We start from the raw sequence: 57,671 nt of genomic DNA, 5'->3' as shown, positions 1-57,671 counted from the left end.
TGATAATTTGATAGGGTCTTCACCATTGAATTTCAAGAAACGCAACTTAGAATTTAGATCAAATTTTCCAATCTTAAATTCAAACTGCTTACTATCTGCAATCGTATCTGTTGCCTTACGTTGCATAATCGCTTTGATCTTCATAAGTAATACTTCACTATCAAAAGGCTTATTAAGATAGTCATCTGCTCCTACTTTATACCCTTTTAAAACATCTTCTTTCATCGCCTTAGCCGTCAAGAATATAATAGGTACATCTGCATTTTTCTCTCTTATTTCCTTAGCTAGAGTAAATCCATCTTTATAAGGCATCATCACATCTAAGATACATAGATCGTAATCGTCCTTTTTGAATTTTTCAAATCCCTCCATTCCGTTTTTAGCGTGAACGACGTCATAATCATTCATGTTTAAATAGTCCTTTAAGACTGTCCCGAAATTCGGATCATCCTCTACTAAAAGTATTTTCTTATTTTGCTCTTCCATAATTTATGATATTAGTGGCAGTTTTATAATAAATGTGCTGCCTTTTCCCTTTTCACTTTCTACTGATATGTGACCTTGATGGTCATCTACGATTCGTTTAACATAAGCCAAACCTAAACCGTGGCCTTTTACATTGTGTACATTCCCTGTGTGTTCTCTATAAAATTTTTCGAACACGCGTTTTTGCACTTGCTTGGACATTCCATTTCCTTGATCTGAAATTTTAAGCAAGATATTATTTCCTACATTCTCTGTATAAATATCAATTTTTGGGGCGTCATCACTATACTTGATGGCATTGTCCAAAATATTAACAATCACATTCGTAAAATGTGTTTCATTAGCTAAAACCGAGGATTTTTCTGCTTTTAAATGGGTTTTAACGTAGCCTTTTCGATCTTCTACAATTAGTTCCACATGCGTCATCGCATCTTCAACTAAGTCGTGAAGCTTAACACGTTCCTTACTGATGTTAAGTTCGTTTTTTTCTAACTTAGAAATTCGCAACACATTCTCTACTTGCGCATGCATACGTTTATTTTCGTCCTTAATCATATTTAAATAACGCATCACCTTTGTTTGATCTCCAATAATCTTCGGATTCTTAATAGAATCTAATGCCAAATTTATCGTAGCAATTGGTGTTTTGAATTCGTGCGTCATATTATTAATAAAGTCGGTTTTAATCTGTGAGATTTGTCGTTGTCTTATCAACTGATAAATCGCACTAGAATAAGCCAATATTATTATAGACGTGAAAATAATTGAAAGCACTATCATGCCTAAAATTGAAGACAATAGGTATTTTCTACGCTCCGGAAAATCCACATAAAGCGTATAATTACTTTTGTTTTCATTATCTGCAAACACCGGAATTCCAATGGTTGATTCTGTATTTAAATCGAAATTATCTGATTGTATTTTAGTCGATAAATCTTTATCATAAATGGCGTATTCAAAAGAGGTATTGATACCACTACTTGAAAATTGTGATTGCAATAATTCAGAAACTTCCTCATTTTTAATACGCTTATAAACCGGATAATTCTTGTATACTTTACGATACCCTTCCTTATAGTGTCGTCGTCCAATTTCATCTAAGGTGTTATAATCTCGATAGGTCTTAATAGGACTTAGATTGATTTTTCCATCGATAGAATTGGGCTCAAAAACCTTGGTTTCACTAATATTCGTGAACCTGCTAATATTTATACTGTCTGTACCAATGTCAAAGAACAAGGATGGAACTTTAAAACTCTCTTCAGAAATGGCATTTTTAAAACGAATAGCCTGATTAGTCTCCTCATCAAAGGAATCAAAAATCAAGAGATGCTTGATTTCTGTAGTATCAGGATTCCGTCCACTGTTAATCGCTTCCTTATACAGTCTGTCGTAACTTAAAAGCTCTTTATCTTCAATAGCTTTTGACACCGAAATAAGAGAACGCTTAACATTTAAAGTAAATTGTTTCTCTTCGTTTTTTAAGGTGTTGTTAATAAAAAATGCCTGAACGAAGATGATGCCAATGAGAGACAAACTCATCAAAACCACCAATAAAATGAATAGCTTTTTGCCCATCATTCAAATTTAGTATTTTAACATTTAGAATTATTAGGGTTTAACCTTACATTAACAGTTATGTTAATTTTTTATTTTTTCGAGTGCTTTTAAGATCGCCTTATGTGTTTGAAGTACTTGCTTTTTAGCATCCTTTAGGTCATTATTAACAATCACAAAATGCGAGCGTTTAACCTTTTCTTCGTCACTCATTTGATGCTTCATAATTGCCAGTACTTTATCTCTATTGGTATCATCTCGTTGGACAACTCTTTTGATTCGCGCATCCATATCTGCTGTAACCGTAACGATAAAATCATAGTTATCTTGTGCATTGTGCTCAAAAATTATAGCAGCTTCTTTTATAACGTAAGGAGCGTCTTGTTTTTTTGCCCATCGCTTAAAATGAGCAGCCACTTTTGGGTGGACGATGGCGTTCATTTTATCTAAATACACTTTATTATTAAAGATTTTAGATGCGATAAAAGGCCTATTCAATGTATGGTCCTTGTAGGCTTCATCACCAAAAAGCGCTATGAGTTTGCGTCGAATCACCTTAGATCTATTCATTAAGCGTTTCGCCTCTTCATCAGCAATATAGATAGGAATCTCTAAGTCATTAAAAAACTTTGCTATGGTGGTCTTTCCGCTACCGATGCCGCCTGTTAATCCTACTACTATCATTGCTCAAAAATATAATCGACCTTACTTTGCTTCATTCTTGCCGATTTTACAAGGTCTGTATTAATAATCAGCTTCGGTTCAAAATAGGTTTTTTGGGAAGTTAAAATATCATTGTAATCACATTCAATTTTGAAATCACTTAATTTAATGGATTTATAATCCTTCAGACTCGTATTATAAGCCACCTTAATATGCTTTGGAAAATAATTAATTTGCACATCCCTTGGTTGGTTCAGTATAACAACTGGGACTTCAAAAATGCCTTCAGTAAACTTTTCGACGTCTGCAGAAATGGTAATACTATTCTCTGAAAGTTTTAAATGCCCTGAGGCGTTTTCTAGTTCCAACCCTACTTTCTGTTGAATACTAGTTTTGACATCTTTTAGGTCGAAGGCGCTTGTTTCAATCGCATTTATATTTGAAATTTCTTCCAACGCTCCAATGATTTTTACGGAATCAGGAATAATCTTTACACCTTCTAAGGCATCATATCCAGGTGCAAACTGAACCTTGGATTGCAATTTAACGGGTACTTTTTTGGTACTCAATACACCAAAAGGCAATAAGAGTGTATCAGGTTTTACAGATACCACCTCAATCGATTTTTTTAATTGCTGTTTTAAATCGTAAGTTCCTTTTTCAGCTAACCATTGATAAACATTATCATTTGTGGTAATATTTGACTCAAAATCTAATACGTAAGTTGGTTCATAAAAATAATATGAGAACAAATTGAATCCATGGGTAGACATGGTGACATTTACCTGTGGCGTGCTGTCTAATGTGATGACATGGTTTTCAGGAAGATTCTTGTAGACGACCTTAAAAGGGACAGTCTCTACATAAGTCTCGGAAAGTTTGGTGACCACCAAGATAAGAAAAGCCATTAAAAAAAAGAGACCGAATACATTCAGTGTCTTATTCCTAAAAGACCGTAAAATCTTTGATTTTAAGCTATTTAACATGGCTAAAGAATAATTTTGGGAACTGTTTTTGAGGATCCTTATCTAAAACTGAAATTGCCAAAGTAGATTTTAAAAATCCGTAACCATACCCAAAGAATTGAATAAAAATAGCTAAAATAGATTGAAACGCCACAGTAACATTTCTTGTTGAGAATAGTGCTAAAAGAAATGCACTGACGATATAAACACCGTATAGACTTAATGGCCATACTATTCCCACAGCAAAAAATAGAATGGAAAGAACAAAACCCAAACAAAAAACTGTTGGAAACCAATAGGTTAAACGTCTCGTTTTCGGATGCCATTTATTAAGAATCGGTCGTACTAGTCCAAACTTATGAACTTGCTGATAGAACTTTTTCCACGAAATACGTCTTTTGTGATAGACAAAAGCCTCAGGTATCAATGCCGTTTTAAAACCTAAATTGTTCAGTCTTATCGAGAGATCAGGGTCTTCGCCAGGATGAATCAGTCCAAAACCACCAGATTTCATAAAAGCGCGTCGTGAAATCCCCATATTAAAGCTCCTTGGCTGGAATTTTTTTCCATTGGCTTTACCACCTCTAATGCCTCCTGTGGTAATAAATGAGGTCATGGCGAAATTAATCGCCTTTTGAATATTGGTAAAAGAAGCATGTGCCGCATCAGGACCACCAAAACAATCAACGAAATTATTGGTGAGCGATTGATGAACCGTTGCCAAATAATGCGAAGGCAACAAACAATCTGAATCCAAAATGATAAAGTAATTCCCTTGAGCCTGCTTCATCCCATAATTTCTTGAATCTCCTGGTCCGGAATTAGGTTTAAAATAATACGAAATTTGCAACTGATTTGCATACCGATCAACCACAGACTTGCAAGTCACCGTAGAACCATCTTCTACAATCACCACTTCAAACGGCACTTGTCCTTCTAAATCACTAAAACTTTGAAGCAATTCATCGATCTCATCAGGCCTATTATAAACCGGTACAATAAAAGAAAACAGTGTTTGTTCCATAGAATAACAAAGGTAGCCATTGTAATTAAATTATTATCTTTAAAGCTGACTACAAATTACAAAAAATGGCATCCAAAAATATATTTATTCATATTCCAAAAACAGGTGGCACTACGATTAATTGCGTGATTAATAAATCGGATTGGCAGACCACTCCTGATTTTAATTACCGACATATACTTTATGAAACTAAACGGTCTAATTCAGGAGATATTTTCAATCCTTTGAAAAATGACCAATATACCGATTATCAAATTTTCACCATGCTCAGAAACCCTGTAGATCGGCTTATTTCGGAATATTATTTTATTAAAGATCGGCCAGAATTCATGTCACTATTAAAACCCGTTCCTCAAAACTTGATGGCTTATGTAAAGCACAAACAAACGAGAAATTATATGGTTGGCTTTCTTTTAGGTAAACGCATGTATGATGAAGATTTAGTGAATGAAAATGACTTAGAACTCGTTAAGAATACGATACAGAACCTAGATATTAAGGTTGGCATTTTTGAAGACTATGAAAAGTCTATGAAATACTTTAGTTCTATTACAGGTATTAAATGGCCAAAATCAATTGGTATTAAAAGGAAAACACTCAATAGGCCAGAGATTGATGACGTATCGGATACGATCAAAGAAACAATCAAAAAGCACAACAACCTGGACATGGAATTATACCATCATTATCTTGCCAAATTTGAAGCCCTTGATCTATCGAATTCAAATACCACTTCTATTAACTTCGTGGGTAATGAGTATGATTATATTATGAAGTATACACAACGGTTCAATCTATTGCAGGTGGAATTAAAAACGACCAGCTTTATAAGCCAAAATCAGCGTTATTTTGAAGCACTGAATGAGGTGTTACATAAGAAACTAGAATTAACGGAAGGGAAATCATATGTCATCATATGGATGGATCACTTTATTAAAAGCTGTATGGATGCATTTCCAAACACCGCTCTTATTCAAAAATTAAAATCCCTTGACACACAAGAAGATCCATTAAAAACGTTGAAATCCCTGTGTCGTATCCTAGACTCTGAGTTGAAAAAACAGGCGTCTAATTATCGAAACCCTTTAATTTACAAACCAGATCACTTGAACATGAATCTAAAAATCAAAACGAGTTTTCTGTCCAACTTAAAATCTAAATTCTTCTCATAAAAAAAGCCCAATCAAATTGATTGGGCTTTTAAAAAATTTATGAGATTCTAGCTTATCGCTTAACAACTCTTACTGTTTCAGTAACACCATCGATGGTAACTTGAACAAAATAAGCGCCTTGGCTTAATCCATTCATATCTACGGTGCTTTCTACAGCGTTAGGAGCAGTTCTAATAACTTCTTGACCTAACATATTATAAACAGCCACATCTTGAATATCCTTTTGAGCTCTTAATTGTAACTCATTGTTTACTGGATTAGGATAGTATGTGAAAGCATTGGCATTCTCGAAAGAGTTTACAGATAAAGTAGCATCTACAGTAATTGTAAATCCACCTTCAGTTCTTTCAACGCCACTACTTGGTGGTGCAGGTGCGTTTCCATCACTCCATACTCTAATAAAGTAAGTGCCTGCTGGTAGTGCGTTAATAGTCAAAGTTTCTCCACCATTCCCTTCAGAACAACCTAGAGAACTAGCCTCATCTGCTACACATGAAGGATATACCGCCACGTTTGCTTGATCCGACGTATCAGTAATAGCTGTAATGATATTTAAATCGTTACTAGACAATGTTAAATCAACGGAATACCAAACATCAGCAATCACACCAAATGGATCACAAGTTGGTTGTTCCTGAGTTCCTGTTTGTGTCGCCCCAACAGTTGTACCTGTCGTTGTAACAGTTAAAGCCAATGGTTCTGCATTTCCACACAAATCGTTAGCTGGAGGAGGTGTTGGAGCCACACACGTAACTGTTAAGTCGTAATCACCCACATTACCAGCATTATATCCTTCAATTGAAATAAAGTACGTATCAGTACCATTCGCCTGGAACGTTAAGTTTGATTGGCAACAGCCACCACATGCAGCGTTGTTATCATCATTTCCTGCAACAAATGTTAAGTTTCCTGATGTTCCAGTATAAACTAATAATGATGTATCATAAGTTGAAGGACATAAATCTAAAGTGATATCTCCAGCACCTTCGACAGCACTATCAAAAGAGTACCATACGTTAGGAGCGTCCACATCGGCACCTCCTCCACCTGGAGCAGTAGCTTCATCTAAAGTCGCTAAAACCGTACTACCAGTAACATTATCGTCACAAGCAATTGGAAGTGCGTTTGCAAAATCATCATTTACTGGAGGACAATCAGTCCCAAAAGTTAATGATGCACTAGAAGTGGCACAAGTACCGTCACTATCGTTAGTCACTGTAATTACAACCTGCGTCGCATTTAAATAAGACCCATAAGTATACGTTCCAGCTGAAAGACCTGCACTGGCTGCGGTACCTTGATCATCAGTAATTGTTACACCAGAAGCCGTACCAATATCATTAATCACCACTTCGATCGAAAAACCGTTGTCAACCGGACAATTCGAAACGACATTATAACTCACATCTGGCACAGAACACGCAGGACATGAAGCGGTTATAGTACCAGTAGTGACATCTGCTGGCGGACCACCAAAGTCATCGTAATTCGTAATAAACACCTCATTGCCCAAGGCATCCAGTATTCGGAAACCGCATTCTTGAGCCCAATCGGGTGAACCACTTGTGGCGGCAGCATTAAAAATTGTGGTGACGTCATCACCGTCGTTAACGGTAAACGTGAATGATCCAATAGAACCACCCGCTAACCCAATGTCGTCTAAAACAACAGCGCCATTAACCAATACATCCATGTTTGAAACACCGTTCCAACCATCTCCCCAAGCATCAGTAAGTTCGATAGTGTAATCACACTGAGCTTTAGCTTGGAAGCTAAAAGCAAAGGTCATTACTGCAATACATAACAAAGTAATTTTTTTCATATTTAATTGAATTTAATTAATAAGTGTTAAAAATATGATAATTCTACTATTAATTAAAAGGAATGATGTTTAATCGATAAAAAACACGTATCATCGGTAAAGTGTTTATTTTATACGATGGAAAGAACGCTTCATCGCTTTAAAAATTGATGATTTTCAACCCGATTTCCAGTTGATACGGATAACACATAAGTACCTGAAGACAAACCAGCTATATCAAAAATATTTGACGCTTTTTTAGGAACTTGAAGTTCATTTCCTAGAACGTCGAAAAAAGTCACATTTAAAATTTCAGAATTGGCCTTAATATATAATAACGATTCTGCGGGATTAGGAAATACCATAACATCATGAGTTTCTGTGTCAGTAAGGCTTAATGTATCACCTTCATGCAGCGTTAATACTTGATTTGGCAGGACACCAAAATAAGTGTCTATCATACCACTCGGCCAATAGACTTTAATATAATCTATTAAAGTAGAAGCATCGAGTCCGAAATGTTCGGTACTTGAATTTTGTGCTAGATACCCTTCACCACATTTTAAAACGCGATAGTCCTTTTGACCATTTACCGAAATTTCAATCTTCGCTCCTACACCTTTAATATTACTTTGAACACCAACAAGATTCACTTTTATCCAATTTAAAGCAGGCGTTGTTTCATTTTGCCATAAGTGAAGTTCCTCATTGTTATTACTTACAATAACATCAATTCGTCCATCATTGTTAAAATCGCCTATAGCATTCGAGTAACTTTCAGCGGTATCACCTACAAAACAGCCATTATTAAGACCGAAAAAATTCCCGTCAACACTTTCATAAAATGCTGCAGATAAAAGTCCTGGAATACTGCCATCCAACTGACCACTAACGTATAAATCTACATCGCGATCATTATCAGCATCAAAAAAATTAGCGCCCCAACCTATGCTGTTAAAAATAGTACCTGTAGCAGAGGTCACATTTTGAAACGTTTCATCACCATTATTTCGGTAAAGAACATTTCCAGAGGGATTATTTGTAATATAAATATCAAAATAACCATCCCTGTTATAGTCACCAACAGTCACTGTCATAGCATCAATCATAATGTCTGTTCCAGAACTTACGCTAATATCCGTAAATGTGCCATCACCATTGTTTTTGTAAAGCTTGTTGGCATAACTCAACTTATCATTTGAAACATAAAGATCTTGATGCCCATCATTGTTCATATCAAAAAAAACAGAACAAAAAGAAAAGGCAGCATTTGAATCTATTCCAGATTGATCGGTCACATCATTGAAAGTGTCATCACCATTATTTTTATATAGTTTATTAGTGACTGTATCGGTCCTATTACTTAAAAAAAGATCTAATAAACCGTCATTGTCATAATCGCCCCAACTGGCTCCAAACGTGAACATATTGGTAGTGACCATGCCTGTTGATAAGGTAATATCCTCAAAAATCATATTCCCAAGGTTTTTCAACAGTTTGTTTCCGTTTGTATCACTGGTCACAAAAAGGTCATTATCACCGTCACTATCATAATCGACCCACGTCGCAGATCGTGTTTGATAATTAAGAAAAGACAGGCCAAAGTCCACTTCCGTAAAAACACCATTCGTATTTTTATAAAATCGCACTTGATTATTTACAGCCGATGTCATGGTCACATCATCCCATCCGTCATTATCAAAATCATAAAATGACACACCATTGCCATAGGCAGTACCACCTTGAACGGCATTTAATCCCGAATTGATAGCAACATTGCTAAACTGTAATTGTGAATGTCCAACACTCACAACTCCCACAATGAGCAGAATACGAAAAAATGAAAAGACCTTTCTTAGCATATTTCAAATGTATAAAATTTTACCGAGTTGATTTTCAATGGCATCAATCAAGCTGTGATAAATGTCAATAAAAAAACCGATAATACAATTATCGGTTTAAGTTTTTTTTAATGTAGGGTTTCGATTTAGTCTATAAATGTTTCCATGACCGCATCACTCACACCCATATTACTAAAGCCTCCATCATTATAAAGGTTCTGTAATGTGACACGTTTGGTAAGATCACTAAAAAGTGTCACTGTATAGTTAGCACAATCAAGTGCTGTAGCATTTCCTAAAGGAGACATTTTCTCAGCATAAGCTATAAATCCATCAAACCCTTTAACACCTTGACCAGCGGTAGTTGGTGTAGGTGATTGCGAGATGGTATTTACTCTCACTTTCTTATCTCTACCGAAGAAATAGCCAAAACTTCTGGCAATACTTTCTAAATAAGCTTTATTATCTGCCATGTCATTATAATCAGGAAATACGCGTTGCGCCGCCATATAAGTTAAAGCGACGATACTTCCCCATTCATTCATTGCATCTGCCTTGTACAAAGTTTGCATTACTTTATGAAAAGACATTGCCGACACATCTGTTCCTTTCTGGGTCCAATCATATTTTTGGTCGGTGTATGCGCGTCCTTTTCTCACATTGATGGACATTCCTATGGAGTGCAGTACGAAATCAATTTTACCGCCTAAAATTTCCATGGATTTTTCAACCAGATTTTGTAAATCTTCTTCTGAAGTGGCATCAGCAGGAATAATTTGTGAACCTGTTTTTTCTGCCAATTCATTAATTTGTCCCATACGCATTGCAATTGGTGCATTGGTAAGTACAAAAGTACCGCCTTCTTCATGAACTCGTTCTGCTGTTTTCCAAGCTATCGAATTAGCGTCTAATGCTCCGAATATTATTCCGCGTTTTCCTTTTAATAAATTGTATGACATACCTATGAATTATATTGTTAGTTGATTTTCTATCGTCAAAGATACTATTAATTGAGTAATTGCTTTGCATGTTCCAAAGCTGAATTTGAAACGTTGGCACCTCCTAGCATTTGGGCAATTTCAACAATGCGTTCTTCACCGTTCAGCTTTTTCAACTGCGTCTGAGTCACATCATCTACATCGGTTTTAAACACTTTAAAATGCACATCCCCTTTAGCAGCAATTTGAGGTAAATGTGTGATTGTAAATACCTGCATGGTTTTACTCATTTGCTGCATGATATACCCCATTTTATTAGATATTTCACCCGAAACACCGGTATCAATCTCATCGAACATTATCGTCGGCAACTGCGTATATTTTGATAAAATAGATTTAATAGCCAACATAATACGTGACAACTCACCACCTGATGCTGATTTCTTTAAATCGTTGAATTGACCACCTTTATTCGCTGAAAATAAAAATTGTAGTTCGTCTTTACCATTTGACAAAAAGGTGTTTGAGTCTTGTAATTCGATTTTAAATTTAGCGTTTGGCATCCCAAGAGTCGCGAGTAGGTTTTCCAATGCTTTAATGAGTTCAGGTATGACCGCTATGCGTTGCTTGTGGATTGTCGTTGCAAGGTCTTCTAATTGAGCCTTTAGTTTGTCAATGTCTAATTGTTGATCTGAAATTTTAGCATCTAAGTGTTCCGTATCTGAAATTCTAGATGATAAATCTTGCTGAATGCTTAGCAATTCTTCTACGGAACTAACCGTATGCTTCTGCATTAAATTATGGAGTTGTTGTAGTTTAGTATTGACTACATCCAAGCGATTTGGATCCGCTTCGAGTTGACTTTCTAATGTTTCCAATTCTGCAAATACATCATCTAATTCAATAACACTGCTATTCACTCTTTGGTAGATCATTTCATAAGCTTTACCAAATCCTGAAAGCTTCGATAACTGCTGTTTTAATTCTGTGAGATTAACGAGCACACCAAGCTCTTCATTTCCTAAAATTTTATGAGAATAAGACAATTTATCTTTGATTTCCTCAATATTGTTCAAGGTTTCATACTCGCTCTCTAAAGATGCTAGTTCTAAACCTTCTAGTTTCGCTTCTTCTAGTTCTTTGAGTAAAAACACCTGGTAATCCAATTCTTTAATCGCCTCTGCCTTTTGCTCTTGAAGTTTGACCAATTGCGCATTAGCTGCTTTTAGCTGACCAAATAACAGTTGATACTCTTCAAGTACCTTAGAATTATTAGCTAAAGCATCTATCACATCAAATTGAAAATCATCATTGGTGAGTTGCAGTGTTTGATGCTGCGAATGAATATCTAATAGACGCTCACCCAAAACCTGCATGCTATCTAAGTTCACAGGCGTATCATTGATAAATGCCCTTGATTTTCCTGACGGTAAAATCTCTCTTCTTACGATTGTAATGGGCTCATAATCCAGATCTTCGGATTTAAAAAGCGATTTCAGATGATACTTTGCAATGTCGAAAGTCGCTTCTACAACACACTTTTTACCAGAATCCTTTACGGCGCTCAAATCGGCTCGTTTACCAAGAACTAAAGACAGGCCACCAAGTAATATGGATTTACCCGCTCCTGTTTCCCCAGTAATAATGGTTAAACCATTACCAAAACTCACTTGAAGTTCATCAATAAGGGCAAAATTCTTTATGGTAAGCTGTGTGAGCATTCCTGAAATATCTAATAATAGTTGTATAACAAATTTAGGTATTTAACCAGATAATCAATCAATCGCTGGTCAAATTTTTATGTCTTGAAAGAGCGTTCCTTTAAAATTTGATGTCACGCCATTTGGAAGAGTGCATTGGCGCTAACCTTGTTAAGGTAGAAATTAATTCCGCCACGTTTACATTAGGTCCACCGCTAAATATCTGCTGAACTTCATCTGCTTTTGCATCAAAAAATACACGCATTAAAAATGAGTTAGGTCTTCTTCGTTGCATTTCCTTGAGTTTATCAATAGAATTAATAATCGATTGTTTTCCTTCTTTGGCGTTATTGCTCATTTCATCCAATCCGTTACGATGATACGTATACATAACTTCCCTGAACTCCTTAAATGTGGGTGATAGGATATTATCAATAATTACAAATCGGGTTTGCTGACCATCTTCTAATTTCCAGCCTTTGGCATTATTCTGTTGAGAATAATTTAAAATGGTTTGTGCTTGTTTGTAATATGGATCACCACCTTTTTCAGTAAACGTATCCGCGTCCAAACCTAAAATCATATAAACGTGGAAGGTAATGACCGATATTAAATTGGATTCAAACTGAGTGGGATTGAATACAAAATTCTGAAATTCTAAATATTGGAAATTAAAATCTTTGTCATTAAAGTTATAGACAGGGCTTCCATATGTAGAGCCATAAACTGGTCTCGAACTTTGTACTTGAATAGACGCTTGAAATAAATCGGTATCGTAATCGTCAATGGTAATAACCATACTACAATCGATACGTTCTTGAGCCTTAAATGACTTATCTGTCCATTGTGTATTATTCACAAACTCTGTTAGCTGACGCTCTAAAGTTTTAAATACTTGCACATTTTCATTACCAGTAAGCTGCGCATTTACAACAACATTGCAATTCAGTTCTTGAGACCAAGACCAACTTGTAATTAAAACCAATAATAGTGTGATGTATTTATTCATGTGTTTGTTTTAAAATTTGTTGCATCAGATCTTCAGCGACTTCCGTTTTCGACTTTAATTCATTCTCAATAATCTCATGCGATGCTGTGATAAAAGTAATTTTATTTGTTGAACCGCCAAAACCAGCACCTTTATCATTTAAGGAATTTAAGACAATCAAATCCAAATGTTTTGATTTGAGCTTCCCTTTGGCGTGTTCAACCTCATTATTGGTTTCTAAGGCGAATCCCACTAAAAACTGCTGTTTTTTAATAGCACCCAATGATTTTAAAATATCCTTAGTTTTTTCCAACTCCAGAGTTAACGTTGAAGAGGACTTCTTTATTTTCTGATCTGATACATTTTTTGGACGGTAGTCTGCCACTGCTGCAGATAAGATGGCTATGTCTACGTCGTTAAAATACCGATGAGCAGCTTCATACATCTCTTGAGCACTTACAACATGGACTACTTCTATTAATTGGTGTGACACCGACTGGCTAGTTGGCCCTGAAATCAAAACAACCTCAGCTCCTAAATTGGCAGCTGCCTTGGCAATTTCGAAGCCCATTTTTCCACTTGAATGATTGCCAATAAAACGCACAGGATCTATGGCTTCATACGTGGGACCTGCAGTGACCATTACCTTTTTACCACGCCATGGCAATTTTCCTAGAACGTCATTTTCAATGAACTCTAAAATGGCTTCAGGCTCAGCCATACGACCTTCTCCAACAAGTCCGCTAGCCAATTCACCTGACGTCGCTGGAATCATCACATTTCCGAAGGAGGCCAATTTATCAAATGTTGCTTTAGTAGAAGCATGTTTATACATGTCTAAATCCATTGCAGGTGCAAAATATACCGGACACTTTGCTGAAAGATACGTGGCTAACAATAAATTATCACAAACACCATTTGCCATTTTAGCCATGGTATTTGCTGTTGCTGGTGCAATAATGAACATATCTGCCCAAAGTCCCAGTTCCACGTGATTATTCCACGTCGCATTATCATCCTTTTCATTAGTAAAAGAAGAATAAACGGGATTTTTAGATAAGGTTGAAAGCGTTAAAGGTGTAATGAAGTCTTTAGAAGCAGGCGTCATCACGACCTTTACCTGAGCGCCTGCTTTTATAAATTGCCTAACTAGGCTTGCTGTCTTATAAGCAGCAATACCGGCTGTGATGCCTAGAAGTATACGCTTGCCACTTAATATAGACATCTTTGTATTATTCCTTGACGTCGTCGTCAGTGTTTCTGTAATAAATTTTATCGTCTAACCACTCTTGAACTGCCAAAGCATGTGGCTTAGGCAATTTTTCGTAGAATTTAGACACTTCAATTTGCTCTTTGTTTTCAAAGATTTCCTCAAGACTATCGTTGTATGTAGCAAACTCCTCAAGTTTGTCAACCAATTCTCTTCTAATATCAGTATTGATTTGCTCAGCTCTTTTAGAAATCACTGAAATAGCTTCATAGATATTATCTGTTGGTGCATCAATGACATTTCTATCATACGTTTCTGTAGTCACAGGTGCATTTGTCTTTTTTAAATCCATTGTCTCTATAAATTAACTTTTTGTATTGAGTTCTTGTTTCGCAGAAATCATCTCCTCATTCATTTTATTGGCTTCTTCTATAAATTCTGAATTTGGATAGAATTTCTTAAAATTGTTGTAATAATTCATGGCCGTATTTAAGCGCTCTTCTTGTTTTGATTTGATACTATTGATACCTAATTTATAAGCGGAATCCAAGCGATAAAACATGGCTTCCTCTCTAAAACTAGTACCTGGATAATCAACTAAAAAATTATCAAATGCCTTGATAGCGGCCTCATAATCTGACGACTCGAAATAGGCAATATTATTGTAAAGCTTCGCTATTTCGAAGGCTTTTTTCTCTAATTTGTAATCCAATTCTTTGATAAGCGCATTAGCCTGTGGCAAGTATTCAGAGTTCGGGTATTTATTCACGAACAGCTGCAGCTTTTCCAAAGCCTCAATAGTTTCATGTTGATCCTTACTGTAAATAGGAGACATTTCGTAATAGCATTTGGCGGCTAAAAACGACGTCTCTTGTGCTTTCTCACTTTGCGGATATCTATTTTCAAATTGTGTTAATTGGTATCCTGCGGAAATATATTCTTTCATATTGTAGAACGTCATCGCATACATATACGTCAACTTTTCCGCCTGAGGTTTCCCTCTATAATTAGGAATAATCTGAGCAAATAATTTATTCGCTTTAGACCATTTCCCAGCTTCAAATAACTCAGTCCCTTTGGCATATTTCAAAGCCACATCGTCAGATTTCATAGCTTTTTGAAATTCGCTACAAGACGTTAAAACCAAAAGTACAAGAGATAAATAAAATAATTTCTTCATAAATAAAAAACAGGTTGCAAAAGTACGTATTTATAACGTATTATAAAAACAAAAATTTTATGCTAAAATAATGGATGAAATTAGGCACTCCTTATGTTTAAGTTATATTTAACTTTTATTCTAGACATCTAATTTTTCAAGTGCCTTTGCAATTTTCATTTTTAGGTCATCTGATGCCTCTACTAATGGCAATCTTACGGTCGCGTTTGATAGTTTTAATGTCTCCAACACCGCCTTGATTCCTGCTGGATTATTTTCAGAAAAAATGAGGGAGGTGATGTCCATCAAATCAAAATGAATTTTATAGGCCTCTTTGGCTTTTCCTTCCAAACCTAAATTAATCATCTTTGTAAACTGCTTAGGAATAGCTTGACCTAAAACTGAAATCACTCCTGCACCTCCAGCTAAGACAACACCTAGAACCAAATCATCATCTCCAGATATAATCAAGAAATCTTCTGGTTTGTCTCTTAGCAACTTTAAGTATTGATGTACATTATTTCCTGCTTCTTTCACACCAATGATATTCTCAAAGTCTTTGGCCAGTCTCAAAGTTGTCTCTGGCGACATATTTGAAGATGTTCTACCTGGCACATTATACATGATAATATCCACTGGAGAAACCGCTGAAATGGCTTTGAAGTGCTGATAAATACCTTCTTGCTGTGGTTTACTGTAATAAGGAGACACCGATAAAAGCGCATCAATTTCACTTAAATCGGTCGACTTAATTTCCTCAATTACCTGCGCTGTATTATTTCCACCTATACCTAAAACTAAAGGTACACGCTTTTGATTTGCCTTGATAATCGTTTGAATGATTTCCTGCTTTTCATGTTTGGTGATTGTGACACTTTCTCCAGTTGTACCGCTTATAACAATATAATCTGTACCGTTGTTAATATTATAGTCTACTAGATGAGCCAATGCTTTATGATCTACCGAAAGATCTGCATGAAATGGTGTAATAATCGCCACACCTGTACCATGAAATTTTGTCATTATAATTTATTTAAAACTGTTAAATACTTCGTTAATTCCTTTTTGAAAAGCGAAAAATCCTTTGGGTTGACATCAATCATTAAGTCATATAACCTCCGATCATCATCATACAAACCTACTTTGAAATTTGCCTTAGACAGAGCTGTCAATAAATTGAGCTCTAAATGATGCTCTTTGTAATAGCATACTAAAACATCAAAGGGCATATCAATAAAAGATTGAAGATCCATACTATTAATTTTCCCTTTCCAACCAAAATCTTTGGGGTTAATATACGTATCCCAAAGATCATTTGCATTTTTTGGGTCTTCCACAAAAGCAATAATTTTAGTCTTAGCTTGTTGTAAACCTAAACTCTTAAAAAAGGCTCTAAATGCCTCAAAATCTGAAAACTCACTAAGGTTTAAAACCACACCTACACTCGCCATTTTAGAATGATCTACAGCAATACGTCTAGCACTTAACAATTTGTTGACGAATTTTTGATTTGATTTTTCCTTAAATGCCTTTAAAATCATTTATATTTATGCTTTGTACAAATGTAGTAAAAACACTGCGTTAGATTTGATAATCACATGATAATAAAATCAATGAATTATAAACATTTCATTCTACTAATTTCGATCGTATTTATAAGTGGCTGTAAACAAGAATACCACCTGAATAAAATTGAAGGTCAACAAATAAATATCTCTGATAGTTTAGCTATTGATCCAGACATAGAAGCTTTTATAACACCATACAGAACGCATGTCAATAACACTTTAGATAGTACTTTAGCTTTTGCCAAGAATACCTATTCCAAATCTGATGGTGACTTAAACACGGCTATTGGTAATATGATGGCCGATGCGGTTTACAGTGAATCAAACCCTATTTTTAAAAGTCGATCTGGAGAGGATATTGATTTTGTATTATTGAATCACGGTGGTATCAGATCCATCATATCTAAGGGCGATGTCACTACAAGAACGGCCTACGAAGTCATGCCTTTTGACAATGCCGTTGTCGTTGTAAAACTTAAAGGTCCTGAAGTCAAATCACTCGTTGACTATCTGGTCAAAGCCAAACGGGCGCACCCTATTTCTCAGTTACAAATCATCCTTGATAAAGAGGGCCAATTAAAAGCTGCTAATTTGCATGGTAAGCCATTAGATTTTGATAAAAGCTACAATGTAGCTACTAATGATTATCTCTATAATGGTGGTGATCACATGGACTTTTTTAAAACTAATGACACGCTTTACGATCTCAATTACAAAATTAGAAATGTCTTAATTGATTATTTTAAGAAAATCGATACTTTAAGTCCAACCATAGATGAACGTTTTATCCAATTAAACCAATAATTATGCAAAGAAGAGCTTTTTTACAACAAACGGCAGCAGCATCGGCCTTGGTAGGATTGGGTACTATTGGCTTGTCATCATTTAAGCCTGCTCAAAAAAAAATAACGATACTACACACCAATGATGTTCATAGTCATATAGACCCATTTGGTCCAGACGACGGTAGAAACCCTAATCAAGGTGGTGTAGCAAGACGCGCGAGTCTAATAGAAGCTATCCGAAAAGAAAATCCAAATACTTTACTTCTAGATGCTGGTGACATCTTTCAAGGTACTCCTTATTTCAATTATTATGGCGGAGAATTAGAATTCAAACTAATGAGCATGCTAAAATACGATGTCGCAACCATTGGAAACCATGATTTTGACAATGGAATTGATGGCCTTTATGCACAATTACCACATGCTAAATTTGATTTTGTATCCGCTAATTATGATTTTTCAAACACCATCATGGACACGCATGTGAAGCCTTATCGCCTATTGGTACGAGATGGTATCAAAATTGGTATTTTCGGATTAGGTATAGAGTTGGAAGGATTAGTTGGAAAAAAACTTTACAAAGAAACCGTGTATTTAGATCCTGTGGAAACCACACAAGAAATGACGCGGATTTTGAAAGTTGATGAACAATGTGACCTCATCATTTGCTTATCTCATTTGGGTTACTATTACGGCAACACATCTGATAAAATTAGTGATCTCAAACTAGCTGAAAGCACGAAAGACATTGACCTTATCATCGGAGGACATACCCATACGTTTTTAAAGAAGCCTACAGTTGTAAAAAATTCTGAAGGACAAAATCTATTGGTTAATCAAGTTGGTTGCTATGGCATCAATCTCGGTAAAATAGATTTTTACTTCGATGCTGATAAGAACAAATCGGCCAAGGGAACCTCTATTATTGTGTAATTAGAGATGCACGGTTATTTGTCGGAGTTTTTCTGTTGTAGGCACAAAATATTCTGAAAAATTGATGCGCTTTTCACTGTAACGATTCGTATGGTGATCATAGACATACTTATAAAACAGGAATAAACCAGCCATGTGAAGAATCCCTTCAAAGAATTCGAAGATCCAATAGTAGACATATAAATTACAGATGTAGTTTAATACATCGGCAAACACAAAGCAAAATACCATTAATAGAAAGGTGATGGATTGTGCTGTTTCCCGACTCAAATAAACGGCGAAAGCCAAATACGTAATGGCTATTAAGGTAATGCCGTGACAAATATATAATATCAAATTAACGTCATCCACGAAATTCTCTTTGGCAACGCCATAGAGCGCATACAAGAAGTAGGAATTTAATAGCAAGACTAATATAAGGTAAACGGTCACAAGACCTTCAAACTTCACTTTTTTCAATTTACTGAGAAGAACAAATGCTAAGAAAAGATAAGCTCCCATATAGAAAGCTTTAGATAACTCTGTGGACAAACTTCCAAAATCAAACACTGCAAATGCATCGCCAACAAAGAAGACTAGAAATATCGTTAAGAAAAGATGAGCCATTCGCTGCAACTGACAATAATAAAAGGTCAATAGAACGGTAACTGTGACTAATTTAAAAATTTTCGGGATTAAGGTATTGCCGTAATAAGTAGCCAAAAAGTAACTAAATATCAGCAAAAATAATAGGCCGACTAACGCTAAATTTGGCTTTAATTTAAACGATTTCATTATGGTAGATCATTAATTGGGTAAAGCAAATATAATAAAATTTATGCATTTTATCGTATTAAATGTACATTTTATCGATTATTTTACATTATTGCGTTCATATTGTAGGGATTCAGATTTCAAACGTCTAAGAAACAATAGATTAATTATTATGAAACACCTTCCACTCATCCTAAGAATCGTTGTGGCGATAATCCTGATTCAAACTTTACGCTTTAAATTTACAGGACATGAAGACAGTATTTATATTTTCTCTAAAGTGGGCTTGGAGCCTTATGGAAGAATTGGCATTGGGATTCTTGAATTGATAGCTGGATTGTTGTTACTCTTTAAAAAAACAGCTTGGGCTGGAGCATTAATCACTATAGGTGTCATAGGAGGTGCTATTCTGATGCATCTCACGGTTTTAGGCATCACTATCAATAATGATGGCGGCACGTTATTCTATACCGCTATACTCACATTCATTTTAGCTATTTGCATTTTATACTTTGACAGAAAGCGCCTTCCTTTCATTAATTAGGCGTTGACTTCTTGAGCCGCATATACCGAATTTTGTTCTTGATCAATCGTCGATTGAAGATAAAAGAAGACAAAAGCGCCTACTAAGAAAACGGAATAGATAACACTCAATGTATTGTCATAATCTGAAATATAGTAATAGGCAACTTGTATCACCTCAGAAAACACAATAAGTATAGAGCCAATTAAAAGATTCATGGATTTCTTCGTGTCATTGTACATATAATTCACGAGAGATAAGCATACTAGAAACATCACGACCGAATTATAGATTAATTCTGTAATGAAAAGGTATTTTGCTTCTAACTCATCTCTAGAAATATCTGTAATCATATAGACTACAAAAACACCTAATCCAAAAAGTAGTAATATTTGCAAAGGAAACTTGACTAATGCCTTAGAGAAATCCATAATTGAAAGCACTTTAGCAATCATAAAGATATAAGCCAAAATGAATAGTAAATTACCGATGAGATAATAAGGATCAACGGTATTTAAATCTTCCACATAATCGTAATAGGAATAATAATTATAAACCTCTGCAGCTCCGTAGGTTAATAAAAACAGAGCGAAGAGTATGCTCCTGCTTTTTACCTTAACAAAATACAATAGTATTAAAAATACCATTGCGATGGCTTTAACACCAAAAGCCTCTACTTCTAAACCTTTAGATTGTAGGCCAAGAAATACAATGCATAAAAGTATTAGAGTCGCTCCTAATAGGTTACTTAGTTTCATAACTTGTTCATTAATAGCGAAACAAATATACATATTTTTCACATATAAACGAATAAAATTGCATTTTATCGATAAAAAATATGATTTTGTAGGAAATTTATTTCAATTTTAGCAAAAATTCGTCCTCAGTGATAATGGAAACACCTAAAGTTTCAGCTTTCGTTCGCTTACTTGGACCCATTTTATCACCTGCCACTAAAAAATTAGTTTTTGAAGATATTGAAGATGATACTTTTCCGCCATTGTCTTCAATGAGTTTTTTAAGTTCTGTTCTAGAAACCGTTTGAAACACTCCTGAAACCACAATCGACATACCTTTGAGAAGATCTGTTTGATTAGCGAGAGCTTCTTCAGACAATTGCAACTGTAAGCCATGAGCCTTTAATTTTTCAATGATTAATTGGTTCTCTTCTGATGAAAAGAAGTCGACAACACTTTCTGCAATACGATCACCAATTTCATCAACCGCTATTAAATCCTCTAGCTTTGCTCGACCTAAAGCATCTATACTTTTGAAGGATTTTGCCAGTTTTTTCGCTACGGTTTCTCCAACATATCGAATTCCAATGGCAAATAATACACGTTCAAAGGGTATCTGTTTGGAAGCCTCAATCCCATTAATAAGATTTTCTGCACTTTTCTCTGCCATTCGTTCTAATGGCATGACTTCATCTTTAGTTAACGTGTATAAATCTGAAAAGTTTGAAATCAATCCTTCATTTACCAAAAGCGCTACAGTTTCACCACCCAATCCTTCAATATCCATCGCCTTTCTCGAGATAAAATGCTGGATTCTACCAATAATCTGTGGTTTGCAACCATTGTAATTAGGACAATAATGTTTTGCATCACCTTCTTGTCTGACCAATGCTGTATGACATTCAGGACAATGGGTAATGTAATGGGTGGTTTGAGAGTTTGCAGGTCGCTTACTGAAGTCTACCGCAATAATTTTAGGTATAATTTCACCACCTTTCTCTACAAATACTTCATCCCCTTCTCTAACATCTAATTTTTCAATTTGATCAGCGTTATGCAGCGACGCACGTTTCACGGTTGTCCCAGCTAATTCCACGGGTTCTAGATTAGCCACTGGTGTGATGGCGCCAGTTCTACCTACTTGATAAGTAATTTCATTTAAACGCGTGGATACTTGTTCCGCTTTAAATTTGTAGGCCATAGCCCAACGTGGTGACTTTGACGTGTAGCCTAACTCTTCCTGTTGTTGTAAATCATTTACTTTTATAACAACACCATCAGTTTCATAAGGTAAATCATGCCTATGAATATCCCAATAATTTACAAAATCCAATACCTCATCTACTGAGGTTGCCAATTTAGAAGCCTGTGGTACTTTAAACCCCATAGCTCGCGCTTTTTCTAAGCTTTCAAATTGACTTGAAATACCGAGGTCTTTTCCTTTCATGCTATATAATAAACATTCTAAAGGACGTCGCGCAACCTCTGAACTATCTTGTAACTTCAAACTTCCAGACGCTGTATTTCTTGGGTTACGGTAAGGCTCCTCACCTGCTTCCAAACGTTCTTTATTCATTTTATGAAATCCCTCATATGGCAATACTATCTCTCCTCTGATATCGAAACGTTCAGGGTAATCACCCTTTAATCGCAATGGCACAGATTTGATGGTTTTTACATTGGTCGTCACATCATCACCTTGTGTACCATCTCCTCTCGTTATGGCTCTCAATAATTTACCGTTCTCATAGGTCAAGCTTATAGAGGCACCATCGTACTTTAATTCACACACAAATGCCACTTGTCCATCTACGATCTTTTCTATGCGCTTTTCCCAATCCAATAAGTCTTCTTTGGAATAGGAATTATCTAATGAGTACATACGGTAATCATGCCGTACTGTTTTAAAGTTTTTAGTTACTTCTCCTCCCACTCTTAATGTTGGTGAATTGGCATCATAGAACTCTGGATGTTTGGCTTCAAGGTCTTGTAACAACTTCAGCTTCATATCAAAGTCATAATCACTTATCGTAGGTTGATCCAATACATAATAATTATAATTGTGTTCACGAAGCTCCTCGCGAAGACTTTCTATTTTTTGTTGAGTGGTCATTAAAAATTCGTGGTAAAAAAGTTATATTTAAGGCATCTAATATACTAAAATGTCATTCAAAAAAATTGTAGGTTTAAGTCTTTTTATCAGCTTTTTATTCAATTGTAAAAACAATGAAAAGATAGCTGAAATATCAAAAATTAATCCCATACCTCAAGAACAAATAATGAGTGAAGGGCATTTTATACTTAATCAAGCTACTGGCTTTTCGACGGACTCAATTTTTCCTATTTCCGAAGCGTTTCTTCTGAATTTTATCGAAAAAGGTAGCAACTTTAAGTTAGAAGAAAGTAATGACATTCAATTTATAAAAGACCTTTCTATAAGTAATGAAGAAGGTTATATCTTAAATATTTCGCCCAAACATATTCAAATAAAGGCGGCAACCGATCAAGGAGCATTCTATGGCGTGCAAACTTTGCGACAACTGCTACCTGTTGCTTTTGAAAACGGTTCTTTTTCTGATGACACTGTCAAAATTCCTTGTCAATTAATTAAAGATGCTCCTCAATTCCCTTATAGAGGTATGCATCTGGATGTTAGTAGACATATGTTTTCTGTAGCGTTTATTAAATCCTATATTGATGCGATCGCCATGCTAAAAATGAATACCTTTCATTGGCATTTAACCGATGACCAAGGTTGGCGTATTGAAATAAAATCCTATCCAAAACTTCAAGAAGTTGCGGCTTTTCGGGATGAAACACTTATCGGACACTACAGTGACCAACCGCATAGGTATGATGGACAAAACTACGGTGGTTATTATACGCAAGATCAAATTAAAGAGATTGTAGCATATGCAGCGTCTAGACACGTAACCGTGATTCCTGAAATAGAAATGCCTGGTCATGCACAAGCCGCTATTGCTGCCTATCCAAATTTAGGCTGTTCAGGTGAGGCTGTAAATGTTGCTCAAAAATGGGGTGTTTTTGAAACCATTTATTGCAGCAAGGATGAAACCTTTACTTTTTTGGAAAATGTTCTGGATGAAGTATGCGACCTATTCCCAAGTAAATATGTTCATATTGGTGGTGATGAAGCTCCCAAAACCGCATGGAAATCATGTGATTCTTGTCAGTCTCGAATCACCTCTGAAGCTCTAAGTGATGAACACGAATTGCAAAACTACTTTATTACTAGAATAGAAAAATATCTAAACTCTAAGGGCAAACAAATAATTGGTTGGGATGAAATATTAGAAGGCGGACTTGCACCAAATGCCACGGTTATGTCCTGGCGAGGTACCGAAGGAGCCATTGAAGCCGCAAGACAAAAGCATCAGGTTATAATGACTCCTACCAGCCATTGTTATTTTGATTATTACCAATCCACCAACGAGAATGAACCATTAGCTATTGGTGGTTATTTACCTTTAGAAAAAGTTTACCACTTTGATCCCATACCTGAGGAGTTAACGGCATCTGAAGCTACCTATATATTAGGTGCACAGGGCAATTTATGGACAGAATATATACAAAATGAAGATCAATTAGAATACATGGTCTTTCCGAGAATATTAGCCATGAGTGAAGTTGTTTGGTCTCATCCAAATCTCAAAAATTATGACAATTTCATTGAACGATTAGAGCATTTTCATTCCCGTTTGAACGCGCTCGATATAAACTATGCCAATCACCTTTACGAGATTGATGGTAAAATAATTTCTAAAAACAATGACTTATATTACGAATTGAGTACGTTGAGTACTGGTAAAGACATTCGTGTGTCTCTAAATGGCGATGAGCCACACCTTAGCTCTAGATTTTACACAAACCCGATTCATATTGACACGTCGAAAATAATAAAAGCAGCTGTTTTCAAGAAGGACACCCTTCAAAAATTAGGGCCTACATTTACAAAAATTTTCAATTTTCATAGAGCGGTCGGTAAAAGTATTTCCATTGACAAAACACCACATGCTTCTTATGCTGGTAGCGGTCCAGAAGGGCTTATTAATAGTATTTCAGGGAGCGACAAACGCTTTGGAGATAAGGAATGGTTAGGGTTTTGGGGTGATGACATTGAAATCACTATCGATCTTGGCGAGGAATTAGACATTCACTCTGTTGCAACCCGATTTCACAATGGGAACGGACAGTGGATATATGCTCCAAAAAAGGTATCTTTAGAACTAGACAATGATCTCCTAACACATTCAATAAGTCAAAATAGTTCCATACTTGTTCCGGTGTCTTTTGACGTCCAACAACGAAGTCGGTATATCAAATTAAGAATCCCTAATTATGGTATTATACCTGATGGTAAACAAGGTGCTGGAAATAAAGCTTGGACATTTATTGATGAAATTATCGTGAACTAATATGCGTCTAGAAATCTGTGCTAACTCGTTTCAATCTGCTGAAAATGCCCAAATTGCTGGGGCACATCGCATAGAACTATGCAGCGAACTTTCTGTTGGAGGCATCACACCTAGTTACGGTTTAATTAAAAAGGTTATTTCAGAATTAACTATTGAAACTTTTGTATTAATCAGACCTCGAAGTGGTGACTTCTGCTATAGCGACGCTGAATTTGAAATTCTGAAAACAGATATACAAATATCCAAAAACCTTGGCTGTCATGGCATTGTATCTGGTGTTTTAAACTCTGATAATTCTATCGATTTGAAGCGAACTGAAGCATTAATTCATTTGTCACGACCTTTGCCGTTTACATTTCATCGCGCTTTTGATATGGTACCAAATCCAACAATCGCGTTGGAACAGCTAATAGAATTAGGCGCCAATAGAGTCCTAACATCAGGAGCAGAACCCAAAGCCATAGATGGTTTACCTAATTTAATAAAACTTAAGGAACAGGCTCACCAACGTATTCAAATTTTAGTTGGTAGCGGTATAAACTCTGCAAATGCCAATATATTTAAGAAGGCTGGTTTTAACGAAATCCATGCATCGGCTTCAGAAATTATAGCACTAGAAGATGCTCCTTATTTTGGAAATACTCCTCAAACTGTCTCTTCAACAAATCATATCCTGAACATCTTAAAAACTATTGAAGATGAAGTGTAGTGTGTGGAGTCTTCTTGTTTTGTGCTTGATGAGTTGTCAACCAAATCACGACACACCCTTAACCATAGAAATCCAAGAGGCTTGGCAGTTTAGGAATGTCCAAGACACCGTATGGCACCAAGCGGAAGTGCCTGGGAATATTCATACCGATTTGTTAAGCAATGATCTGATTCCACATCCTTACATTGGAGCAAATGCTGATAGTCTTCAGTGGATTTCTAAAACAGATTGGGAATATAAAACGGTGTTTAGTATAGATGAAAATACACTTCAAAAGCATCACCTCTCACTCCATTTCAAAGGTTTAGACACCTATGCTAACGTTTTTTTAAACGACAGTTTAATACTTCGAACCGATAATGCGTTTAGAGCTTACGACGTCGATGTAAAACCGCTATTAAAATTAAAGAATGACCTTCGAATTATCTTTGAACGAACGTCGGTAGCTGAAGAACAAGAACAAAAAGCATTGCCATACCAACTTCCTGAAGGGAATCGGATTTTTACAAGAAAGGCACAATTTCAATATGGATGGGATTGGGGACCAAAATTAAACACAAGTGGTATTTGGCAACCAATAGAATTACAGGCTTGGAATGATTTCAAAATTCACGATATACATTTAAAACAAGAGGAGTTAACAAATAAAAAAGCCATCGTAAAGGTTCAATTGTCTACCACAAATCACATTAAGGACGACTTAGATTATGACATTTATTTAAATGACCAACTGTACAAAACCTATGAAGATCAACCAAAACAGTATAAGTTCGATCTTGATCCTATCACTGTTGAAATAGATAACCCTAAACGCTGGTGGCCACACAATATTGGCGAGCCCTATTTATACCATATTAAAGTTGTTGTTCGCAACGACCAAAAAATATTGGACAGTATTTCTGTAAAAAAAGGATTAAGAACCGTAGAACTCGTCACCGAAAAGGATAGCATAGGTGAATCTTTTTATTTTAAGGTTAACAATATGCCCGTTTACATGAAAGGTGCTAATTACATTCCTCAGAACACTATGCAAAACAAGGTCTCAATCGCAGACTATGACACACTACTGGAGGATGTTAAAAATGCTAACATGAATATGTTAAGAGTCTGGGGAGGTGGCATTTATGAAAGTGACAATTTTTATGACTTATGTGATGAAAAAGGCCTATTAATCTGGCAGGATTTTATGTTTGCCTGTGCCATGTATCCTGGCGACAAAGCATTTTTAACAAACGTAAAGAAGGAAGCTGAATATCAAGTAAAACGCTTGAGAAACCATCCGTCTATCGTTTTATGGTGTGGCAACAATGAAAGCTCCGAAGGCTGGCATCGATGGGGATGGCAAGCAGAACGAAGCGAGCAAGAAAAGGACGAGATATGGCATAATTACAATTTGCTTTTTAAAGGCATTCTACCGAAGGTTATAGACGACAAAACAGACCTTCCATACTGGGAATCCTCACCAAAATATGGTCGTGGCAACCCAAAATATGAGACAGAAGGAGATGCACATGATTGGTGGGTCTGGCATGACGGCTATCCATTTGAACATTTTGAATCCCATGTTCCACGCTTTATGAGTGAGTTTGGATTTCAGTCGTTTCCAAGCTTTGAAACCATTCGCTATATCAATCAAAGTGATGCTCTTACCATTAATTCGGATGCTTTTAAAACCCATCAGAAGCATCATCGTGGCTTTGAGTTAATTGCCGAATATATGGCGCGTGACTTTCCAACACCTACAGAACCTGAAGACTATGTCTATGTGAGTCAGTTATTACAAGCGTATGGTATTACCAAAGGCATAGAAGCGCATAGAAGAGCAAAACCCTATAATATGGGAACTTTGTATTGGCAACTTAACGATTGCTGGCCGGCAATCTCTTGGTCAAGTATAGACTACTTCGGAAATTGGAAAGCCTTGCACTATCAAGCAAAAAAGAGTTTTGAAAATATCTTGATAAGTTCTGAATTATCAAATGACACTCTCAAAACCTATATCATAAATGATAACCTGGTCAAGCAACAAGGTGCATTTACTATAACAGCCATGGATTTTGATGGTCAGACACTTTGGAAGCATACAGAACAGATGGAAGTACCAGCTAGTTCAAGTGAAGCGATACATCTATTACATTTAGATAATCTAGAAATTGAAAAAGACCAAGTTGTGCTGGTCATGAAATTTAATGAGGTTACAACATATCAATATTTAGTAAAACCCAAAAAATTAAAGCTCAAAGAGCAACCTATTGAGTCAACAATTGAAAAAACGGCTAATGGCTTTAAGGTGACATTAAAAAGTTCAACCCTTCAAAAATATGTCTTTCTAAACACAAAAGTCAGCGGTCATTTTAGTGACAACTATTTTGATTTGTTACCTAATGAGCGCGTAGAAATTGAATTTTCAACAGAGGCAACAAGTTTGGATGACTTAAAACTACTGTCGTTAAATTCGTTGGTAGATTAATTATTTTACCGCTCTAATCATGCGGTCTTTACCAAACATATCTTGTTTTAGTTTGATATTTTTGAAACCTTGCTGTTCCAGTAGAGTCATGGTTTCTCGTCCTAAATATTCATTGATTTCGAAATATAACAATCCGTTGGGTTTCAATTTGTCTTGGGCAAATTCACCTATGGCTTTGTAAAAAATTAACGGATTATCATCAGACACAAACAATGCCGTATGCGGCTCATTATTAAGTACGTTATTCTGCATCTCCGCTTTTTCGAGATGTCTCACATAAGGTGGATTGGATACAACCACATCTAGTTTATGATTCACCAGATGCTGGCTCCTAGTAACATTTAGAATATCGCCTTGAAGAAAAGACAGGTCTACTTTATTAGAAACAGCATTTTCTTTAGACAATTCTAGAGCCTTTTCTGAAATATCCATAGCGATAACACGTGCATTGGTAAGCTTTTTAGCCAAGGTAATCGCAATACAGCCACTACCTGTACCAATGTCCATAATTTGAAGTGGATCTGCTGACTCATGCTCCTTATGATCTGACAGAATCCAAGACACCAATTCTTCAGTTTCTGGTCTTGGAATCAATGTATGCGTATTCACCTTAAACGTTAAACCATAAAAATCTGTCACACCAATTATATACTGTATGGGCTGTTCTAATTTTAAAGCACTTAGCGCTTCAAACAATGGCTGCTCCTCACTTTTGGTTATGATGTATTCAGGGTCTACCACTATATGTATACGTTTCAGTTGTAGATAATGTTCGATGAGTAAATTAAAAAAAGAATCAACCTCCTGCTCTCCATACAAAGCATCTAATTCTTTATGATATATATCTAAAATTGTTCTTAACCTCATAATTTCTTGGTCATCCAAACGCCACAAGAATAATGCCCAGTTTGCCCCAAAGGCGCCTCTAAATGTGTAAAACCGAACGCCTCATAAATGTGAATGGCTGCAGCTAATTGTGAAGCCGTCTCTAAATAGCACATGTCATATCCGAATGCTTTTGCTGCCTCGAGACATTTAGCAAATAACTGCTTGCCAAAACCCTTACCTCTCAGTTTGGGAGAGAAATACATTTTTTGCAATTCACAAACATTGCCATCATAGTTTTTAAGCGCTTTAATTCCTGCACCTCCTAAAACCTCCTTTTCATTGGCGACCACATAATAGACTTCTCGATCTCCTTGATAGGATTCATACATAAATGGTGTTTCAGCGTCTTCATAAGCCGTTCCTTTAAGCGGAATGTTAAACTCTGGAAAACACCCTTTTATAACGGCCTCAATTTGAGGGTTATCTTCAGCTTGAATTTCGCGAATAATGATATTGTCTGAACTCACTTAATTGTAGTATTTTTGCGACGGTGAAGATACATGAAAAATACATAAAACGTTGCATCCAAATTGGCAAAAATGGCTTAGGAACAACCGCTCCAAACCCAATGGTTGGATGTGTCATTGTTCATAATAATAGTATTATTGGTGAAGGGTACACGAGTCCGTATGGTGGTAACCACGCTGAAGTTAATGCCATCAATTCTGTTGAAGACAAATCTCTTTTGAAATCTGCAACATTATATGTGACTTTGGAACCATGCTCTCATTTTGGAAAAACACCGCCTTGCAGTGACTTAATCATTGCACATCAAATTCCAAAAATAGTTATAGGGTGTCAAGATGATAATCCAGAGGTCGCTGGAAAAGGCATCGCTAAATTGAAAACATCTGGTTGCCAAGTGATTTTGGGAGTTCTAGAAGAGCATTGTAAAATGCATCATAAGCGCTTTTTTACATTCCATCATAAAAAACGTCCTTATATTATTCTGAAATGGGCACAAACCAGTGATGGTTTTATCGCTCCAAAATCGAAGGAAGAGAAACGACCAGTTTGGATTACGAACGAACTCTCTAGGCAATTGACCCACAAATGGCGTTCTGAGGAACAGGCTATTTTAGTAGGTCGCCACACAGTAGCTCAAGATAACCCATCTTTAACCGTAAGAGATTGGACAGGAAAACACCCGATTCGGATTGTTATTGATCGGATGTCTAAGTTGTCTAATCAATATGCGGTTTTTGATGAAACGCGTAAAACATTAAAACTTACGGACGCTAAAATTGATTTCAAACAACCACTCGCCAAAGAGATTGCTTCGTATTTATATACTGAAAACATTAACGCTGTCATGATAGAAGGTGGCGCTCAAACACTTCAAACATTTATCGATGAGAATCTCTGGGATGAAGCTCGCGTATTTACAGGAGCTGCCGTTTTTAAAGACGGCTTAAAAGCACCTGAATTTCAAGGACAACTCATATCGGAACATCAAATATTAGACGACACTTTAAAAATTTATGCCAACAATTAAAACCCTCATTTTTGATTTTGGAGACGTGTTCATCAATTTAGATAAATTGGGAGCGATGGAAAATGCGCTGCAATTATTCGAGCTAAAAGAACTTCCAGAGGATCTTGTTTCAATCAATACACTTTATGAACAAGGACTCATTAGTACTGAAGAATTTATTGGCTTTTATACCCATAACTTTCCTAAGTTATCTAAAAAAGAGATTGTGAATGCTTGGAATTTCATTCTGAAAGATTTTCCCGAATACCGACTAGAATTCCTTAAAAATTTAAGTGTAAGCAACAAATATCAGTTGATATTACTCAGTAACACCAACGAATTACATATCGAATGGATTAAAGAGCGGATTCCATTTTATGAGGAATTTAAATCTTGTTTCGATAAGTTTTACTTATCTCATGAGATTCAATTAAGGAAGCCTAATCCCAATATTTATGAATTTGTTTTAAATGAGAATGCACTCCAACCAGAGGACTGTCTGTTTATAGATGACACGAAAGAGAATACAGATTCAGCAGCAAATATAGGCATCCATGTATGGAATATTGACGAAAACACACAAGACATCATAGACCTATTTTCAACTAACTCGCATTTATTTTGATCTATTTATTACTAAGCATTCTAGCTTCAACCTTTATCTTTTTAATATTCAAATTATTTGATAGGTTTCAACTTAATACGCTACAAGCCATTGTCGTTAATTATATCACGGCCTGTATTCTGGGAATTGTCATTTATGATGAACCCATTAAAATAGCTACTATCGCATCATCACAATGGTTTTATGGTGCTATTGCCTTAGGGTTATTGTTCATTGCTATTTTTAATGTTATGGCCATTACAGCGCAGCGTAATGGATTATCGGTTGCATCGGTTGCGACAAAAATGAGTGTTATAATTCCAATTGCATTCGGAATCTATATGTATAATGAAAGTGCAGGTTTTCAAAAGTTATCAGGAATAATACTAGCTCTAATTGCCGTGTATTTGGCGTCCATAAAACCTAAAAGCCGTGTGAATGTCAAAAATAGCCTGCTCTTACCAATAATATTGTTTTTAGGATCAGGAATTATTGATACATCGATAAAATTTATTGAGACCTATTACTTACCCGATAATGGTATCCCCATTTTTTCGGCAACTATATTTTGTTTTGCTGGAATTATCGGTGTCTTTATTTTAGGTTTTAAACTGAGTAAGAAAACCTCGAAGCTGGATTTTAAAAGTTGCATTGGAGGCGTCGCCTTAGGAGTTGTGAATTACTACTCGATCTACTACTTATTGAAAGCACTAAACCACGAATCGTTGGAGAGTTCAACCATATTTACGTTGAATAATGTGGCCATCGTCATGCTTTCTACCCTATTGGGTTTATTCTTGTTTAAAGAAAAGATTTCAAGAAAAAACTGGATAGGGATTGTACTAGCTATTGTTTCAATCTGTTTAGTAACTTTTGCCTAATGATTGAAAAAGACTCTTACAAAACAATAGTAAAACCTTCTCCTGAAGTTTTATTCAAAGACAGAAACAGTAAGTTTTATGGCTATGCGTTTCCAATAACATCTGAAGACGATGTAAAAATTCATCTTGAAGCGTTAAAAAAACAGCACCATCAAGCGCGTCATTGGTGCTATGCCTATCAATATGGCAAACAAGAACAAGACTACGTGTATCGCGCTAATGATGATGGCGAACCTAATAATAGTGCTGGTATGCCTATCTACGGACAAATACAATCGTTTGAAGTCACCAATGTATTGATTGTCGTTGTACGATATTTTGGCGGTGTCAAATTAGGTGTTGGCGGACTCATCAATGCCTATCGTACAGGTGCACAATTAGCATTAGAAGCCTCAAAAATTGTGACACGCACGATTAATGTCAGCTATGTTATTTCCTTTGAATACAAACACATGAATACGGTCATGAGAATTATTAAGGAGAAGAATCTGAACGTCGTTAATCAAAGCTTAGAATTGTCCTGTGAGATCGTAATTTCAGTTCGTTTAAAAAATGCGCCTTCTATTTTTGAAACTTTTGAGGCACTTTATGAGATAAACATCAAGAAGTTGAACGATTAAATTTGCAGTTGGTCTAAAATATAATCCGGACATCTTGTAGGCCGATTCTTATGTATGTCCATAAATACTAAAACTGAATTTCCCGTTGTTAAAAGTTCACCATTTTCATTTAAGATTTCATAATCAAATTCAATTTTAGCGGTAGGTTTTTTTACGAGATAAGTTCTTACTTTAATAAGGTCGTCATAACGTGCTGACTTTTTGTAATTTAGGGATAATGAAATCACAGGCAACATGATCCCATCGGCTTCCATTTGCTTATAAGAAAATCCCATTTTCCGCAACCATTCCGTTCGACCCATCTCAAAATATTGCGCATAGTTACCATGATAAACTATTCCCATTTGATCGGTTTCCCCATAACGGACTCTAAATTGTATTTCATCGGATTTGGCTACGTTTGACATAATTTTTGATATTTTTTTTGTAATTTCGAGACGAATTAAACATGAGGAAAAAATTCTAAATATTCAATACATTTTGATTTTTTTATTAAGAAATTTGTTCACATATTTGTCATGTAAAATTTATTCAAGAGAAACCCGAATTTCTCTTTTTTTTGCTAACTAACTAACAAATACAAAAAATTAACTTAGAGAATGGATGTAACTGCGCAATCGGTTTGGACGAACTGTCTCTCATTTATAAAAGACAACATACAACCTCAAGCCTACAAAACTTGGTTTGAGCCAATAGTAGCAGTAAAACTGACCGATAACGCCTTAAGTATCCAAGTACCAAGTAAGTTTTTTTATGAATGGCTGGAAGAGCATTATGTCAAAATTCTGAAGGTAGCACTAACGAAACAATTAGGAGAAACTGCCAAATTGGTGTATGTTATTAAAATGGAGAACACCTATGGTAACAAACAACCTTTTACTGAAAAAATCCCTAGTTCTAATCGTGGCGCGCTAAAATCTCAAGATGTTGATGTTCCATTAAACAATAAGAATCCAGAATTAAAAAATCCTTTCGTAATTCCTGGCATTAGGAATGTAAAAATTGAATCACAACTAAATCCTAATTACAGTTTTGAAAACTTTTTAGAAGGCGACTCTAATCGCTTGGCTAGAAATGCTGGTTTAGCTGTTGCCAATAAACCGGGAGGCACCTCTTTTAATCCGTTGTTAATATTCGGAGGTGTAGGGTTAGGAAAAACACACTTAGCTCATGCTATTGGCGTTGATATCAAAGATAAATATCCCGAGAAAACCGTATTGTATATTTCTGCAGAAAAATTCACACAGCAATATATAGATTCCGTTAAAAAAAATAACAGAAATGATTTTATTCATTTCTATCAAATTATAGATGTTCTTATCATTGATGATGTCCAGTTCTTATCTGGAAAATCAGGAACCCAAGATGTCTTTTTCCATATATTTAATCATTTACATCAAAATGGAAAACAGGTCATTTTGACCAGCGATAAAGCTCCTGTAGACATGCAAGACATTGAACAGCGTTTACTATCGCGCTTTAAATGGGGACTTTCAGCTGAACTTCAGAGTCCAGATTTTGAGACAAGAGTATCTATATTAAAAAATAAATTGTATCGTGACGGTGTTGAGATGCCCGATGATATTGTAGAGTATGTTGCTAAACATATTAAAACGAATGTTCGTGAGTTGGAAGGTGCTATCATCTCATTAATTGCACAATCATCATTTAATAAAAAAGAAATTACAGTCAACTTAGCGAAGGAAATTGTAGAGAAATTTGTTAAGAACACCAAACGTGAGGTATCTATTGACTACATCCAAAAGGTCGTTTCTGATTATTTCCAAATGGACGTAAGTACTTTGCAATCCAAAACTAGAAAACGCCATATTGTTCAAGCAAGACAATTGGCCATGTTCTTTGCAAAGAAATATACGAAGGCGTCATTAGCTAGTATAGGTTCTCAAATTGGAAAACGTGATCATGCCACAGTACTTCACGCTTGTAAAACTGTAGACAACTTATCCTCTACCGACAAACAGTTTAGAAAGTATGTCGAAGACCTCTCGAAAAAGCTTTCTCTTTAATACTTATATTACAAAATGACTCGTATCTTAATGGTTTGCTTAGGTAACATTTGTCGCTCACCATTGGCACATGGCATTTTAGCTTCCAAATTACCAACCGATCATTTTTATGTAGATTCTGCAGGTACTGCCAATTATCATGTTGGTGATTCTCCAGATCATCGTTCCATTGCAGTGGCAAAAAACAATGGTATTGATATTTCAGCACAACGTGGTAGGCAATTTCAAGTTTCTGATTTTGATACGTTTGATTATATCTATGTCATGGATCCATCCAATTTTGAGAACGTTGTAAAGTTAGCTAGGAATACGAGCGACATCGCAAAAGTAAAACTGATTCTGGAAATGGACGACTCCATAACAGAAAAACGTGTTCCAGACCCTTATTACGGAGATCTATCTGATTTTGAATACGTTTACGAGCTGTTAGAAAGCGTTTGTACTAAAATCAGTCAGTCGCTTATTGACAATTAGCAAACTAAACCCTTGATTTTTAGGTGTATTTTTTTTCGTATTTTGTAGAAAAATTCCTTAAAATCTAGAAACATGAAAAAAATTACTTGTCTATTATTTTGTGGTCTGTTAACTATAACCTACGCCCAAAATATCAATCTAGATACATTTGCAACCGGCTTATTTAATCCTGTTAATATCAAACATGCAGGTGATAATCGCTTATTTGTCGTTGAAAGAGATGGCTATATTCAGATTGTAGATGTTAATGGAACCGTAAACAGTACACCCTTTTTAGACATTGAAGACAGAGTCATAGATTTTGGTGGCGAACAAGGACTTCTGGCACTTGCCTTCCACCCTAATTATTCGACCAATGGTTTTCTATATGTCAATTATATTGATTTAAACGGAGATACTGTGATTTCAAGATTTACACGTAATTCCGTGAACTCAGCAGACCCAAATTCTGAAGTCATTCTATTGCATATTCCTCAGCCCTACTCGAACCACAATGGAGGAGACATGCATTTCGGTGCAAGTGATGGTTACCTTTATATTTCTACAGGCGATGGTGGTTCAGGTGGCGATCCCGACAACAGAGCACAGCCTTTAGATAATTTACTTGGGAAAATGCTCCGAATTGACGTGAACGTCACAGCAGGTCAAATAGCAGCCGGAACTACCTACCTCATCCCTACTGATAATCCTTATGTTGGAAATGCTTCGGCATTAGATGAAATTTGGGCTAACGGACTTAGAAACCCATGGAAATGGTCTTTTGACAGAAGCAATGGTGATATGTGGATTGCCGATGTTGGTCAAAGTGCAAGAGAGGAAATTAACCGAACGACAGCCACAACTGGTGGTGAAAATTATGGTTGGAAGTGTTTTGAAGGCACTTCTGTCTTTAGCACCTTAGCGGAGTGTAGCACCATCACACATCAAACGCCAGTTGCCGAATACGATTATGGAGGCTCCCCATTTAGATGCTCCATTACTGGTGGCTATCGCTATAGAGGAACTTCCCAGATTGGATTGCAAGGTCTTTACTTTTTTGCTGATTATTGCAGTAACGAAATAGGCTACGTTCAAGAGACGAGCCCTAACAATTTTAGCCTTAATTTCTTGGGGCAATTTCCTGGAGGCGAATTTGTGGCATTTGGTGAAGATATCAACGGCGAACTCTATGTAGCGAGTTTAGCAAACGGAACCATTTATCGTATTGTGGAGTCCACTTTAAGCAATGAAACGTCATCATTGAGCGTTATTAAAATGCATCCGAATCCTGCCAACCTATTTGTCAACTTCGATTTGGCACATTTAACGGATTCAATAAACCGAATTGAAGTTTATGATTTACAAGGAAAACGTGTGTTATACCAAGATCATTTTGATCAACAACTAACAACAATGTCTACTAAAAATCTAAATAGCGGCTTATATATTGTTGAAATTTCTGATTTTGAGAACCAAAAAAGTATTCGAAAACTTATTATTGAATAAACATGAGTGAACACTATGGTAAACTTTACCTAATTCCTACGCGGCTTGGTGATAATCCGCCTTTAGAAGTTTTACCAATTTCGGTAAAGAAAGTCATTGAAATGATTGATGATTATATTGTTGAAAATGAAAAATCAGCCAGACGCTTCATAAAGCTCATCAATTCAAGAAAACAACAGTCGAGCCTCAGCTTTAAGGTGTTAAATAAATACACACAACACGAAGAAATACAGCATTTCCTTGACGATTGTAAAACAGGAAAATCCATGGGATTACTTTCAGAAGCAGGTTGTCCTGGCATTGCAGACCCTGGAGCAGACATTGTAAAAATGGCACATGAACAACACATTCAAGTAGTGCCATTGGTTGGTCCATCTTCGATTGTACTTGCCTTAATGAGCTCAGGAATGAATGGGCAAAGTTTTACTTTTAACGGCTATATTCCAATAGATAAATCAGAGAGAAAAACAACACTCAAACGTTTAGAACGCTTATCTTTTGAACAGAATCAAACGCAATTATTTATTGAAACACCTTACAGAAACAATAAGATATTAGAGGACATCTGTAGCACCTTACATCCAAACACCAGGGTTTGCATCGCATGTGATATCACACTTCCCACAGAATATATCAAAACCATGACCGCGAGTGAGTGGAAAAACGTGAATGTAGATTTACACAAACGTCCAGCTATTTTTTTAATTCACAAGGATTAAATCTATAGAATGGCTTTGGCCTTTTTATTGGCTTCAATAAAGGATGTATCATATCCAGAAAACTTTTTCATGTAATGCTTAATGGTTGTACCATAAGCATCAGAAAAATTATGGTTTCCATAACTTCTTAGATATTTCTTTACACTACCTGGTCCTGCAAGGTGTGCAGCAGCCAATATACCAGATTCTGTAATTTTTACACCTCCTATGTTCTTACCTACAAAGCGCTTGATATCCTTTCTAAGGATCCATTTATTTCTTGCTGCATTGGCTAAAAAGGCTTTTTCTTGAAGCTCAGGCGAGTACAAAAACTTGGTCGGATTATAAATACCAATCAATTTAAGCGTTTCAGCACCAAATTGATATTTCCCTAAATAGCCTAAGGTATTGACCGTGAAATAATCCCCTCGAGACTCTTTAAAAGCTAGTGCCTCCTTAAATCCATTATAAGATTTGCCTAAGTGAGGAAAACCGAGGTCTGTGTGATCTAGATTGGCATTACTAGCATCATCTGAATGCATCGCCAAATCATGAGAAATGTTAAAATTCAACTCCATACCTTCCGTTGAATAGTCCTCAAAATTAATTGAAGGAGCTGGTTTTAATGCCATAAAAAGGGTAGCGAAAACAGCCAACGGAACTATAAAATAATTACCTACATTTTTAATCATAATAGCTAATTTCTGTAAGCCAAAGTCTTCCCCTTAGACGACTTACAAATTGCGCCTGCAAAGATACACTAATTTTTAAAACCCTGAAAATAAGCTGTTAAAGTGTTGTTAAAAGTAGATATAATGGAGCTTGATACCATTTTTACCGTTAAACTCCAAAGTAGGAAAAGGGACTTTAATCAGGTTAAAAACGTCAAACAACGATCTCAAAAAGCGAGAATTTGTCTGAATTCTCGATAAATCTACGTCCAAACTCAAATAAAATTGACGCCTTCTATTTGGAGTTATTAATAAGTTATCAACCACCTCTTCATTTTTTCCTGTAATCATGCCTTCTGCTCCATAGCCAAATGCCAAATTTAACCATTTGGGCACCCGACTATTTTTAAAAAACGAATGAATATTTGCACTCAACCAGTAAGTCTGACCGTTGTAATCTTTCAATGCTTCCTCCAGAAGACCATCACCTAATTTATCAGGTCTAAGTGCTGCGTAATGCGTTTGATGGAATGAATACTTCATGGTAATACGTTGTTCGTTCCATAATAATTCTTGTCCGATAAACAACCCAGTTCCTAATCCATTAGCTGCCATATCAGACCAAGAAAAACCCCATTCTTCAGAATAGCCATCTAAGATTTCAACAGCCGATAAAAATCCAAGTCCTAAGGTAGCGCCATAAAGTAATTGATCTTTCTTTCCCACACCACTCCACTTTAATAAATTAGCCCCTGTTTTACCTAGTTGGTATGAGGAAAACACATGCCCCATTTTGTCCATTTGTAACCATTCATTCAAATCATTGGTTGTTTTGAATTTTGATCTTGGAAAATCCGCATACCATAGTTGATCTAATCCTATGAAGGTGATAGTGGCTAAAGTAGCTTCAGAAATAATGACCGCATTTCGTCTAGGCTTATGAAGTGTGTCAGATGGTTTTAAAAAAACATCCAGCTTAGACTGAGCGCCATTGTATAAAGGCATCAATAAAAAGAGTCCTATCCATATGCCAAGTCGCTTCATATTATCTATTAATCCCTTGCGACGATAAATATCTTTGATATTCTCTAGCATTCACATTGTGTTGCGCTAATGTTTTGGCAAATTTGTGATATCCCAATTTTTGAGCATTGGCTGCAAAATAAAGATAATTGTGCTTCTCAAAATTTAAAACTGCATCAATGGCCGTAATATCTGGCATTGCAATCAATCCTGGAGGAAGTCCTACGTTTAGATAGGTATTATAAGGTGATTTTATGCCTTTATGCTTGTTTAAAACCCGTTTTATAATCGTATTTTGATATTCAGGTAATTGATATGCTGCAAATTTTAATGTAGGGTCTGCCTGAAGCGGCATGCCTATTTTGAGTCTATTCATATAAACACCTGCGATTCTCGGTTGCTCTGAAGCTTGCTTTGACTCTTCGTGAACAATAGACGCCAGTGTCATGACCTCATCTCTAGTCAATCCTATTGACTTGGCTTTCGCATTTCTAGACTCATTCCAAAAACGATTATACTCGGTTAACATGCGATCACGAAACGCTTGAGCATCTGTATTCCAAAAAAACTCATAGCTATTTGGGATGTACATACCTAGCGCTGTTTTTTTGGTATAACCGCTTTTCTTCAAAAAACTAGGATCAGTCATCGCTACAATTAAATCCAGACTATCTGCTTCAATTTGATTTGCAATCCTTCCTGCTAATTTTTCTAAGGACTCCTGATTATTGAAAGATAATTTTATTGGAATATTGTTGCTCCTAATTGAATTGATAATATCATTATTACTCATGCCCTTTTTAATAACAAACTTTCCTGCTTTTAAATTTGACACATATTTTTTGCGCTTTGCTAGCATATCAAAGGCTTCCATGTCTTCCAACAAAGGTTTCAGTTGCTCGCGAACGGTGTCATAATTAGCATTGGTTGGCACATAAATATAGGCTTCATCATTATTGAAAGCTGTATTTGGTGAAAGCATGGCATTATAGATATAAAATGCAAAGTAGGCAGCCACCAATAATCCAATGAGGGCAATAGCCCAAAGTATTTTTTTGATATACATTTAGTTAAATATTAATTGTAGAAGATATTCATTGACATATGAACCATGACGATAATTCCAGTCTTTTTTGAGTCCTATAATTTGAAAACCTTGATTTTTAAACAGTTTTAAACTGTTATTATTGTCTTCGGAAATATTACAATATAATTGATGCAGATCCAAATGGGATTTACAATAATCAATCAATAATTTTAAAGCCTCCTTGCCAAAACCTTGTTGTCTATTCTTCACATCTTTGATCAAAATTCCAACACCAGCTCTTTTGTTACTGACATCAAAATCAAATAAATCAATCAACCCTATAGTAGCATCCGATTTATCACAAATCATTAATCGTAATTGCTTTACTTCAAATATATCTTTGTGCGCGTTTTCTAAGTATTGTTTTATTAAAAATTTAGAATAGGGTGTAATCGTATTACTGATATCCCAAATGCTTTGGTCATTTTCTATCTCATGAATAAACTCCAGGTCTTCTGGTTCTAAAGCTCTTAGATATATGTGATCTCCTTTCAATGTTGTCATGATAGCGTTCCTTTAAACACTTGTGTTGCTGGTCCGATGAGCCAGATATTATGATATCCAGACGCTGTGTTATCAAAAGTGACTTGAAGCTCGCCGCCTTCCGTGAGTAAGGTAATCAAGTTTTTTTCAGTCTCACCAATATAATGCATGGCTATAGCGACAGCTGTAACACCTGTTCCACAAGACAAGGTTTCATCCTCAACACCTCTTTCATAGGTACGAACTGAAAATCTGTCATTTGATTTTTTAGTCACAAAATTAACGTTAGTCCCTCCTCTATGGTGATAAGGAGTTCCATAACGGATGCTTGCTCCTTTCGATTTTACATCTAATTCGGACAGATTCTGATCTAATTGCACATGGTGTGGCGATCCTGTGTCTAAAAAAACATGGGATTTGAAGGCTTCAATATGATCAACATCCTGCATCTGCAGATGAACCAAACCATCCGCTATGGTCGCTTCGTGCTTTCCATCAATGGCTTCAAATACAGCTTTCTGATCTATCAGTCCTAAAAATTTGGCAAATGCTACGATGCAACGACCACCGTTACCACACATGGTACTTTCGTTTCCATCGGCATTAAAATAAACCATTTTAAAATCGTAGACCTCGTGATTTTCTAAAAGTATGAGTCCGTCTGCACCAATACCAAATCGACGATCACATAAAAAAGCGATGAGTTTGGTATCATTTTTGTCAAAGATTGCATGACGATTATCAATCATCACAAAATCGTTCCCAGTTCCTTGATATTTATAAAAAGTAAATTGCATAAGTCATGCAAATATAGGAATAATGGTAAGAAAATTACGCTGTTAAACACACGTTAAAGATGACGTTAAAAATCGTTAAAGTTGAATTTCAAAATCAATAAATATTTAATTTTAATCGTTACCTAATTATTAAACAATGATAACATGAAAAAGATTCTAACATTAGTATTTGTTTCTGTGTTAGGTGGAATTATTACTTTATCTGCCTACAAATATTTTATAGAAGAAACACAGCCAATCACCATCACTGATAACCAACAGGAGCCGTCATTTATAAATACAAATTATGACGCAACAACCTCCAATTTATTATCGAATGCCGACATAGACTTTACCGTTGCTGCTGAAAATACGGTACATGCTGTAGTCCATGTCAAGAATACAGCACTGGTAACTGGGCGACCTACATTACAAGACTTTTTCTATGGCAGACAAGCCACACCAAGAGCCCAAGTAGGAACAGGAAGTGGCGTCATCATAAATAAAGATGGCTATATCATCACAAATAACCATGTGATTGCCGGTTCTAACAAAATTTCTATTACACTCAATGACAATAGAGTTTACGATGCGAAGCTCATTGGAACGGATGAAGAAACCGATATTGCTTTGTTAAAGATTGATGCGGAAGAAGATTTACCATCTATAGCTTTCGGAGACTCTGATACTGCTAAAGTAGGTGAATGGGTTTTGGCGGTCGGTAATCCGTTCAACCTCACCTCGACTGTAACTGCTGGTATCATCAGTGCAAAGTCTAGAGACTTATCTACCAATAAATCACAATCATTCATTCAGACAGATGCCGCTGTAAATCCTGGTAACTCTGGAGGTGCGCTTGTAAATGCTCGAGGCGAATTGATTGGTATTAATACTGCTATTTCATCTCAAACAGGGTCGTATATCGGGTATTCCTTTGCCGTACCGAGTAATATAGCTCGTAAAGTTGTTGAGGATATCATGGAGTTCGGTGATGTGCAAGAAGGGGTGTTAGGGGTTTCTATATTAAATAGTCAGTCTCAAGAAGCCAAAGAACTAGGCGTTAATGAAATTCAAGGTGTATATGTCAGCAATGTTGAAGCCAATTCTGGCGCAGATAAATCAGGCATTAAAAATGGCGATATCATAAAAAAATTGGACAATATTGAAATTTCTAAATTTTCCGACTTAAGCGGGTATTTGAAAACTAAACGTCCGAATGATGTTGTAAATGTTGAAATTTTAAGAAATGGTCGCATTAAATCTATTCCGGTAAAATTATCTAAAAGTGATATCATCAGTGTTGAGTTCATGGATATGCAGTTGCGAAATATTCCATCAAAATTGAAAAAAGCCTATGATATTTCACACGGCGTGATTGTCCAAGATAATAAAAATGCCTTTTTATATTCGAAATTAGGCTTTAGAAGTGGTTACATCATTACGGGAATTAATGATATGAAGATTCAAAGTGTCGCAGATATTTCAAAGTTTAGTGAGAAGTATGGAGCAGATGCCCAAGACAATATTTATAGATTAGAATATCTTGACTCGAATCTAGAGAAAAAGGAAGTCATCTTTAGATAATAAAAGACCATTTAGGAGCTTATAAAACCCTTTAGTATTGAAAAACTGAAGGGTTTTTTATTTTATGAAAAAATCTTACGAAAACGTTTGAAATATGCTATTTTTGCAAAAATTTTAAATACAACAACACACTAAACCAAACACAATGAGTTTAAACGGAACTTATGAAAAAGAACTCGCTTTTCAAGCAGACCGTCGCAGAGCTACGGTAGAATTTATTAAAATTGTTAGCGACCTATGGTATGATAAATCTATAGAACTAGTGATTTTTAGAAATCAACTGATTGATCGTAATGTGAGCGAAATTCTCAATCTACACGAATATGCCGGAGAATTTGTACAGAAACCAATATCTATTTTTGATTCTGTAGAGATTGCTCAAGCCATTAAAACATTGGATCTGCCACCTGCCAAATTGGATATTGGTAAATTAACCTACGAATTCCACCTCGAAGATCAAAAATATAGCAATGCCACTGGTTTTGTGGCTTCCAAATTGAAAGATGCGAAAAAGAATAAACTCATACAACCTAAGGATGTGGTGCTTTATGGCTTTGGAAGGATTGGTCGTTTAGTTGCCAGAGAATTAATGACGCGTACTGGAAAAGGGAGTCAGTTGCGATTGCGTGCGATAGTTACTAGAGGTGCCATTGATGATGTGGTTCTAGAGAAAAGAGCGTCTTTGCTTAGGAACGATTCTGTTCATGGAGATTTCTCAGGAACTGTCGTGGCAGATGCTAAGCAAAGTGCATTATTGATTAACGGAACGACCGTTAATATGATTTCTGCGAATGCTCCAGAAGATATTGATTATACACAATACGGAATTCATGATGCCTTAGTTATAGATAACACAGGTGCGTTTAGAGATCAAGAAGCGCTTAGCCGTCATTTGAAATCCAAAGGTGTTGATAAAGTATTACTGACAGCACCAGGAAAAGGCATTCCTAACATTGTTCATGGTGTGAACCATCTCGATCATCATCCAGATAAAGTCAATATATTCTCTGCAGCCTCATGTACAACCAATGCCATCACACCTATATTAAAAGCTATGGAAGACACATTTGGTGTCGTAAGTGGTCACTTAGAAACCATTCATGCTTATACGAATGATCAAAACTTAGTCGATAATTTCCATAAAAAATATCGTCGTGGTAGAGCTGCAGGTCTAAACATGGTCATTACAGAAACAGGAGCCGGAAAAGCCGTATCTAAAGCATTACCTTCTTTAGAAGGAAAGTTAACCTCTAATGCCATTAGAGTACCCGTACCAAACGGATCTTTAGCTATTTTAAATTTAGAACTAGATAAGGCGACATCTGTAGAAGGTATCAATACTATTATGAAAAAATATGCTTTGGAAGGGCATTTAGTGGAACAAATAAAATATGAAATGAGCGATGAGCTTGTATCTAGTGATATTGTTGGAAGCTCTGCTCCTGCCATTTATGACAGTAAGGCGACCATTGTTCGTCAAGACGGGAAAAATGCCATCCTATATATATGGTATGATAATGAGTATGGTTACAGCCATCAAGTCATTAGATTAGCAAAATATATTGCTAAGGTGAGACGTTACTCATATTATTAATAAGGTAGACATCCAAAATAATATTTGCACCGTATATAATTTAGCCTCACCTCTTGTGAGGCTAAATAGTTATATCGCGTGCCGATTTACGTTTAAATTATTATATTGCTAACCATTAATTAAGCTATTAAATTCAACCAAAGCAACCATGAAGTTTTTTAAAACGCTATTACTTACAACACTGACCTTATTCAGTTTTTCAACGACCTTCTCTCAAAGTAATGATGACGATGAAAAATTATCCCTTAACAGCGGAACTATAGATAACCAATTTGAGTATGTCATTAGACGTTCCAATAGCTGGCAAGAATACAAAACAGTCAAGAAAACATGGCTTTACGCTTTAAAAGCCCATACCATTGATTCTTTAAATGCTGTACATAAATCATTAGATGACACACAAGCTATTGTTGCGTCTCAAGCTAAAGAGATAGAAGATTTAAAACAGAATTTAGCCAATACAAAAACAAATCTCGATAATACCATTGCTGAAAAAGACAGCATGACCTTATTTGGCATGCCGATGACTAAACCGAATTATAGTCTTATTCTTTGGAGTATCGTGGGCGTGTTATCAGCACTACTATTGTTTTTTATTTACAAGTATAAAAATAGTAATGCGATTACCAAGCAAGCGAGAAAAACTCTAGTAGAGACAGAAGAGGAATTTGAAGAACACAGACGCGTGGCTTTAGAACGGGAACAAAAAGTAAGACGTCAATTACAAGACGAAATCAATAAGCAAAAAAATTCTTAGGAGTTTAATAGAAAAAAGCCGTAATAGAAAGCCTGTCATTTAGTTGATAGGCTTTTTTTATATCCAGCCAAAAGTAAGTATCAATTAAAGTTTTGGCTAGATATAGAAACTAATCTTTTTCGAATAGACTCTCCATTGTGATTTGATTATTCATGACCTGATTACTGTATTTATTTGAGACGACACCAAACGTTGTGACAAAAGTCACAAATACATTTTTTCGTTTTGTCATCGCACTTAAAAATTCACGTTTTTTATTTTCCACATTGGCTGCATAACTTTTAGTCATCGTAAATTCACGTTCTGAAAATTTCATTTCACAAAGGTTGACCGATCGGTCACTGCGATCAATAAGTAAGTCTATTTGTGCCTTATCATTTCTCCAACTTGAGCTTTGAACTTCTATACCTGAAATACCTAAGCCTTTTAATAACTGCTGTACATGCTTAAGACACAAGGTTTCAAATGCAAATCCGCTCCATGAACTGTAACTTCTAGATGTATAAAGTGTCTTCCAACTTCTCCCCTTATTGTTTTTAATAAATTTTAAATAAAAAATTGAGTACTCATCGGTCAAACGATACAAGGTTTCCTTTTTCTTATTAGAATAAGGTTGATACTCTGAAATAAAACCAGATTCACTCAATTCTAACAAGGTGGTTGTTAAGGTTCCACCGGAACTCATGGGTGTAGATTTTACCAAATCGTCGCGACTCATACCACTTTGTGATTTGGATAAGGCTTTTACGATATTCATGTGATTGTCGGAATCATCAAACAGCGACACAAATACTTGATTGAACTCGTTGACTAAAATACCGTTTTCTTGGAAGCACAAACGATCGATGGCCATCGCAACACTATCACCTGACTGAATTTTATCCAAATAGTGTGGAATACCACCAATAGCCATATAAAGTTGTAGATAAGAATAGCGATCTAGATGGACCTTTTTCGATTTGAGAAACAATTCGGTTTCGTACAGATTAAAAGGTAAGAGCCGCATAGGAATGGTGATGCGATTGTGAAGTCCTTTACGATCATTGATCACGCGATTGACCATGAAAGATGCCGCCGAACCACATACAACCACAATGAGATCCTTTCGTTTAGAGCCGTAACTATTCCAAAAATGACCAAAAAGCTGGACGAATTTGGAACGCCTAGTATACATCCATGGAAACTCATCTATAAACACGACTTTTTTCCCTGAACCTTTTAAGCTATCTAAATAATCGCTTAATAAAGCAAAGGCATCTAACCAATTTTCTGGTGTTGGTTCATCTTTAAATGCTGCATCCAAACGACAAAGCACATTATGAAAGTTTGATAATTGGTCTTTATAACTGCCATCTGGAATTCCTGAAATCTCAAAAACTATTTGTTTTTTGTAGGCTTCTCGGATTAGGAATGTCTTACCAACACGCCGTCTACCATACACAACTACTAACTCAGATTTGTTGGAATCTAAAGCTTCAGCGAGCAATTTGAGCTGCGATTCCCTGCCGATAACTGCATTCATAATGTTTTCTATAACTAGCCAAAAGTACAAATTAAAACTAATATTTGGCTAGTTATAGAGTTAAATAAAATTTATTAGTAGTCCATACAATTAAACTTATCTTTGCATTTTATAATTAAGAATCATGCGTATAGACATTATAACTGTGTTACCAGAGCTGCTAAAGAGTCCGTTTGAAGCTTCTATTTTGAAACGAGCTATAGAAGCTCAATTAGTGAGTGTTCATTTTCATAATTTAAGAGATTATGCGTCTGGCAATTACAAGGCTATCGACGATACTCAGTTCGGAGGTGGTGCTGGTATGGTCATGATGATAGAGCCAATAGATAAATGTATTTCGGCGTTGCAAAGTGAACGTTCTTATGATGAGATCATTTACATGACACCAGATGGTGAACGTCTTAATCAAGGTATCGCCAATCAGGTATCACTCAAAGATAACATTATCATTCTGTGCGGACATTATAAAGGTGTGGATCAACGTGTTCGCGACAAGTTTATAACACGTGAAATATCCATCGGTGATTATGTATTGTCAGGCGGTGAATTAGGTGCTGCAGTGCTTTGTGACGCCGTCATTAGATTAATTCCTGGTGTTTTAGGTAACGAAACCTCTGCCCTAACCGATTCTTTTCAAGATGGTTTATTGGCTCCACCTATTTACACCAAACCTAGAACCTATAAAGGCATGAAAGTTCCTGAGGTTTTGTTTAGCGGAAATTTTCCTGAAATTGAAAAATGGCGAGAAGAACAAGCTTATAAAATAACTCAAGAACGACGACCCGATTTACTTAAGGATTAAACGCTTGTGTTAAGGATTGATGCGGCATCCTTTTGCTGGCATAGCGGCAAAAGATATAGCGGAAAGCCTGACGCTAAGTCGTTGGAATACGCCTTAGCGAAACACCAAAAAAAATATTGGGAAACATTGTGAATATAGTTTTATTAATTATCTTTGCACCCACTTTTGGATTAACCTCTGGCGAAAATCGCGAATGTTGATTTGAAACAACTTTAATAAAAAGATAAAAATGAATTCTTTAGTAAAATTTGTACAAGACGAATTTGTAGACAAAAAAGATTTTCCAGAATTTGGAGCTGGTGATACCATTACTGTGTATTACGAGATTAAGGAAGGTGCTAAAACACGTACTCAGTTTTTTAAAGGTACTGTGTTACAAGTAAAAGGTACGGGTGCTTCTCAAACCTTTACCATTAGAAAAATGTCTGGGACTATTGGCGTAGAACGTATTTTCCCAATTAACTTACCAGCACTTCAAAAAATTGAAGTTAATAAGCGTGGTAAAGTTAGAAGAGCGAGAATCTACTACTTTAGAGGTCTTACAGGTAAGAAAGCAAGAATTAAAGAAGTTAGAAGATAAGCTTCAACTACATAAATTTCTGAAAGCCTTGACGATTGTGTCAAGGCTTTTTTAGTTATGAACTTTTGTTAATAAGTTCGGTTTATAAAATGTGAATATCTAAATCAGTTAAAAATTTGGAATTTTCAAACAAAAACCTACTTTAGCTAAACAATTAACAACAAACCTCGTTTGTTTTTGAATTAAACTTCAAATTAATGTTAAATTGTAATAAAGTAACGTTCTTTATATAGATTTGTTTTTTGAGGTTGTGACTACTGCAGGTGTATGCGTGTAAGTAGCAGAATCATGAAGCTTAAGGTGTGTCAGATGTGTATGCAGTTGATACAAATTAAGTGGAAAGTCTTGACAAGTAACTGAACCGAAAGTGACAGTGAAAATGATGGGCAATGATGGTATCATGGTCAAACGCGCAAGCGAATGATTTGGAATACAATCATCAAGAAAAACAATCAAAACGAAACGGAGTAATAGCAGGTCAATACATTTTGAAAGTTATGAAAGGTTTCATTGAAATAGTGAAACTTGAACCGAAAGAGATGAGGGAACGTGAGTTCAGCTGTCTCGAGTTTGTCAGCAATGGTAAATAGGTCACGTGTAACTATCTCAAAAAAGCCATGTCAAAGTAGTTCTGACTACAGTGATATGGCTTTTGTTTTTTAATAACCTTGCTTTTTTTAACTTTAGGGTGTTAAATCAGCGCCATGAGACTTCCATTTATTTCTGACAAGACTTTTAAAGACCAAACTTATAAGGACAATCCCATAGAAAAAGCAGAATATGACCATTGTAAATTTATCAATTGTGATTTTTCAGAATCCTATCTATCTGGAATTAGCTTTTTAGAATGTGAATTTCTTGATTGCAATTTAAGTCTAATCAAAGCAAAAGAGGTGCTATTTAAAGAGGTCGTTTTTAATACCTGCAAATTAGTGGGTGTTCCGTTTCACGATAGCAATCCCTTTTTAATGTCTATGACCTTTATCAATTCCCAATTGCATTTAGCCTCCTTCGTTAACTTAAAACTGAAAACTACCGTTTTTGACTCTTGCAACTTGGAACAAGCCGACTTTAGCCATGCAGATTTAACAAGTGCGACATTCAAAGACTGCAATTTAAAAGACACTATTTTTGAGCATTGCATCTTGGAAAAAACCGATTTTAAAACAGCTTATAATCTTGCAATAGATCCAAATAAAAATAAGATGAACGGTGCCAAATTCTCTAAAGATAATGCCCTAGGGCTCCTCTTGAAGTACCAATTGAAAATAGTGTGATATTCATCAGTTCCTAATTTTCAAGACATGAGATGGCTTGCCTAAAAAGCAACTAGTTTTTTGTATATTTGCACAGCTTAATTTTTAAGCGATTTCATTATACTAAATTCTAAATATTTTATGGCAAATACTCCTACGATCATTTATACGAAAACAGATGAAGCACCTGCTTTGGCTACGCATTCACTCTTACCTATAATAAAATCTTTTACAAAGTCTTCAAACATCAATGTTGAGAGTCGCGATATTTCTTTAGCAGGACGAATTCTAGCGAATTTTCCTGATTTTCTGACGGCCACTCAAAAAGTGCCAGATGCCTTATCAGAATTAGGAGCTTTAGCAAAATTACCTGAAGCTAATATTATCAAACTTCCTAATATCAGTGCATCCATTCCGCAATTAAAAGCGGCCATCAAAGAATTACAAGCGCAAGGCTATGCCTTACCTGATTATCCTGATGAACCGGAAACAGCGGAAGCTAAAGCCATCAAAACACGTTATGACAAAATAAAAGGTAGTGCCGTAAACCCTGTGTTACGTGAAGGTAACTCTGACAGACGTGCTCCAAAAGCCGTCAAGAATTTTGCCAGAATGAATCCGCATTCTATGGGTGAATGGTCTTCAGATTCCAAAACACATGTCGCGACGATGTCACATGGTGATTTCGCGCACAACGAAGTTTCCGTAACCTTACCTGAAGCTACGACTGTGAAAATTGTTCATACGGACAATGCTGGAAATGCCACTATTTTAAAAGATAATTTAGCGCTGTTGAAAGATGAAATTATCGATGCCACCGTCATGAGCAAGAAAGCGCTTTTAGCGTTTTTAGAAGAACAAGTTAAAGATGCCAAAGAAAAAAATGTGTTGTTTTCATTACATATGAAAGCGACGATGATGAAAGTGTCTGATCCTATTATTTTTGGTCATGCCGTACGTGTGTTCTTTAGTGAACTGTTCCAAAAGCACGGTGACACTTTTGAAGAGCTTGGTGTTGATGTGAGCAATGGTTTTGGAAATTTAGTAAGTAAGATAACTGAACTCCCTGAGGCAAAGCGCTTACAAATTGAAGAAGATATTGCTACGGCTTTCGCTAATGCACCTGATGTTGCCATGGTTAATTCAGATAAAGGTATTACCAATTTACATGTACCTAGTGATGTGATCATAGATGCTTCAATGCCTGCCATGATCCGTACGTCTGGTCAAATGTGGAATGCCGAAGGTAAACAACAGGATACTAAAGCTGTTATTCCAGATAGTAGTTATGCAGGTGTCTATACAGCGACCATCGATTTTTGTAAAAAACATGGTGCCTTTGACCCAACGACTATGGGAACGGTTCCCAATGTTGGCTTAATGGCTCAGAAAGCAGAAGAATATGGATCCCATGATAAAACCTTCGAAATTCCTTCAGATGGAAAAGTAGAAACAATTGATGCCAATGGAAACATCTTAACATCACACCAAGTAGAAGCTGGTGATATCTGGAGAATGTGCCAGGTCAAAGATGCGCCTATTCAGGACTGGGTAAAATTAGCAGTAACAAGAGCGAGAGCCTCACAAACACCTGCTGTTTTTTGGTTGGATAAAAATAGAGCGCATGACGCAGAATTAATCAAAAAAGTAAATACCTACCTACCAAATCATGATACGTCTGGTTTGGATATAAGAATCCTCGCTCCTATTGAAGCAACGCAATTTACCCTAGAGCGTATTAAAGAAGGAAAAGACACTATTTCAGTCACGGGTAATGTATTACGTGATTATCTTACAGACCTTTTTCCGATTTTAGAATTGGGAACTAGTGCTAAAATGTTATCCATTGTTCCTTTAATGAATGGCGGTGGACTTTTTGAAACTGGTGCTGGAGGTTCTGCGCCAAAGCACGTACAACAATTTCAAGAAGAAAATCATTTACGTTGGGATTCTCTCGGTGAATTTTTAGCCTTGGCAGTGTCTTTGGAACACTTCGGAAACGTGAATAATAATTCTAAAGCCATTGTATTGTCGGAAACCTTAGATGATGCTACTGAAAAGTTATTGACCAACGGTAAGTCGCCATCAAGAAAAGTAAATGAACTCGATAATAGAGGAAGCCATTTTTATTTAGCCCTCTTTTGGGCTGAGGCTTTGGCCAATCAAACAAAAGACGATGACTTAAAGCATGAGTTCGCAGAAGTCTTTAGAGATTTGCAAGCTCACGAAGCTAAAATTGTTGAGGAACTAAATAGTGTTCAGGGACAAGCTATGGATATAGGTGGTTACTACGAACCAAATGAATCCTTGACTGCGAAAGCAATGCGTCCTAGTGACACCTTAAATAAAATTATAGGATAACCGTGATTCCTATGTATATGAAAGACTGTCTTCTGACAGTCTTTTTTTATGCCAATATTGAAACATATTGTAACTTTAGGGTATGACCAAAGAACAACTTATTGCTTGCCACAAGCGTATATTACCTTATATACACAAAACACCAGTATTGACATCAAGACTTGTCAATGAATTGGCAGGTGCCGAATTATATTTTAAATGTGAGAATTTTCAGAAAACTGGTGCTTACAAGATGCGTGGTGCAACGAATGCCATAATGCAATTAACAGCCGCTCAAAAAGATAAGGGTGTTGTGACGCATTCCTCGGGTAATTTCGCCCAAGCATTGTCTTTCGCAGCTCAAAGTTTAGGAGTTAAAGCAACCATCATCATGCCTTCCAATTCTCCTCAAGTCAAAAAAAATGCAGTGATTGGTTATGGTGGGACGATATTAGAATGTGAACCTACCATAGACGCACGTCAAGGGCTTGCCGATCATATTGTTCACACTACAGGAGCCACCTTTGTACATCCATCTAATGATCCAGAAGTGATATTAGGCCAAGGCACCTCGTGCATGGAGCTACTCGAAGCATATCCTAATCTAGATGCTGTATTTTGTCCAGTAGGTGGTGGCGGACTCATTGCTGGATCTGCTTTAGCCGCTCATTATTTCGGTAATAACTGTGAGGTTTTCGGTGGTGAACCTTTAGAAGCTGATGATGCCTATCGTTCTCTTTTGAGTGGTAAGATTGAAACTAATACATCAGCCAATACTATAGCCGATGGATTACGAACACAATTAGGGACACATAATTTTCCAATCATACAGAGGCACGTGACAGAAATTATTAGGGTATCTGAAACTGACATTGTTCAGGCAATGCAATTTATATGGGAACGTATGAAAATTATCATTGAGCCTTCAAGTGCTGTAGCTTTCGCCGCTATATTAAAAGAGAAACATAAGTTTGAAAACACTAAAATCGGACTTATTATTTCGGGTGGTAATGTAGACATAAGCCGCTTGCCATTTTAATAATTAATTAACTTATCGATACAAACATCTAAAACTGGTGTTTCGTACTTTTGAAATATGACAGGATTAAAAATAAAAGCCCTACTCCCGTTGCTACTTTGTCTTTGTAATATTTTTGCACAAAACAATGTCACTTTAAGCGGTACAATTACAGATGCTGATAGTAATGAAACACTCATTGGCGTCAATATCATTGTTCCTGAATTGCAAACAGGTACTACCACCAACGAATACGGGTTCTATTCCATCACACTGCCAGAAGGTACCTATAAAATTCAAATTAGTTATCTCGGATACACAACCATTACAGAAAATATGGCACTTTCTGAAAACAAAATAATGAATTACAGATTGGAAGAAAACACCGAGACCCTTGAAGAAATTGTCATAAAACAAGACGTTGAGAAGCTCAACATAAAGAAACCACAAATGAGTGTTAATGCACTTTCCATTAGTACGATCAAACAAATGCCTGTGGTACTTGGTGAAGTGGATGTTATAAAATCTATTACCTTGCTACCTGGCGTGACCAATGCTGGAGAAGGGTCTTCAGGATTCAATGTCCGTGGAGGAGCGGCAGACCAAAACCTCATATTATTAGATGAAGCCACTATCTTTAATTCCTCACATCTCTTTGGATTCTTCTCAGTTTTTAATCCAGATGCCATTAAAGACATCAAATTATACAAAGGTGGCATCCCAGCAAAATACGGAGGAAGAGTGTCTTCTGTGTTAGATATCTACCAAAAAGACGGTAACAGTAATTCATTTCATATGAATGGTGGTATTGGCATTGTATCAAGTCGACTTTTGGCAGAAGGCCCAATTAAAAAAGGAAAAGGCTCTTTTCTTTTCGGTGGCAGAAGCAGTTATGCTCATTTGTTTTTACCGCTTTTCGACATTGATAATATTGCTTATTTCTATGATTTAAACACCAAATTGAGTTACCGACTTAACGAAGACAACAGCATCTACCTCTCAGGCTATTTTGGAAGAGACGTTTTTAACATCTCTGATACGTTTGAGAATACTTATGGTAACACGGTTCTTAATTTTAGGTGGAATCACCTCTTTTCTGATAAATTGTTTTCCAATATGTCTTTGATTTACTCGGATTATTATTACGGATTAAATCTAAATTTTGTAGAATTTGATTGGGATTCTGGTATTCAGAATTTCAACTTTAAATACGACTTGAAGCATTATGTTAATAATAATTTTAAGTTGGAATATGGTCTGAATAGTATTTATTACAAATTTAATCCTGGCGATATCAAACCTTCTACGCCAACCTCTGGAATTAATGAATTTAAACTCATCGATAAATATGCCTTTGAAAATGCTTTGTACATAGATGCAGAACATCAAATAAACAATACCTTGGCATTGTCGTATGGTTTGCGCCTAAGCTCGTTTCTGCGCTTGGGACAAAATGAGTTAAATATGTATGAAAATGATAATCCGCTGATATTTAACGAGGCATTACAGGTTTATGAAAAAGCAGAACCAATAGGGACCGAAACATATGACCGCAGTGATGTGATTGCTTCATTTTTTAACTTCGAACCAAGAGTATCATTGGCTTACCAAGTTAATGACAATTCATCGGTCAAAGCAAGTTATAATCGAATGACACAGTATTTGCATCTACTTTCTAATACAACCTCACCAACACCTTTAGACGTCTGGACACCAAGTGGCAAGTATGTGAAGCCACAGCTATTAGATCAGGTAGCTTTGGGATATTTCAAAACCTTTAAAGACAATCAATTTTCATTGGAAGTTGAAAGCTTTTATAAAACCATAGAAAATAGAATCGATTATGTTGATGGTGCCGACTTAATTGCTAATAATGCTATTGAACAAGTCATTCTTAATGGTAAAGCTCGAGCTTACGGACTAGAAGTCTTGTTCAGAAAAAATGAAGGCAAGTTCAAAGGTTGGTTAGCTTATACACTTTCCAAATCTGAACAGCAAACCCAAGGTCGAACTTCTGAAGAAACCGGAATTAATAACGGACAATGGTATAGCACGGCTTATGATAAAACTCATGATATCTCTTTAACTGGAAGCTACGAACTCAATAAGAAATGGACATTTAACAGTAATTTCCTATTCCAAACAGGACAACCAACCACCTTTCCTAACGGACAATATGTTTACAACGGTATCACCATTCCTAATTACGAATCTAGAAACTCAAGTCGTTTACCTTCCTATCACAGATTGGATCTGTCTGCAACTTATAATCCTAATCCAGAAAAAACCAAAGGATGGCAGGGAGAATGGGTTTTTGGAATTTATAACGTCTATAACAGACGAAATGCCGCGTCTATTTCGTTTGGAGAAAATAGAAATACGGGTACAAATGAAGCAACGCGATTAGCCATTTTTGGAATCATCCCATCAGTTTCTTATAATTTTAAATTTTAAGTCTATGAAAAAATACATATACATATTTTTAGGTTTATTGATCTGTTCTTGTGAAGATGTAGTTGATGTTGATTTAAATAATTCAGAGCCTAAACTCGTTATCGATGCCTCTATTAATTGGTTTAAAAACACACCTGGTAATGAACAAGAAATAAAATTAACTTTATCTGCACCTTATTTTGACAACGATGTGCCTCCAGCTTCTGGTGCAGACGTTAGAGTCATTAAGGGAGATAATGAGGTTTTCGTATTTACTGAAGACAATAATTCAGGCATCTATCGCAACAATAATTTTATACCTGAAATCGATGCCACTTATAACCTTGAAATTATTTATAACGGCGAAACCTACCTAGCCAGTGAAACTTTAAAATCGGTAGTAGACATCGATTACGTAGAACAAAATGACGAAGGCGGTTTTACAGGTGAAGAAACAGAACTCAAAGCATTTTATTCAGACCCTATTGATCAAGAAAATTACTATTTTTTCGAATTTATTAGTGATATTCCTGTCATCCCAAGCTTGGAAGTTTATAATGACGAATTTACGAATGGTAACCAAATTTTTGGCTTTTACACCGAAGAAGAACTCGAAACAGGTGACTTGGTGACGATTCGAAACTACGGTGTTTCCGAGCGTTTTTACGATTTTATGTTCATTCTATTACAGCAAAACGCGGAGGAAGGAGGTGGACCTTTTGAGACACAGCCGGCTACTGTTCGCGGTAATTGTATCAATGAGACAAATCCAGATAATTTTCCATTGGGTTATTTCCGGTTGTCCGAAGTTGCAGAGTTAATTTACACCGTTGAGTAAGCATTTTTGGGCGTTACCCTTTAAAGTCCAAACTTTAAAGCGTCGTGTCATTCGCTGTATCTTTTTGTTGAAAACAAAAAGGATGTCGCTACTACCACTAACGCAGAAGAAAAATTTGGCTATTTTTACAATATGACTTTCATAAAAACAACAGAACAAGATTCCAATTATAATCATTTAGAACAAATGACTATAAATGAATTACTAACCTATATGAACAGCGAAGATCAATCGGTGCCTTTAGCTGTAGAAAAAGCCATTCCGCAAATCGAGAAACTGATAGCAAAAATTGTCCCTAAGTTAAAAGATGGTGGTCGACTCTTTTATATTGGTGCTGGCACTAGTGGACGATTAGGAATTTTAGATGCATCTGAATGTCCGCCAACCTTTGGTGTTTCACACGACTTAGTTATCGGACTTATCGCTGGAGGCGACACTGCTATTAGAAAGGCAGTCGAATTTGCCGAAGATTCTACAACTCAAGGTTGGAAAGACTTACAAGCCTATCATATATCAAATAAAGATGTTGTAGTTGGAATTGCAGCATCAGGAACGACACCTTATGTGATTGCCGCACTAGAGGAATGCCACAAGTATGGTATCATTACTGGTTGTATTACCTGTAATCGAAATAGTCCGTTAGCTCAAATATCACAATACCCTATAGAAGTGGTCGTAGGTCCGGAATTTGTCACAGGCAGTTCGCGAATGAAAGCCGGTACAGCACAAAAGTTAGTACTCAATATGATATCTACCGCTACAATGATCAAGCTCAATAAGGTAAAAGGTAACAAAATGGTCGACATGCAGTTGAGTAATCATAAACTAGTAGATAGAGGTGTCAAAATGTTGTCCAAAGAATTAGGAATTAGTATAGAAGAAGCTAAGCCACTACTAGACAAATACAAAAATGTAAGAACAGCTATTGAAAATTATAAATATGGAACCGGACACTAAACGAACAGATAAAGAGGTATTAATCAAAGGAATTAAGACCATGGGTATCACATTGATACTAATGTTTCTCGGTCCTACCCTGTTTTATGTTGGATTAAGCAATCCCGAAAAACCCTTATACATTCCCATTCTTCTTGTAGCAGGTATACTCTGTATTCTCGCTATTTATTTTGGTTTTAAAGGCTTAAAAATCATTATGGATAGTATGTTTAAAAAGCACTAGTACGCTTCAACAAAATAGATTGAATATAAAAACAAAAAGCCCTTCATAATAAAATGAAGGGCTTTCAAAAAAGGCGGCGACCTACTCTCCCACGGATGCAGTACCATCGGCGCAAATGGGCTTAACTTCTCTGTTCGGAATGGTAAGAGGTGAGCCCC

Annotated in this window: 54 protein-coding genes and 1 rRNA gene (1 of these 55 running past the window's edge); 27 read left to right on the top strand and 28 right to left on the bottom strand. The window is 36.1% G+C overall.

All coding sequences use genetic code 11. The annotated features are described in order from the left end of the window. From ACU8DI_RS04840 to ACU8DI_RS04820, 5 genes are all read right to left on the bottom strand, one after another. On the bottom strand, nt 1-486 hold the 5' portion of the coding sequence (locus tag ACU8DI_RS04840) for a response regulator transcription factor (RefSeq protein ID WP_447111624.1). 225 nt of this gene lie to the left of the window's left edge; 486 of the gene's 711 nt are visible here — the first part of the coding sequence; it begins with the start codon at nt 484-486; its stop codon lies off the left edge, out of view. 3 nt (nt 487-489) lie between these two features. Continuing rightward, complete coding sequence (locus ACU8DI_RS04835; protein ID WP_447112058.1) at nt 490-2,064, bottom strand: sensor histidine kinase; 1,575 nt, start codon at nt 2,062-2,064, stop codon at nt 490-492. Between the two features lie 63 nt (nt 2,065-2,127). Continuing rightward, nucleotides 2,128-2,727 carry a dephospho-CoA kinase gene (gene coaE, locus ACU8DI_RS04830; RefSeq protein ID WP_447111623.1) on the bottom strand — a complete coding sequence of 200 codons (600 nt, stop codon included), beginning with the start codon at nt 2,725-2,727 and terminating at the stop codon, nt 2,128-2,130. After that, nucleotides 2,724-3,614: a CdaR family protein gene (locus ACU8DI_RS04825; protein WP_447111622.1), complete on the bottom strand. Its 891-nt coding sequence runs from the start codon at nt 3,612-3,614 to the stop codon at nt 2,724-2,726. The genes coaE and ACU8DI_RS04825 overlap by 4 nt, the downstream gene beginning before the upstream one ends. 67 nt (nt 3,615-3,681) lie before the next feature. Beyond that, on the bottom strand, nt 3,682-4,695 hold the full coding sequence (locus ACU8DI_RS04820; protein ID WP_447111621.1) for a glycosyltransferase: 1,014 nt from the start codon (nt 4,693-4,695) through the stop codon (nt 3,682-3,684). A 65-nt stretch (nt 4,696-4,760) separates the two neighbouring features. Between ACU8DI_RS04820 and ACU8DI_RS04815 the strand changes: the two genes are divergently transcribed. Then, nucleotides 4,761-5,867, top strand: coding sequence for a sulfotransferase family 2 domain-containing protein (locus ACU8DI_RS04815; protein ID WP_447111620.1), 1,107 nt, complete (start codon nt 4,761-4,763; stop codon nt 5,865-5,867). Between the two features lie 52 nt (nt 5,868-5,919). Here ACU8DI_RS04815 and ACU8DI_RS04810 read toward each other — a convergent pair whose 3' ends face one another. The 10 genes from ACU8DI_RS04810 to ACU8DI_RS04765 all read right to left on the bottom strand — a co-directional run bounded on the left by ACU8DI_RS04810 (nt 5,920) and on the right by ACU8DI_RS04765 (nt 17,045). Next, a complete protein-coding gene (locus tag ACU8DI_RS04810; protein WP_447111619.1) occupies nt 5,920-7,689 on the bottom strand; it encodes a T9SS type A sorting domain-containing protein in 1,770 nt (589 codons plus the stop codon). Nucleotides 7,690-7,820: 131 nt separating this feature from the next. Further along, nucleotides 7,821-9,530 carry an FG-GAP-like repeat-containing protein gene (locus ACU8DI_RS04805; RefSeq protein WP_447111618.1) on the bottom strand — a complete coding sequence of 570 codons (1,710 nt, stop codon included), beginning with the start codon at nt 9,528-9,530 and terminating at the stop codon, nt 7,821-7,823. A gap of 125 nt (nt 9,531-9,655) precedes the next feature. After that, nucleotides 9,656-10,468 carry an enoyl-ACP reductase FabI gene (locus ACU8DI_RS04800; RefSeq protein ID WP_447111617.1) on the bottom strand — a complete coding sequence of 271 codons (813 nt, stop codon included), beginning with the start codon at nt 10,466-10,468 and terminating at the stop codon, nt 9,656-9,658. 47 nt (nt 10,469-10,515) lie between these two features. Next, nucleotides 10,516-12,168 carry a DNA repair protein RecN gene (recN, locus tag ACU8DI_RS04795; RefSeq protein ID WP_447111616.1) on the bottom strand — a complete coding sequence of 551 codons (1,653 nt, stop codon included), beginning with the start codon at nt 12,166-12,168 and terminating at the stop codon, nt 10,516-10,518. 100 nt (nt 12,169-12,268) lie between these two features. Then, a complete protein-coding gene (gene porD / locus ACU8DI_RS04790; RefSeq protein WP_447111615.1) occupies nt 12,269-13,156 on the bottom strand; it encodes a type IX secretion system protein PorD in 888 nt (295 codons plus the stop codon). Continuing rightward, nucleotides 13,149-14,360 (bottom strand): bifunctional phosphopantothenoylcysteine decarboxylase/phosphopantothenate--cysteine ligase CoaBC, encoded by a 1,212-nt coding sequence (gene coaBC / locus ACU8DI_RS04785; protein WP_447111614.1) that lies wholly within the window; start codon nt 14,358-14,360, stop codon nt 13,149-13,151. Before coaBC ends, porD begins: the two co-directional genes overlap by 8 nt. Before the next feature lie 7 nt (nt 14,361-14,367). Further along, a complete protein-coding gene (locus ACU8DI_RS04780; RefSeq protein WP_447111613.1) occupies nt 14,368-14,697 on the bottom strand; it encodes a DNA-directed RNA polymerase subunit omega in 330 nt (109 codons plus the stop codon). A gap of 12 nt (nt 14,698-14,709) precedes the next feature. Then, nucleotides 14,710-15,525, bottom strand: coding sequence for an outer membrane protein assembly factor BamD (locus tag ACU8DI_RS04775; protein ID WP_447111612.1), 816 nt, complete (start codon nt 15,523-15,525; stop codon nt 14,710-14,712). A 120-nt stretch (nt 15,526-15,645) separates the two neighbouring features. Further along, entirely contained in the window at nt 15,646-16,527 is an 882-nt protein-coding gene (dapA, locus tag ACU8DI_RS04770; protein WP_447111611.1) for a 4-hydroxy-tetrahydrodipicolinate synthase, read from the bottom strand. Beyond that, entirely contained in the window at nt 16,527-17,045 is a 519-nt protein-coding gene (locus ACU8DI_RS04765; protein ID WP_447111610.1) for a DUF6913 domain-containing protein, read from the bottom strand. The genes dapA and ACU8DI_RS04765 overlap by 1 nt, the downstream gene beginning before the upstream one ends. A 72-nt stretch (nt 17,046-17,117) precedes the next feature. Here ACU8DI_RS04765 and ACU8DI_RS04760 point away from each other — a divergent pair, with 72 nt between their 5' ends. Both ACU8DI_RS04760 and ACU8DI_RS04755 read left to right on the top strand, forming a co-directional pair. Next, the gene (locus ACU8DI_RS04760; RefSeq protein WP_447111609.1) at nt 17,118-17,876 is read left to right on the top strand and encodes a 5'-nucleotidase C-terminal domain-containing protein; all 759 of its coding nucleotides are present in this window, start codon (nt 17,118-17,120) and stop codon (nt 17,874-17,876) included. 2 nt (nt 17,877-17,878) lie between these two features. Next, nucleotides 17,879-18,790, top strand: coding sequence for a bifunctional metallophosphatase/5'-nucleotidase (locus ACU8DI_RS04755; RefSeq protein ID WP_447111608.1), 912 nt, complete (start codon nt 17,879-17,881; stop codon nt 18,788-18,790). On the opposite strand, the gene ACU8DI_RS04750 is transcribed toward ACU8DI_RS04755, so the two are convergent. After that, nucleotides 18,791-19,396, bottom strand: a complete 606-nt coding sequence (locus ACU8DI_RS04750; protein ID WP_447111607.1) for a hypothetical protein — start codon at nt 19,394-19,396, stop codon at nt 18,791-18,793. Nucleotides 19,397-19,715: 319 nt separating this feature from the next. Between ACU8DI_RS04750 and ACU8DI_RS04745 the strand changes: the two genes are divergently transcribed. Beyond that, nucleotides 19,716-20,087, top strand: coding sequence for a DoxX family membrane protein (locus ACU8DI_RS04745; protein WP_447111606.1), 372 nt, complete (start codon nt 19,716-19,718; stop codon nt 20,085-20,087). On the opposite strand, the gene ACU8DI_RS04740 is transcribed toward ACU8DI_RS04745, so the two are convergent. Next, complete coding sequence (locus tag ACU8DI_RS04740; protein ID WP_447111605.1) at nt 20,084-20,824, bottom strand: hypothetical protein; 741 nt, start codon at nt 20,822-20,824, stop codon at nt 20,084-20,086. The two genes, ACU8DI_RS04745 and ACU8DI_RS04740, sit on opposite strands and share 4 nt — an antisense overlap. Before the next feature lie 97 nt (nt 20,825-20,921). After that, entirely contained in the window at nt 20,922-22,916 is a 1,995-nt protein-coding gene (gene ligA / locus ACU8DI_RS04735; protein ID WP_447111604.1) for an NAD-dependent DNA ligase LigA, read from the bottom strand. A 49-nt stretch (nt 22,917-22,965) separates the two neighbouring features. Here ligA and ACU8DI_RS04730 point away from each other — a divergent pair, with 49 nt between their 5' ends. Genes ACU8DI_RS04730 through ACU8DI_RS04720 form a run of 3 tightly spaced genes read left to right on the top strand, consistent with a single transcriptional unit; the run spans nt 22,966 to nt 28,418 of the window. Then, the gene (locus ACU8DI_RS04730) at nt 22,966-25,239 is read left to right on the top strand and encodes a glycoside hydrolase family 20 protein (protein ID WP_447111603.1); all 2,274 of its coding nucleotides are present in this window, start codon (nt 22,966-22,968) and stop codon (nt 25,237-25,239) included. A 1-nt stretch (nt 25,240) separates the two neighbouring features. Then, nucleotides 25,241-25,948: a copper homeostasis protein CutC gene (locus ACU8DI_RS04725; RefSeq protein ID WP_447111602.1), complete on the top strand. Its 708-nt coding sequence runs from the start codon at nt 25,241-25,243 to the stop codon at nt 25,946-25,948. After that, nucleotides 25,938-28,418 (top strand): beta-mannosidase, encoded by a 2,481-nt coding sequence (locus ACU8DI_RS04720; RefSeq protein WP_447111601.1) that lies wholly within the window; start codon nt 25,938-25,940, stop codon nt 28,416-28,418. The genes ACU8DI_RS04725 and ACU8DI_RS04720 overlap by 11 nt, the downstream gene beginning before the upstream one ends. On the opposite strand, the gene prmC is transcribed toward ACU8DI_RS04720, so the two are convergent. After that, nucleotides 28,419-29,285, bottom strand: a complete 867-nt coding sequence (prmC, locus tag ACU8DI_RS04715) for a peptide chain release factor N(5)-glutamine methyltransferase (RefSeq protein ID WP_447111600.1) — start codon at nt 29,283-29,285, stop codon at nt 28,419-28,421. Next, nucleotides 29,282-29,773 carry a GNAT family N-acetyltransferase gene (locus ACU8DI_RS04710; RefSeq protein WP_447111599.1) on the bottom strand — a complete coding sequence of 164 codons (492 nt, stop codon included), beginning with the start codon at nt 29,771-29,773 and terminating at the stop codon, nt 29,282-29,284. The genes prmC and ACU8DI_RS04710 overlap by 4 nt, the downstream gene beginning before the upstream one ends. A 23-nt stretch (nt 29,774-29,796) precedes the next feature. Here ACU8DI_RS04710 and ribD point away from each other — a divergent pair, with 23 nt between their 5' ends. From ribD to ACU8DI_RS04690, 4 genes are read left to right on the top strand one after another with little or no spacing between them, the layout of a single operon-like run. Beyond that, nucleotides 29,797-30,801 carry a bifunctional diaminohydroxyphosphoribosylaminopyrimidine deaminase/5-amino-6-(5-phosphoribosylamino)uracil reductase RibD gene (gene ribD, locus ACU8DI_RS04705; protein WP_447111598.1) on the top strand — a complete coding sequence of 335 codons (1,005 nt, stop codon included), beginning with the start codon at nt 29,797-29,799 and terminating at the stop codon, nt 30,799-30,801. Next, nucleotides 30,788-31,405 carry an HAD family hydrolase gene (locus tag ACU8DI_RS04700; RefSeq protein ID WP_447111597.1) on the top strand — a complete coding sequence of 206 codons (618 nt, stop codon included), beginning with the start codon at nt 30,788-30,790 and terminating at the stop codon, nt 31,403-31,405. The genes ribD and ACU8DI_RS04700 overlap by 14 nt, the downstream gene beginning before the upstream one ends. Continuing rightward, the gene (locus ACU8DI_RS04695) at nt 31,402-32,265 is read left to right on the top strand and encodes an EamA family transporter (RefSeq protein WP_447111596.1); all 864 of its coding nucleotides are present in this window, start codon (nt 31,402-31,404) and stop codon (nt 32,263-32,265) included. Before ACU8DI_RS04700 ends, ACU8DI_RS04695 begins: the two co-directional genes overlap by 4 nt. After that, nucleotides 32,265-32,885: an IMPACT family protein gene (locus ACU8DI_RS04690; protein WP_447111595.1), complete on the top strand. Its 621-nt coding sequence runs from the start codon at nt 32,265-32,267 to the stop codon at nt 32,883-32,885. The genes ACU8DI_RS04695 and ACU8DI_RS04690 overlap by 1 nt, the downstream gene beginning before the upstream one ends. On the opposite strand, the gene ACU8DI_RS04685 is transcribed toward ACU8DI_RS04690, so the two are convergent. Further along, nucleotides 32,882-33,292: an acyl-CoA thioesterase gene (locus ACU8DI_RS04685; protein ID WP_447111594.1), complete on the bottom strand. Its 411-nt coding sequence runs from the start codon at nt 33,290-33,292 to the stop codon at nt 32,882-32,884. The genes ACU8DI_RS04690 and ACU8DI_RS04685 overlap by 4 nt on opposite strands. A gap of 192 nt (nt 33,293-33,484) precedes the next feature. Here ACU8DI_RS04685 and dnaA point away from each other — a divergent pair, with 192 nt between their 5' ends. From dnaA to ACU8DI_RS04665, 4 genes are all read left to right on the top strand, one after another. Continuing rightward, a complete protein-coding gene (gene dnaA, locus ACU8DI_RS04680; RefSeq protein ID WP_447111593.1) occupies nt 33,485-34,912 on the top strand; it encodes a chromosomal replication initiator protein DnaA in 1,428 nt (475 codons plus the stop codon). A 15-nt stretch (nt 34,913-34,927) separates the two neighbouring features. Then, a complete protein-coding gene (locus tag ACU8DI_RS04675) occupies nt 34,928-35,386 on the top strand; it encodes a low molecular weight protein-tyrosine-phosphatase (protein WP_447111592.1) in 459 nt (152 codons plus the stop codon). A gap of 72 nt (nt 35,387-35,458) precedes the next feature. Further along, complete coding sequence (locus ACU8DI_RS04670; protein ID WP_447111591.1) at nt 35,459-36,871, top strand: PQQ-dependent sugar dehydrogenase; 1,413 nt, start codon at nt 35,459-35,461, stop codon at nt 36,869-36,871. Between the two features lie 2 nt (nt 36,872-36,873). Continuing rightward, nucleotides 36,874-37,590: an SAM-dependent methyltransferase gene (locus ACU8DI_RS04665; RefSeq protein ID WP_447111590.1), complete on the top strand. Its 717-nt coding sequence runs from the start codon at nt 36,874-36,876 to the stop codon at nt 37,588-37,590. Nucleotides 37,591-37,592: 2 nt separating this feature from the next. Here ACU8DI_RS04665 and ACU8DI_RS04660 read toward each other — a convergent pair whose 3' ends face one another. From ACU8DI_RS04660 to dapF, 5 genes are all read right to left on the bottom strand, one after another. Further along, a complete protein-coding gene (locus tag ACU8DI_RS04660; RefSeq protein ID WP_447111589.1) occupies nt 37,593-38,261 on the bottom strand; it encodes a peptidoglycan-binding protein LysM in 669 nt (222 codons plus the stop codon). A gap of 108 nt (nt 38,262-38,369) precedes the next feature. Beyond that, complete coding sequence (locus ACU8DI_RS04655) at nt 38,370-39,284, bottom strand: DUF2279 domain-containing protein (RefSeq protein WP_447112057.1); 915 nt, start codon at nt 39,282-39,284, stop codon at nt 38,370-38,372. Nucleotide 39,285: 1 nt separating this feature from the next. Then, nucleotides 39,286-40,329 carry an endolytic transglycosylase MltG gene (mltG, locus tag ACU8DI_RS04650; RefSeq protein ID WP_447111588.1) on the bottom strand — a complete coding sequence of 348 codons (1,044 nt, stop codon included), beginning with the start codon at nt 40,327-40,329 and terminating at the stop codon, nt 39,286-39,288. Beyond that, the gene (locus ACU8DI_RS04645) at nt 40,330-40,854 is read right to left on the bottom strand and encodes a GNAT family N-acetyltransferase (RefSeq protein ID WP_447111587.1); all 525 of its coding nucleotides are present in this window, start codon (nt 40,852-40,854) and stop codon (nt 40,330-40,332) included. Further along, a complete protein-coding gene (dapF, locus tag ACU8DI_RS04640; RefSeq protein ID WP_447111586.1) occupies nt 40,851-41,630 on the bottom strand; it encodes a diaminopimelate epimerase in 780 nt (259 codons plus the stop codon). Before dapF ends, ACU8DI_RS04645 begins: the two co-directional genes overlap by 4 nt. A gap of 144 nt (nt 41,631-41,774) precedes the next feature. Here dapF and ACU8DI_RS04635 point away from each other — a divergent pair, with 144 nt between their 5' ends. The 3 genes from ACU8DI_RS04635 to ACU8DI_RS04625 all read left to right on the top strand — a co-directional run bounded on the left by ACU8DI_RS04635 (nt 41,775) and on the right by ACU8DI_RS04625 (nt 45,544). Further along, nucleotides 41,775-43,193, top strand: a complete 1,419-nt coding sequence (locus ACU8DI_RS04635; protein ID WP_447111585.1) for a trypsin-like peptidase domain-containing protein — start codon at nt 41,775-41,777, stop codon at nt 43,191-43,193. 145 nt (nt 43,194-43,338) lie between these two features. Continuing rightward, nucleotides 43,339-44,787, top strand: coding sequence for a glyceraldehyde-3-phosphate dehydrogenase (locus tag ACU8DI_RS04630; protein ID WP_447111584.1), 1,449 nt, complete (start codon nt 43,339-43,341; stop codon nt 44,785-44,787). A 148-nt stretch (nt 44,788-44,935) separates the two neighbouring features. Beyond that, nucleotides 44,936-45,544, top strand: a complete 609-nt coding sequence (locus ACU8DI_RS04625; protein WP_447111583.1) for a tRNA (guanine-N1)-methyltransferase — start codon at nt 44,936-44,938, stop codon at nt 45,542-45,544. Nucleotides 45,545-45,653: 109 nt separating this feature from the next. Here the strand turns inward: ACU8DI_RS04625 and ACU8DI_RS04620 are convergent, their stop codons facing one another. Continuing rightward, nucleotides 45,654-47,066, bottom strand: a complete 1,413-nt coding sequence (locus tag ACU8DI_RS04620) for an AAA family ATPase (protein WP_447111582.1) — start codon at nt 47,064-47,066, stop codon at nt 45,654-45,656. A gap of 124 nt (nt 47,067-47,190) precedes the next feature. Between ACU8DI_RS04620 and trmD the strand changes: the two genes are divergently transcribed. The 9 genes from trmD (at nt 47,191) to ACU8DI_RS04575 (ending at nt 57,513) form a co-directional block, all read left to right on the top strand. Further along, complete coding sequence (trmD, locus tag ACU8DI_RS04615; RefSeq protein ID WP_447111581.1) at nt 47,191-47,868, top strand: tRNA (guanosine(37)-N1)-methyltransferase TrmD; 678 nt, start codon at nt 47,191-47,193, stop codon at nt 47,866-47,868. 229 nt (nt 47,869-48,097) lie between these two features. Next, the gene (gene rplS / locus ACU8DI_RS04610; RefSeq protein ID WP_447111580.1) at nt 48,098-48,448 is read left to right on the top strand and encodes a 50S ribosomal protein L19; all 351 of its coding nucleotides are present in this window, start codon (nt 48,098-48,100) and stop codon (nt 48,446-48,448) included. 704 nt (nt 48,449-49,152) lie between these two features. Beyond that, nucleotides 49,153-49,725: a pentapeptide repeat-containing protein gene (locus tag ACU8DI_RS04605; RefSeq protein ID WP_447111579.1), complete on the top strand. Its 573-nt coding sequence runs from the start codon at nt 49,153-49,155 to the stop codon at nt 49,723-49,725. Between the two features lie 120 nt (nt 49,726-49,845). Further along, nucleotides 49,846-52,065, top strand: coding sequence for an NADP-dependent isocitrate dehydrogenase (locus ACU8DI_RS04600; protein ID WP_447111578.1), 2,220 nt, complete (start codon nt 49,846-49,848; stop codon nt 52,063-52,065). Between the two features lie 82 nt (nt 52,066-52,147). Continuing rightward, nucleotides 52,148-53,083 (top strand): threonine ammonia-lyase, encoded by a 936-nt coding sequence (locus tag ACU8DI_RS04595; RefSeq protein ID WP_447111577.1) that lies wholly within the window; start codon nt 52,148-52,150, stop codon nt 53,081-53,083. Nucleotides 53,084-53,140: 57 nt separating this feature from the next. Continuing rightward, nucleotides 53,141-55,516: a TonB-dependent receptor gene (locus tag ACU8DI_RS04590; RefSeq protein WP_447111576.1), complete on the top strand. Its 2,376-nt coding sequence runs from the start codon at nt 53,141-53,143 to the stop codon at nt 55,514-55,516. Nucleotides 55,517-55,520: 4 nt separating this feature from the next. After that, entirely contained in the window at nt 55,521-56,333 is an 813-nt protein-coding gene (locus ACU8DI_RS04585) for a DUF4249 domain-containing protein (RefSeq protein ID WP_447111575.1), read from the top strand. Between the two features lie 132 nt (nt 56,334-56,465). Then, nucleotides 56,466-57,290 (top strand): N-acetylmuramic acid 6-phosphate etherase, encoded by an 825-nt coding sequence (murQ, locus tag ACU8DI_RS04580; RefSeq protein WP_447111574.1) that lies wholly within the window; start codon nt 56,466-56,468, stop codon nt 57,288-57,290. Then, nucleotides 57,274-57,513: a DUF6095 family protein gene (locus ACU8DI_RS04575; protein WP_447111573.1), complete on the top strand. Its 240-nt coding sequence runs from the start codon at nt 57,274-57,276 to the stop codon at nt 57,511-57,513. Before murQ ends, ACU8DI_RS04575 begins: the two co-directional genes overlap by 17 nt. 68 nt (nt 57,514-57,581) lie before the next feature. On the opposite strand, the gene rrf is transcribed toward ACU8DI_RS04575, so the two are convergent. Next, nucleotides 57,582-57,671, bottom strand: a 5S ribosomal RNA gene (gene rrf / locus ACU8DI_RS04570); the annotation flags it as partial.

The organism is Psychroserpens sp. BH13MA-6 (assembly GCF_052983595.1).
This window is presented reverse-complemented; position numbering and strand designations above follow the sequence as displayed.

What these genes read in the sequence shown, in the direction of transcription:
- ACU8DI_RS04605 (WP_447111579.1), top strand. Translation starts at nt 49,153, where the DNA reads ATGAGACTTCCATTTATTTCTGACAAGACTTTTAAAGACCAAACTTAT.
- ACU8DI_RS04590 (WP_447111576.1), top strand. Translation starts at nt 53,141, where the DNA reads ATGACAGGATTAAAAATAAAAGCCCTACTCCCGTTGCTACTTTGTCTT.
- ACU8DI_RS04665 (WP_447111590.1), top strand. Translation starts at nt 36,874, where the DNA reads ATGAGTGAACACTATGGTAAACTTTACCTAATTCCTACGCGGCTTGGT.
- ACU8DI_RS04725 (WP_447111602.1), top strand. Translation starts at nt 25,241, where the DNA reads ATGCGTCTAGAAATCTGTGCTAACTCGTTTCAATCTGCTGAAAATGCC.
- recN (WP_447111616.1), bottom strand. Translation starts at nt 12,168, where the DNA reads ATGCTCACACAGCTTACCATAAAGAATTTTGCCCTTATTGATGAACTT.
- ACU8DI_RS04575 (WP_447111573.1), top strand. Translation starts at nt 57,274, where the DNA reads ATGGAACCGGACACTAAACGAACAGATAAAGAGGTATTAATCAAAGGA.
- ACU8DI_RS04810 (WP_447111619.1), bottom strand. Translation starts at nt 7,689, where the DNA reads ATGAAAAAAATTACTTTGTTATGTATTGCAGTAATGACCTTTGCTTTT.
- rplS (WP_447111580.1), top strand. Translation starts at nt 48,098, where the DNA reads ATGAATTCTTTAGTAAAATTTGTACAAGACGAATTTGTAGACAAAAAA.
- ACU8DI_RS04700 (WP_447111597.1), top strand. Translation starts at nt 30,788, where the DNA reads ATGCCAACAATTAAAACCCTCATTTTTGATTTTGGAGACGTGTTCATC.
- coaE (WP_447111623.1), bottom strand. Translation starts at nt 2,727, where the DNA reads ATGATAGTAGTAGGATTAACAGGCGGCATCGGTAGCGGAAAGACCACC.
- ACU8DI_RS04635 (WP_447111585.1), top strand. Translation starts at nt 41,775, where the DNA reads ATGAAAAAGATTCTAACATTAGTATTTGTTTCTGTGTTAGGTGGAATT.
- ACU8DI_RS04675 (WP_447111592.1), top strand. Translation starts at nt 34,928, where the DNA reads ATGACTCGTATCTTAATGGTTTGCTTAGGTAACATTTGTCGCTCACCA.
- dapA (WP_447111611.1), bottom strand. Translation starts at nt 16,527, where the DNA reads ATGACAAAATTTCATGGTACAGGTGTGGCGATTATTACACCATTTCAT.
- ACU8DI_RS04720 (WP_447111601.1), top strand. Translation starts at nt 25,938, where the DNA reads ATGAAGTGTAGTGTGTGGAGTCTTCTTGTTTTGTGCTTGATGAGTTGT.
- ACU8DI_RS04620 (WP_447111582.1), bottom strand. Translation starts at nt 47,066, where the DNA reads ATGAATGCAGTTATCGGCAGGGAATCGCAGCTCAAATTGCTCGCTGAA.
- ACU8DI_RS04595 (WP_447111577.1), top strand. Translation starts at nt 52,148, where the DNA reads ATGACCAAAGAACAACTTATTGCTTGCCACAAGCGTATATTACCTTAT.
- ACU8DI_RS04780 (WP_447111613.1), bottom strand. Translation starts at nt 14,697, where the DNA reads ATGGATTTAAAAAAGACAAATGCACCTGTGACTACAGAAACGTATGAT.
- dapF (WP_447111586.1), bottom strand. Translation starts at nt 41,630, where the DNA reads ATGCAATTTACTTTTTATAAATATCAAGGAACTGGGAACGATTTTGTG.
- ACU8DI_RS04745 (WP_447111606.1), top strand. Translation starts at nt 19,716, where the DNA reads ATGAAACACCTTCCACTCATCCTAAGAATCGTTGTGGCGATAATCCTG.
- ACU8DI_RS04815 (WP_447111620.1), top strand. Translation starts at nt 4,761, where the DNA reads ATGGCATCCAAAAATATATTTATTCATATTCCAAAAACAGGTGGCACT.
- ACU8DI_RS04825 (WP_447111622.1), bottom strand. Translation starts at nt 3,614, where the DNA reads ATGGCTTTTCTTATCTTGGTGGTCACCAAACTTTCCGAGACTTATGTA.
- ACU8DI_RS04755 (WP_447111608.1), top strand. Translation starts at nt 17,879, where the DNA reads ATGCAAAGAAGAGCTTTTTTACAACAAACGGCAGCAGCATCGGCCTTG.
- ACU8DI_RS04740 (WP_447111605.1), bottom strand. Translation starts at nt 20,824, where the DNA reads ATGAAACTAAGTAACCTATTAGGAGCGACTCTAATACTTTTATGCATT.
- ACU8DI_RS04750 (WP_447111607.1), bottom strand. Translation starts at nt 19,396, where the DNA reads ATGGCTCATCTTTTCTTAACGATATTTCTAGTCTTCTTTGTTGGCGAT.
- mltG (WP_447111588.1), bottom strand. Translation starts at nt 40,329, where the DNA reads ATGTATATCAAAAAAATACTTTGGGCTATTGCCCTCATTGGATTATTG.
- ACU8DI_RS04585 (WP_447111575.1), top strand. Translation starts at nt 55,521, where the DNA reads ATGAAAAAATACATATACATATTTTTAGGTTTATTGATCTGTTCTTGT.
- ACU8DI_RS04625 (WP_447111583.1), top strand. Translation starts at nt 44,936, where the DNA reads ATGAAGTTTTTTAAAACGCTATTACTTACAACACTGACCTTATTCAGT.
- ligA (WP_447111604.1), bottom strand. Translation starts at nt 22,916, where the DNA reads ATGACCACTCAACAAAAAATAGAAAGTCTTCGCGAGGAGCTTCGTGAA.
- ACU8DI_RS04805 (WP_447111618.1), bottom strand. Translation starts at nt 9,530, where the DNA reads ATGCTAAGAAAGGTCTTTTCATTTTTTCGTATTCTGCTCATTGTGGGA.
- ACU8DI_RS04835 (WP_447112058.1), bottom strand. Translation starts at nt 2,064, where the DNA reads ATGGGCAAAAAGCTATTCATTTTATTGGTGGTTTTGATGAGTTTGTCT.
- ACU8DI_RS04690 (WP_447111595.1), top strand. Translation starts at nt 32,265, where the DNA reads ATGATTGAAAAAGACTCTTACAAAACAATAGTAAAACCTTCTCCTGAA.
- ACU8DI_RS04765 (WP_447111610.1), bottom strand. Translation starts at nt 17,045, where the DNA reads ATGATTTTAAAGGCATTTAAGGAAAAATCAAATCAAAAATTCGTCAAC.
- ACU8DI_RS04660 (WP_447111589.1), bottom strand. Translation starts at nt 38,261, where the DNA reads ATGATTAAAAATGTAGGTAATTATTTTATAGTTCCGTTGGCTGTTTTC.
- ACU8DI_RS04645 (WP_447111587.1), bottom strand. Translation starts at nt 40,854, where the DNA reads ATGACAACATTGAAAGGAGATCACATATATCTAAGAGCTTTAGAACCA.
- ACU8DI_RS04820 (WP_447111621.1), bottom strand. Translation starts at nt 4,695, where the DNA reads ATGGAACAAACACTGTTTTCTTTTATTGTACCGGTTTATAATAGGCCT.
- porD (WP_447111615.1), bottom strand. Translation starts at nt 13,156, where the DNA reads ATGAATAAATACATCACACTATTATTGGTTTTAATTACAAGTTGGTCT.
- ACU8DI_RS04655 (WP_447112057.1), bottom strand. Translation starts at nt 39,284, where the DNA reads ATGAAGCGACTTGGCATATGGATAGGACTCTTTTTATTGATGCCTTTA.
- dnaA (WP_447111593.1), top strand. Translation starts at nt 33,485, where the DNA reads ATGGATGTAACTGCGCAATCGGTTTGGACGAACTGTCTCTCATTTATA.
- murQ (WP_447111574.1), top strand. Translation starts at nt 56,466, where the DNA reads ATGACTTTCATAAAAACAACAGAACAAGATTCCAATTATAATCATTTA.
- ACU8DI_RS04630 (WP_447111584.1), top strand. Translation starts at nt 43,339, where the DNA reads ATGAGTTTAAACGGAACTTATGAAAAAGAACTCGCTTTTCAAGCAGAC.
- ACU8DI_RS04600 (WP_447111578.1), top strand. Translation starts at nt 49,846, where the DNA reads ATGGCAAATACTCCTACGATCATTTATACGAAAACAGATGAAGCACCT.
- prmC (WP_447111600.1), bottom strand. Translation starts at nt 29,285, where the DNA reads ATGAGGTTAAGAACAATTTTAGATATATATCATAAAGAATTAGATGCT.
- ACU8DI_RS04800 (WP_447111617.1), bottom strand. Translation starts at nt 10,468, where the DNA reads ATGTCATACAATTTATTAAAAGGAAAACGCGGAATAATATTCGGAGCA.
- coaBC (WP_447111614.1), bottom strand. Translation starts at nt 14,360, where the DNA reads ATGTCTATATTAAGTGGCAAGCGTATACTTCTAGGCATCACAGCCGGT.
- ACU8DI_RS04760 (WP_447111609.1), top strand. Translation starts at nt 17,118, where the DNA reads ATGAATTATAAACATTTCATTCTACTAATTTCGATCGTATTTATAAGT.
- ACU8DI_RS04730 (WP_447111603.1), top strand. Translation starts at nt 22,966, where the DNA reads ATGTCATTCAAAAAAATTGTAGGTTTAAGTCTTTTTATCAGCTTTTTA.
- ACU8DI_RS04670 (WP_447111591.1), top strand. Translation starts at nt 35,459, where the DNA reads ATGAAAAAAATTACTTGTCTATTATTTTGTGGTCTGTTAACTATAACC.
- ACU8DI_RS04775 (WP_447111612.1), bottom strand. Translation starts at nt 15,525, where the DNA reads ATGAAGAAATTATTTTATTTATCTCTTGTACTTTTGGTTTTAACGTCT.
- trmD (WP_447111581.1), top strand. Translation starts at nt 47,191, where the DNA reads ATGCGTATAGACATTATAACTGTGTTACCAGAGCTGCTAAAGAGTCCG.
- ACU8DI_RS04685 (WP_447111594.1), bottom strand. Translation starts at nt 33,292, where the DNA reads ATGTCAAACGTAGCCAAATCCGATGAAATACAATTTAGAGTCCGTTAT.